Source organism: Actinoplanes sp. NPDC051405 (assembly GCF_055586185.1).
On the sequence record NZ_JBVJIR010000008.1, the window covers coordinates 268,818 to 325,410 of the forward strand.

The 56,593-nt window shown below is 71.4% G+C and carries 50 protein-coding genes, 1 pseudogene and 1 riboswitch (1 of these 52 running past the window's edge); of the genes and pseudogenes, 17 read left to right on the forward strand and 34 right to left on the reverse strand.

Annotated features, from left to right (window positions below):
* Positions 1-259: hypothetical protein (locus ACZ6S4_RS19610; protein ID WP_465476295.1), on the reverse strand; the 259-nt coding region annotated here is incomplete at its 3' end.
* Between the two features lie 206 nt (positions 260-465).
* A complete protein-coding gene (locus ACZ6S4_RS19615; protein WP_465476296.1) occupies positions 466-2,073 on the reverse strand; it encodes a beta-1,3-glucanase family protein in 1,608 nt (535 codons plus the stop codon).
* Between the two features lie 152 nt (positions 2,074-2,225).
* Here ACZ6S4_RS19615 and ACZ6S4_RS19620 point away from each other — a divergent pair, with 152 nt between their 5' ends.
* Entirely contained in the window at positions 2,226-3,188 is a 963-nt protein-coding gene (locus ACZ6S4_RS19620; protein ID WP_465476297.1) for an aldo/keto reductase, read from the forward strand.
* Between the two features lie 2 nt (positions 3,189-3,190).
* Positions 3,191-4,165 carry an alpha-hydroxy acid oxidase gene (locus ACZ6S4_RS19625; RefSeq protein ID WP_465476298.1) on the forward strand — a complete coding sequence of 325 codons (975 nt, stop codon included), beginning with the start codon at positions 3,191-3,193 and terminating at the stop codon, positions 4,163-4,165.
* A 90-nt stretch (positions 4,166-4,255) separates the two neighbouring features.
* On the opposite strand, the gene ACZ6S4_RS19630 is transcribed toward ACZ6S4_RS19625, so the two are convergent.
* From ACZ6S4_RS19630 to ACZ6S4_RS19645, 4 genes are read right to left on the reverse strand one after another with little or no spacing between them, the layout of a single operon-like run.
* On the reverse strand, positions 4,256-5,791 hold the full coding sequence (locus ACZ6S4_RS19630; protein WP_465476299.1) for a COG1361 family protein: 1,536 nt from the start codon (positions 5,789-5,791) through the stop codon (positions 4,256-4,258).
* A gap of 56 nt (positions 5,792-5,847) precedes the next feature.
* The gene (locus ACZ6S4_RS19635; RefSeq protein WP_360550863.1) at positions 5,848-6,699 is read right to left on the reverse strand and encodes a menaquinone biosynthetic enzyme MqnA/MqnD family protein; all 852 of its coding nucleotides are present in this window, start codon (positions 6,697-6,699) and stop codon (positions 5,848-5,850) included.
* On the reverse strand, positions 6,696-7,946 hold the full coding sequence (locus ACZ6S4_RS19640) for an MFS transporter (RefSeq protein WP_465476300.1): 1,251 nt from the start codon (positions 7,944-7,946) through the stop codon (positions 6,696-6,698). The genes ACZ6S4_RS19635 and ACZ6S4_RS19640 overlap by 4 nt, the downstream gene beginning before the upstream one ends.
* A 39-nt stretch (positions 7,947-7,985) precedes the next feature.
* Positions 7,986-8,558: an ArsR/SmtB family transcription factor gene (locus ACZ6S4_RS19645; RefSeq protein ID WP_465476301.1), complete on the reverse strand. Its 573-nt coding sequence runs from the start codon at positions 8,556-8,558 to the stop codon at positions 7,986-7,988.
* A 249-nt stretch (positions 8,559-8,807) separates the two neighbouring features.
* Between ACZ6S4_RS19645 and ACZ6S4_RS19650 the strand changes: the two genes are divergently transcribed.
* Positions 8,808-10,826, forward strand: a complete 2,019-nt coding sequence (locus tag ACZ6S4_RS19650) for a HelD family protein (RefSeq protein WP_465476302.1) — start codon at positions 8,808-8,810, stop codon at positions 10,824-10,826.
* Here ACZ6S4_RS19650 and ACZ6S4_RS19655 read toward each other — a convergent pair.
* Positions 10,813-11,235 (reverse strand): GNAT family N-acetyltransferase, encoded by a 423-nt coding sequence (locus tag ACZ6S4_RS19655; protein WP_465476303.1) that lies wholly within the window; start codon positions 11,233-11,235, stop codon positions 10,813-10,815. The two genes, ACZ6S4_RS19650 and ACZ6S4_RS19655, sit on opposite strands and share 14 nt — an antisense overlap.
* 72 nt (positions 11,236-11,307) lie before the next feature.
* Here ACZ6S4_RS19655 and ACZ6S4_RS19660 point away from each other — a divergent pair, with 72 nt between their 5' ends.
* From ACZ6S4_RS19660 to ACZ6S4_RS19680, 5 genes are all read left to right on the forward strand, one after another.
* On the forward strand, positions 11,308-11,943 hold the full coding sequence (locus ACZ6S4_RS19660; RefSeq protein ID WP_465476304.1) for a transporter: 636 nt from the start codon (positions 11,308-11,310) through the stop codon (positions 11,941-11,943).
* The gene (locus ACZ6S4_RS19665) at positions 11,940-12,266 is read left to right on the forward strand and encodes a winged helix-turn-helix domain-containing protein (RefSeq protein ID WP_465476305.1); all 327 of its coding nucleotides are present in this window, start codon (positions 11,940-11,942) and stop codon (positions 12,264-12,266) included. The genes ACZ6S4_RS19660 and ACZ6S4_RS19665 overlap by 4 nt, the downstream gene beginning before the upstream one ends.
* The gene (locus tag ACZ6S4_RS19670) at positions 12,263-13,129 is read left to right on the forward strand and encodes an ABC transporter ATP-binding protein (protein ID WP_465476306.1); all 867 of its coding nucleotides are present in this window, start codon (positions 12,263-12,265) and stop codon (positions 13,127-13,129) included. Before ACZ6S4_RS19665 ends, ACZ6S4_RS19670 begins: the two co-directional genes overlap by 4 nt.
* 13 nt (positions 13,130-13,142) lie before the next feature.
* Positions 13,143-13,883 (forward strand): ABC transporter permease, encoded by a 741-nt coding sequence (locus ACZ6S4_RS19675; RefSeq protein ID WP_465476307.1) that lies wholly within the window; start codon positions 13,143-13,145, stop codon positions 13,881-13,883.
* A gap of 80 nt (positions 13,884-13,963) precedes the next feature.
* Positions 13,964-14,728 (forward strand): VOC family protein, encoded by a 765-nt coding sequence (locus tag ACZ6S4_RS19680; RefSeq protein WP_465476308.1) that lies wholly within the window; start codon positions 13,964-13,966, stop codon positions 14,726-14,728.
* Here the strand turns inward: ACZ6S4_RS19680 and ACZ6S4_RS19685 are convergent.
* The 9 genes and pseudogenes from ACZ6S4_RS19685 to mqnE form a co-directional block, all read right to left on the reverse strand.
* Entirely contained in the window at positions 14,725-15,489 is a 765-nt protein-coding gene (locus ACZ6S4_RS19685; protein ID WP_465476309.1) for an ABC transporter ATP-binding protein, read from the reverse strand. The genes ACZ6S4_RS19680 and ACZ6S4_RS19685 overlap by 4 nt on opposite strands.
* Complete coding sequence (locus tag ACZ6S4_RS19690; protein ID WP_465476310.1) at positions 15,486-16,538, reverse strand: FecCD family ABC transporter permease; 1,053 nt, start codon at positions 16,536-16,538, stop codon at positions 15,486-15,488. The genes ACZ6S4_RS19685 and ACZ6S4_RS19690 overlap by 4 nt, the downstream gene beginning before the upstream one ends.
* Before the next feature lie 64 nt (positions 16,539-16,602).
* The gene (locus tag ACZ6S4_RS19695) at positions 16,603-17,520 is read right to left on the reverse strand and encodes an ABC transporter substrate-binding protein (protein ID WP_465476311.1); all 918 of its coding nucleotides are present in this window, start codon (positions 17,518-17,520) and stop codon (positions 16,603-16,605) included.
* A 112-nt stretch (positions 17,521-17,632) separates the two neighbouring features.
* A riboswitch (cobalamin riboswitch) is annotated at positions 17,633-17,699 on the reverse strand.
* Positions 17,700-17,761: 62 nt separating this feature from the next.
* Positions 17,762-18,448, reverse strand: a complete 687-nt coding sequence (gene lepB, locus ACZ6S4_RS19700; RefSeq protein ID WP_465476312.1) for a signal peptidase I — start codon at positions 18,446-18,448, stop codon at positions 17,762-17,764.
* Positions 18,448-18,768: a PadR family transcriptional regulator gene (locus tag ACZ6S4_RS19705; protein ID WP_465476313.1), complete on the reverse strand. Its 321-nt coding sequence runs from the start codon at positions 18,766-18,768 to the stop codon at positions 18,448-18,450. Before ACZ6S4_RS19705 ends, lepB begins: the two co-directional genes overlap by 1 nt.
* An 87-nt stretch (positions 18,769-18,855) precedes the next feature.
* Positions 18,856-20,154, reverse strand: a pseudogene (locus ACZ6S4_RS19710) (M14 family metallopeptidase); the annotation flags it as partial.
* 192 nt (positions 20,155-20,346) lie between these two features.
* Positions 20,347-20,688: a DUF4229 domain-containing protein gene (locus tag ACZ6S4_RS19715; protein WP_465476314.1), complete on the reverse strand. Its 342-nt coding sequence runs from the start codon at positions 20,686-20,688 to the stop codon at positions 20,347-20,349.
* 11 nt (positions 20,689-20,699) lie between these two features.
* Entirely contained in the window at positions 20,700-21,128 is a 429-nt protein-coding gene (locus tag ACZ6S4_RS19720) for a hypothetical protein (RefSeq protein ID WP_360814797.1), read from the reverse strand.
* A 35-nt stretch (positions 21,129-21,163) separates the two neighbouring features.
* Complete coding sequence (gene mqnE / locus ACZ6S4_RS19725; protein WP_465476373.1) at positions 21,164-22,333, reverse strand: aminofutalosine synthase MqnE; 1,170 nt, start codon at positions 22,331-22,333, stop codon at positions 21,164-21,166.
* A gap of 287 nt (positions 22,334-22,620) precedes the next feature.
* On the opposite strand from mqnE, the gene ACZ6S4_RS19730 reads away from it, so the two are divergent.
* Positions 22,621-24,177 (forward strand): C40 family peptidase, encoded by a 1,557-nt coding sequence (locus ACZ6S4_RS19730; RefSeq protein WP_465476315.1) that lies wholly within the window; start codon positions 22,621-22,623, stop codon positions 24,175-24,177.
* Between the two features lie 59 nt (positions 24,178-24,236).
* On the opposite strand, the gene ACZ6S4_RS19735 is transcribed toward ACZ6S4_RS19730, so the two are convergent.
* Positions 24,237-24,932, reverse strand: a complete 696-nt coding sequence (locus ACZ6S4_RS19735) for a hypothetical protein (protein WP_465476316.1) — start codon at positions 24,930-24,932, stop codon at positions 24,237-24,239.
* 7 nt (positions 24,933-24,939) lie between these two features.
* Between ACZ6S4_RS19735 and ACZ6S4_RS19740 the strand changes: the two genes are divergently transcribed.
* The 3 genes from ACZ6S4_RS19740 (at position 24,940) to ACZ6S4_RS19750 (ending at position 29,875) form a co-directional block, all read left to right on the forward strand.
* Positions 24,940-26,451, forward strand: a complete 1,512-nt coding sequence (locus ACZ6S4_RS19740) for a hypothetical protein (protein ID WP_465476317.1) — start codon at positions 24,940-24,942, stop codon at positions 26,449-26,451.
* A gap of 239 nt (positions 26,452-26,690) precedes the next feature.
* Positions 26,691-28,544, forward strand: coding sequence for a DEAD/DEAH box helicase (locus tag ACZ6S4_RS19745; protein ID WP_465476318.1), 1,854 nt, complete (start codon positions 26,691-26,693; stop codon positions 28,542-28,544).
* Positions 28,545-29,251: 707 nt separating this feature from the next.
* Entirely contained in the window at positions 29,252-29,875 is a 624-nt protein-coding gene (locus tag ACZ6S4_RS19750) for a putative glycolipid-binding domain-containing protein (protein ID WP_465476374.1), read from the forward strand.
* On the opposite strand, the gene ACZ6S4_RS19755 is transcribed toward ACZ6S4_RS19750, so the two are convergent.
* From ACZ6S4_RS19755 to ACZ6S4_RS19765, 3 genes are all read right to left on the reverse strand, one after another.
* Positions 29,872-31,374, reverse strand: a complete 1,503-nt coding sequence (locus ACZ6S4_RS19755; protein WP_465476319.1) for a hypothetical protein — start codon at positions 31,372-31,374, stop codon at positions 29,872-29,874. The genes ACZ6S4_RS19750 and ACZ6S4_RS19755 overlap by 4 nt on opposite strands.
* 74 nt (positions 31,375-31,448) lie before the next feature.
* Entirely contained in the window at positions 31,449-32,543 is a 1,095-nt protein-coding gene (cds1, locus tag ACZ6S4_RS19760; RefSeq protein WP_465476320.1) for an L-cysteine desulfhydrase Cds1, read from the reverse strand.
* Positions 32,544-32,546: 3 nt separating this feature from the next.
* Positions 32,547-33,008 carry an Lrp/AsnC family transcriptional regulator gene (locus tag ACZ6S4_RS19765; RefSeq protein WP_465476321.1) on the reverse strand — a complete coding sequence of 154 codons (462 nt, stop codon included), beginning with the start codon at positions 33,006-33,008 and terminating at the stop codon, positions 32,547-32,549.
* Positions 33,009-33,229: 221 nt separating this feature from the next.
* Between ACZ6S4_RS19765 and ACZ6S4_RS19770 the strand changes: the two genes are divergently transcribed.
* Complete coding sequence (locus ACZ6S4_RS19770) at positions 33,230-33,505, forward strand: BldC family transcriptional regulator (RefSeq protein ID WP_125808202.1); 276 nt, start codon at positions 33,230-33,232, stop codon at positions 33,503-33,505.
* Here the strand turns inward: ACZ6S4_RS19770 and ACZ6S4_RS19775 are convergent.
* From ACZ6S4_RS19775 to ACZ6S4_RS19795, 5 genes are read right to left on the reverse strand one after another with little or no spacing between them, the layout of a single operon-like run.
* Entirely contained in the window at positions 33,478-34,113 is a 636-nt protein-coding gene (locus ACZ6S4_RS19775; protein WP_465476322.1) for a UbiX family flavin prenyltransferase, read from the reverse strand. The two genes, ACZ6S4_RS19770 and ACZ6S4_RS19775, sit on opposite strands and share 28 nt — an antisense overlap.
* Before the next feature lie 25 nt (positions 34,114-34,138).
* Positions 34,139-35,281, reverse strand: coding sequence for a hypothetical protein (locus ACZ6S4_RS19780; protein WP_465476323.1), 1,143 nt, complete (start codon positions 35,279-35,281; stop codon positions 34,139-34,141).
* Positions 35,262-35,789 carry a SigE family RNA polymerase sigma factor gene (locus ACZ6S4_RS19785; protein ID WP_360550801.1) on the reverse strand — a complete coding sequence of 176 codons (528 nt, stop codon included), beginning with the start codon at positions 35,787-35,789 and terminating at the stop codon, positions 35,262-35,264. Before ACZ6S4_RS19785 ends, ACZ6S4_RS19780 begins: the two co-directional genes overlap by 20 nt.
* Positions 35,790-35,820: 31 nt before the next feature.
* Positions 35,821-36,717 carry a menaquinone biosynthesis prenyltransferase MqnP gene (gene mqnP / locus ACZ6S4_RS19790; RefSeq protein ID WP_465476324.1) on the reverse strand — a complete coding sequence of 299 codons (897 nt, stop codon included), beginning with the start codon at positions 36,715-36,717 and terminating at the stop codon, positions 35,821-35,823.
* Positions 36,714-38,174 (reverse strand): menaquinone biosynthesis decarboxylase, encoded by a 1,461-nt coding sequence (locus tag ACZ6S4_RS19795; RefSeq protein ID WP_465476325.1) that lies wholly within the window; start codon positions 38,172-38,174, stop codon positions 36,714-36,716. The genes mqnP and ACZ6S4_RS19795 overlap by 4 nt, the downstream gene beginning before the upstream one ends.
* A 122-nt stretch (positions 38,175-38,296) precedes the next feature.
* On the opposite strand from ACZ6S4_RS19795, the gene ACZ6S4_RS19800 reads away from it, so the two are divergent.
* From ACZ6S4_RS19800 to ACZ6S4_RS19810, 3 genes are all read left to right on the forward strand, one after another.
* On the forward strand, positions 38,297-39,232 hold the full coding sequence (locus ACZ6S4_RS19800; protein WP_465476326.1) for a hypothetical protein: 936 nt from the start codon (positions 38,297-38,299) through the stop codon (positions 39,230-39,232).
* A gap of 1,032 nt (positions 39,233-40,264) precedes the next feature.
* Positions 40,265-40,501: a hypothetical protein gene (locus ACZ6S4_RS19805; RefSeq protein WP_465476327.1), complete on the forward strand. Its 237-nt coding sequence runs from the start codon at positions 40,265-40,267 to the stop codon at positions 40,499-40,501.
* Positions 40,498-41,112, forward strand: coding sequence for a helix-turn-helix domain-containing protein (locus ACZ6S4_RS19810; RefSeq protein WP_465476328.1), 615 nt, complete (start codon positions 40,498-40,500; stop codon positions 41,110-41,112). Before ACZ6S4_RS19805 ends, ACZ6S4_RS19810 begins: the two co-directional genes overlap by 4 nt.
* Before the next feature lie 25 nt (positions 41,113-41,137).
* Here ACZ6S4_RS19810 and ACZ6S4_RS19815 read toward each other — a convergent pair whose 3' ends face one another.
* The 5 genes from ACZ6S4_RS19815 to ACZ6S4_RS19835 form a co-directional block, all read right to left on the reverse strand.
* Positions 41,138-42,151: a LacI family DNA-binding transcriptional regulator gene (locus tag ACZ6S4_RS19815; RefSeq protein ID WP_465476329.1), complete on the reverse strand. Its 1,014-nt coding sequence runs from the start codon at positions 42,149-42,151 to the stop codon at positions 41,138-41,140.
* Complete coding sequence (locus ACZ6S4_RS19820) at positions 42,148-43,743, reverse strand: glycoside hydrolase family 13 protein (RefSeq protein ID WP_465476330.1); 1,596 nt, start codon at positions 43,741-43,743, stop codon at positions 42,148-42,150. Before ACZ6S4_RS19820 ends, ACZ6S4_RS19815 begins: the two co-directional genes overlap by 4 nt.
* Positions 43,744-43,751: 8 nt before the next feature.
* A complete protein-coding gene (locus ACZ6S4_RS19825; RefSeq protein WP_465476331.1) occupies positions 43,752-46,634 on the reverse strand; it encodes a CBM35 domain-containing protein in 2,883 nt (960 codons plus the stop codon).
* Positions 46,631-47,983: an ABC transporter substrate-binding protein gene (locus ACZ6S4_RS19830; RefSeq protein WP_465476332.1), complete on the reverse strand. Its 1,353-nt coding sequence runs from the start codon at positions 47,981-47,983 to the stop codon at positions 46,631-46,633. Before ACZ6S4_RS19830 ends, ACZ6S4_RS19825 begins: the two co-directional genes overlap by 4 nt.
* A gap of 187 nt (positions 47,984-48,170) precedes the next feature.
* A complete protein-coding gene (locus tag ACZ6S4_RS19835; protein WP_465476333.1) occupies positions 48,171-49,145 on the reverse strand; it encodes a LacI family DNA-binding transcriptional regulator in 975 nt (324 codons plus the stop codon).
* Between the two features lie 1,070 nt (positions 49,146-50,215).
* Here ACZ6S4_RS19835 and ACZ6S4_RS19840 point away from each other — a divergent pair.
* On the forward strand, positions 50,216-50,857 hold the full coding sequence (locus ACZ6S4_RS19840) for a helix-turn-helix domain-containing protein (RefSeq protein WP_465476334.1): 642 nt from the start codon (positions 50,216-50,218) through the stop codon (positions 50,855-50,857).
* Positions 50,858-50,896: 39 nt separating this feature from the next.
* Here ACZ6S4_RS19840 and ACZ6S4_RS19845 read toward each other — a convergent pair whose 3' ends face one another.
* The 4 genes from ACZ6S4_RS19845 to resB form a co-directional block, all read right to left on the reverse strand.
* A complete protein-coding gene (locus tag ACZ6S4_RS19845) occupies positions 50,897-52,684 on the reverse strand; it encodes an ATP-binding cassette domain-containing protein (RefSeq protein ID WP_465476335.1) in 1,788 nt (595 codons plus the stop codon).
* Positions 52,681-54,477 (reverse strand): ABC transporter ATP-binding protein, encoded by a 1,797-nt coding sequence (locus ACZ6S4_RS19850; protein WP_465476336.1) that lies wholly within the window; start codon positions 54,475-54,477, stop codon positions 52,681-52,683. The genes ACZ6S4_RS19845 and ACZ6S4_RS19850 overlap by 4 nt, the downstream gene beginning before the upstream one ends.
* A 62-nt stretch (positions 54,478-54,539) precedes the next feature.
* Positions 54,540-55,520, reverse strand: coding sequence for a c-type cytochrome biogenesis protein CcsB (ccsB, locus tag ACZ6S4_RS19855; RefSeq protein ID WP_465476337.1), 981 nt, complete (start codon positions 55,518-55,520; stop codon positions 54,540-54,542).
* A protein-coding gene (gene resB, locus ACZ6S4_RS19860; RefSeq protein ID WP_465476338.1) for a cytochrome c biogenesis protein ResB crosses the window boundary here: on the reverse strand, positions 55,520-56,593 show its 3' portion. 555 nt of this gene lie beyond the right edge of the window; the window shows 1,074 of its 1,629 coding nt (coding positions 556-1,629); the start codon falls outside the window, past its right edge; the stop codon is at positions 55,520-55,522. The genes ccsB and resB overlap by 1 nt, the downstream gene beginning before the upstream one ends.

A 56,593-nucleotide genomic window follows, 5' to 3' on the forward strand; every position in this document is an offset into this window, starting at 1 on the left:
GGCCGGATGGCCGGATGGCCGCGATGGCCGGATGGCCGCGATGGCCGCGATGGCCGCGATGGCCGGATGGCCGCGATGGCCGGATGGCCGCGATGGCCGTGGCCGCCTGGTTTTGTGTAGGTCCGCGCGCCGCTCCAGCGTCCCGCTCGCCGCCGCGTTGCCGATCACGACGGGCGGCGCGGAGGGCCTTGGCGACGCCGATACCGAGACCCCGCCTCAACCCCGCGCTGGCCGGGATGGCCCGCGCGGTCGCGTTCACCGCGTGTCCACATAGGTCGGCCGACAGCCGGGCATCCGGTCATCCACCGCCACCAGGACCCACCTCTACCCCGCGTGGGGCGTTGCGGCCGCGGCGGCGGGGCGGATTCCGGTGGGCCTGCGCCCGCCATGCAGGCCCACCGGATACCGCACCCTGACGGCAGACGGGCCTGCGTATGCCGCGCAGGCCCGTCCGTCACCGCACCGTCAGCCCTTGTGCCACTTCTGGTTCGCCGAGCCCCCACAGTCCCAGAGCTGGAGCCGGCCACCGTCCGCGCCGTTCCAGTCCTTGATGTCCACGCAGCGGTTCGCCTGCGGGTTCACCAGGTCGCCCGCGCCCGACAGGACGAACTGCTGGGCCGCCGTACCGTTGCAGGTGTAGAGCTGCACCGGCGTGCCGTTCGCCGTTCCGCCGCCGGCCACGTCCATGCACTTGTTGTTCTGTGCCTGCAGGGCGCCGCCCGCCGACGTCCACTTCTGCGCGGTCGATCCGTTGCAGGTCCACGTCTGCAGCGGCGCGCTGTCGACGAAGTTGGCGCTCGGCACGTCGATGCACTTGCCGTTCCAGTCGCTGATCAGGGCCTGTCCCCCGCCCGCCGGCGGCGGCGTGGTCGGGCCGCCCGCACCGAACGGGGTCAGGATCAGCCCGGCCGCACGCGGGTCGCCGTCGTGCACCAGCGACTCGAAGGCGCCGACGTCGTCGAAGGCGAACGCGTACGCCTTACCATCGACCATGTTCTGGTGAATGATCTTGGCGTACTGGTTGGTCGGGTTGTTCTGGTAGAACTGCGCCGCGTTGGTGCTCGGCTGGGTGTCGATGGTGCCCAGCGTGCCACGGTTCAGCGCCGCGCAGAGGGTACGCGAGATCGGCCCCTTCACCAGGTCGTTCGGTGCCGGCAGGTCACCGTCGCAGCCCCAGACGCTGGCCGACGAGGGCTTGTTGAACGACGCCACCTGCTGGCCCGCGCTGTTCGTGAAGTTCATGACGTTGCCGGAGGTCCGGCCGAAGTACTTGGTGTTCGGCTGGTCGCCGAACGGCACCACCGTCAGCGTCTTGGTCGTGTACGCGTTCCACGCCGACGTGATGTACGAGTCAAGGTAGTTCGCGCTGAACAGCCCGGCGCCCGCCGCCTTGCCCGGCGCCAGCGCCCGCAGCACGGTCCCGTCGGAACGGGTGTACACCGTGTTGCCCCAACCCGGCTGGGCCTTGATGGCGTTGAGCACGTTGTTGCGGCCGTTGTTCACCGGCTCGCCGGTCTTCTTCGTCGCGCCCGAGGCACCGGTCACCGTCACCGCGTGCGGCACCGAGAACATGTCGACCTGCGAGCTGTTGAGCCACAGGCCGGCGTCGTTGTACGTGAACTCGCTCCAGTCGAACAGAATGTTGTAGTTGGCATCGCCGCTGGCCCACGGCGCCGGTTGCACCAGGCCGTCCGGGGTGAGGAAGAACTTGAGCTTCTCCCCCAGCGAGAAGTAGACCCGCCCGGAGAAGCCGCGCGGGAAGTTGATCGTCGTGGCACCGCCGTTGCCGGGGCCGCCGATCGCCACGTCGGGGGCGGGCGAGGGCGGGAGCGAGCCGGCCGGCCACGGGGTGAAGGTGCCGCCCTGGTTGACGTAGCCGAGGCGGCTGGTGTTCAGGTTGATGCCGATCACGTACAGGTAGACGGCCTCGCCACGGCCGGAGTTGTTGGTGACGGTGACCGGCAGCAGAGCCGGGCCGACCGCCTGGGCCGGCGCGGCTGCCGCCACGGCCGCGAGCGGCACGGTGACGGTCAGCGCGGCCAGCGCATGCAGAAGTTTGGATCTGATACGCACGATGACTCCTCGGGAGACGGACGGCGCAGGGGATGGGGGGACGCTCGTGAGAGCGCTCTCACAGCATCAAATGGTTAACACTGTGTGTCAATAGACACCAGCTGATGTATTGCCAGATTATTTCGGCAACCTCGTCGGCATAGGCTCGGATCATGAGTGACATGACCTACCGCCGCCTCGGCACCTCGGGCCTGGTCGTCTCGGCCGTCGGCATCGGCTGCAACAACTTCGGCCGCAAGCTGGACGTCGACGGCACCCGGGCGGTCGTCGACGCGGCGCTCGACGCGGGGATCACGCTGTTCGACACCGCCGACATCTACGGGACCCCGCACGGCAGTTCCGAGGAGTGCCTGGGCGCGGCGCTGAAGGGCCGGCGCGACGAGGTCGTGCTGGCGACCAAGTTCGGCATGGACATGGAAGGCCTCAACGGCGCGGACCACGGCGCCCGCGGCTCCCGGTCGTACATCATCCGGGCGGTCGAGGCCTCGCTGCGCCGGCTCGGCACCGACCACATCGACCTGTACCAGATCCACACCCCCGACGAGGCCACCCCGATCGAGGAGACCCTGTCGGCGCTGGACGATCTGGTACGCAGCGGCAAGGTCCGCTACCTGGGCAACTCCAACTTCGCGGGCTGGCAGATCGCCGACGCGGACTGGACGGCCCGGACCGCCGGCCTCACCCCGTTCATCAGTGCGCAAAACCAGTACAGCCTGCTGCACCGCGAGGTCGAGGACGAGGTCGTGCCCGCGTGTGAGCAGTTCGGGCTGGGCCTGCTGCCGTTCTTCCCGCTGGACAGCGGCCTGCTCAGCGGCAAATACCAGCGCGGCACGCCGCCGCCCGAGGGCACCCGGTTGGCCCAGGAGCGGTATCAGCGCTGGCTGGACGGGGCGGACTGGGACACCATCGAGGCGCTGACCGCGTACGGGAAGGAGCGCGGGCACAGCCTGCTCGACGTAGCGATCGCCGGCCTCGCCGCGCAGCCGGCGGTGACCAGCGTGATCGCCGGCGCCACGACCCCGGAGCAGGTACGGGCGAACGCCGCCGCCGGGCAGTGGCGCCTCACCGCGGACGACGTGGCCGCCCTGGACCGGATCCTGACCCGCGGAGCCTGACGATGCAGGAGGAAGCCGCCCGGGCGATCCTCCCCGCAGCCGTCTACGACTACTACCGGGACGGCATCGGCGCACAGGTCACCCGGGACGAGGCCGCGGCGGCCTGGCGCGAGTGGCGGTTCGTCCCGCGGCTCTTCCATGATGTCTCCCGGGTCAGCACCGAGGTCGAGCTGTTCGGCGCCCAGCTCTCCGCCCCGGTGCTGGCCGGACCGACCGCGCTGCACACGCTCGCGCATCCCGAGGGTGAGGCGGCGACCGCCCGGGGCGTCGCGGCGGCCGGCTCGTTGCTGGTGCTCAGCGCCCGGTCGGGCCGGCCGCCGGCCGAGATCCCGATGGCCGGGCCCTGGTGGTTCCAGGCCTACGTGCTGCGGGACCGGGCCATCACCGAGCAACAGGTACGCGCGGCCGTCGGCGCCGGGGCGGGCGCGATCGTGCTGACCGCCGATGCCCCGTTTGTGCACCCGCGACCGGTGCCGCAGGCCGGTGCACTGTCCCCGGCGGGCCGGCCGGCGGGCCGGGAGCAGGATCCGGCCCTCGACGCCGGCGCGATCGGCTGGCTGGCGGAGATCTCCGGCCGTCCGGTGCTGGTCAAGGGCGTGCTCGGGGCGCGGGACGCGATGGTTTGTGTCGACGCGGGCGCTGCCGGGGTGATCGTGTCCAATCACGGCGGTCGGCAGCTGGACCGGGTGGTCGCCACCGCGCTGGCGCTCGGCCCGGTCGTCGAGGCGGTCGCGGGCCGGGTGCCGGTGCTGGTGGACGGCGGCATCCGGGACGGCGGCGACGTGCTGACGGCGCTGGCGCTGGGCGCGCAGGCGGTGATGATCGGCCGCCCGGTGCTGTGGGCCCTGGCCACCGGCGGCGCGGACGGCGTCCGCGACTGCCTGGATTTCTACCGCACCGACCTGGCCCGGACGATGGCCCAAGCCGGCCTACCGACCATCAGCGACATCGACCCCGACGTGATCACCCGGCCCTGACCAAGCGGCCGAGCCGAGCGGCCCATCTCGCGGCACCGGCCAGTCAGACCGGCCAAGCCGGCCACGACGCACGCCCGCCCGGAGGCGGGATCAGACCGGCCGGCGACGGCGGGTCAGCACCAGCGCCAACGCACCCGTCAAAATCAGCAGCATCCCCGCACCGGCGATCCGCCCCGCCGGCGCACCCGTAATGGCTAGCCCGCCACCGGACCCGCCACCGGACCCGCCCGAACCACTGCCCGAGCCACCGCCCGTGGTCAACTTGACCTCGATCTTGGCCACGTTGTTCGTCGTCTTCTGGTCCTGCACGCCACCGTCGACCGTGATCGAGCCCTCGTCCTCGTTCTCCCCGTCCTCGATCTTGGCGGTGAACGAGAACAGCTGCTGCTCCCCCTTGGCCAGCGGCTTGCTCGCCACGCACAGATAGTCATGGCCGCTGACCTGGCCGGGCTTGTCCCAGCTGGGGTCGCCGTCGCCGTTCGGGACGCAGTGCTTGTCCACCTTGGTCAGGGCCAGGCCGGACGGGATGCGCACCTTGGCCGCGTGGATCCACGACGTCGTCCGGCCGAGCACGGTGGCCGGGCCGTCGTTGCGGAAGCCGACCTTCACCGTACGGGTGTCGCCGATCTTGCCCTCGAAGTTGTCGCCGATGGCCACGCTGTCCGCCGGGTTGAGCGGGACCTTCACCTGGAACGACGTCGCGTTGTCCCATTCGTTCAGCTCGCGCTGACCGGCCGCGAGGCTCTGCGCGGCCGGCACCAGCTGCAGCTTGGCGCCCGGCTTCCGGGCCGCCTTCGTCGCCGCGGCAAGGCCGGCTTCGTCGTCGTCGAGGCCCAGGGCGGCCACGCCGGCGGTGTAACTCGCCGGGCCGGGGGCAGCCGCGTCGGCCGCGACGGTGAGCGGGGTCGTCGGCGACATGCCGAAGGTCGAGCCCGGGGCGAGGGTCAGGTCGAAGACGCAGACGACGCCGGGCAGGTCCTCAGCCTTGACGCAGTTGCTGTAGTTGTTCGGGTACGAGATGTAGCGCGGCCCGGCCAGCGCGAGGGCGACACCCTCGGCGGCCTTGTCGCCGTTGTTGCGGACCGAGATCGGCAGCACGGCCGACTTGCCCGCGGCCAGCTCGATGTCCGGGATGCGGGCGGTCTCGAGGTCGACGCCGGCCGCTTCGCGCACCACCGTGACCGTGGTCGACTCCTTCCACGCACCCCCGGCGTCGTGGACCACCAGGCCGATCGTGGCCCCGGTCGCAGGCAGCGCGCCGGTGGGCGTCACGGTGAACGAGAAGGCCTTGCGGGCACCCGGCGCGAGATCGCCGATCGCGCACCCGGTCGCGGTGCAGCCCGGCGCGGGCTTGAAGCCGAGGCGCGGGTCGACCGCGGTGCCGGTGAAGGCGAAGTCGAGAGTCAGGCCGGTCGCCGCGGTCTCGCCCGCGTTGACGACCTCGAACGGAACGGTCTTGGTGGCGCCGCTGGTGGTGACCACCCGCTCGGGCACCGAGATCTCGATCGTCGGCCGTTCGGCCGCGACCTCGGCGCGCGCCGGGGTGGCCGCGCCGACGGCGGTCAGCCCGATCATGGCGAGGGGCAGCGCGAGGCGGATCGCGAGATTGTTCGGTCGTGTGGCCACCCGTCAATGCTCCACTGCGGACCGACGCGGCGCTACCCCCTGTGGAGCAAAGCGGTCTATACCTGGGCGAAGATCGGTCCATCGGCCGGCAGGGCCGGCGCCTCGCCGCGGGCGGCGGCCCGGCGGGCGAACTCGCGCACTCCGGCGACCTGCCGCTCGCCCAGCGAGAAGTCCAGGGCCCGGAAGTACGTGGCCAGGGTCGCGGCGTCGAACGGCTCCCAGCGCGCCGCCGCCTCGGCCACCTCGTCCAGCTCGCCGAGGCACAGGTCGCGTGAGCGCTGGAACGCCTCGTGCACCTCCTTGACCACACCCGGGTGGGCGGCGGCGAACTCCTTGCGGACCGCCCAGACGGCGAAGACCATCGGCAGGCCGGTCCACTCCTTCCACGCCTGAGCCAGGTCGATGACCTGCAGGCCGAGCTCCGGGGCCTCGTACATGGCGCGCAGGGCCGGGTCGCCGATCAGCACCGCGGCGTCGGCCTCCAGCAGCATCTGGTTGAGCTCCGGGGGGCAGCGGAAGTATTCGGGCTCGGCGCCGTACTGCTCGGCCAGCAGCATCTGGGCCAGCAGCACGCCGGTCCGCGAGGTCGAGCCGAGCGCGACCGGGCGGCCGTCGAGCTCGGCCGGCGGCCGGGTGGAGACCAGGTTGACCGACAGCACCGGCCCGTCGCTGCCGACCGCGAGGTTCGGCAGCAGCAGCAGGTCGTCGGCGTTGCGCAGATACTCGACCAGGGAGATCGGGCCGATGTCCAGGTCGCCGGCGACCAGGGCGGCGTTGAGCCGGTCCGGGGTGTCCTTGTGCAGGTCGACGTCGAGCAGCGCGCCCGAGCGCATGAGGCCCCAGTAGATCGGCAGACAGTTGAGGAACTGGATGTGGCCTACCCGGGGTCGCCGGACTACGTCGCTCATGGCCCGACGCTATCTCCGGCGGGTTGCGCATGCCGGGGCTCCACCTGCGGCGAGGGACCTATCTCACGTTCGGCCCGCCGTACCGCCGGCAGGCAGACAGCCACCGCGACCAGCCCGGCAAGGCCGGCCGCGGCGACCAGCGGGCGCGGCGCGAAGTGGTCGACGAGCGGCCCGCCGACCAGGTAACCCACCATGCCGGCGCCTTGAACGGCGGCGCCCATCGCGGCGAAGGCACGTCCCCGGGCGGCGGCCGGCACGCGTTCAGCCATGACCACGCTGGTGAAGACGTTGATGCCGCCGTTGCAGAGGCCGCCGGCGAACCACAGCGGCACCAGCAGCAGCGCGTGCCACACGCCGGCCCCGGCCAGCACGACGGCGCAGGTGGCCCCGGCCAGCAGCAGCGAGATCCGGACGAGCCGTCCGGGATGGGTCCAGCGCCGGCCGAGCCGGCCGAACAGCAGGGCGCCGGCCAGCATCCCGGCGGTCCAGGTGCCGCTGATCAGGCCGAACATCGTGGTGGAGGCGCCGAGCGTCGCCCGGATGAAGAACACCTCGATGACGTTGATGGCCCCCACGCCGGCCACGACGGCCGCGATCGCCCCGACCATCACGGCGACCAACCTGTCGTCGCGCAGCCGCCAGGAGACGGGCACGGCCGCGGCGGGCCGGGCCGCGGGCGATCTCCGGGTACGGATGAGCAGCCCGGCCACCACCAGCGACAGGTACGTGACGGCGTCCAGCAGCAGCGGCACCCGTACGCCGAACTGCCCCACCAGCACACCGGCCAGCGCGGGAGCGATCAGCATGCCGATCAGCCCCGCCGTCTGGTTGATCCCGCTCGCCTTGGCCAGGTCCTCGCGCCGGACCATCGCCGGCAACAGCGCGGCGAGGGTGGGCTGGGTGACCGCCAGCCCGCTCGCCAGCACCGCGACCAGCGCAATGATCACCAACGAGTGCTCGGCGAAGGCCAGCGCCGTGCACACCGCGGCCTGCCCGATCCCGGCCAGGATCAGCAGCTTGCGGCTGTCCACCCGATCGGCGATCCGGCCGGTGACCGGGGCCAGCACCGCCAGCGGCAGAGCGGCGGCGAGCAGCAGCCCCGAGACAGCCACGCCACCGGCCCCGGCCTGCTGCAACGCGAGCGCAAGGGCGGTCGCCGCGAGGAAGTCACCACAGGCGCTGACGCCGCGGGCGCCGGCGGCGAGGTAGACGTCACTCCAGCGCGAACCGTCAGATGTGAAGGACATACTTCGAAAATAATCCTTCACATCTGCTCAGCACAAGGGCTACTCCACCGGGAAGACGGCGTAGTGCACGACAACCGGCCGCGCATCATCAGGCGCGTCCCCGATCCGCTCCCGCCGCCGGTACGGCGCCAGCACCTCCTTGACCCGCCGGTTCACCTCGGCCAGCTCCTCGGCATTGAGCAGCAGCATCGGCCCCATCAAGGCACTCGCCTCCTGCCACGCCTTCGGTTCCTCGTGCGCCCGCGCGACCCACTCCCGCAACCGGGCGAAATCGCGGTTCAGATAGACATCGACCAGCGCCCGCTGACTCGCCCGGGTCTCCGGCTCATCCAGGTCACCGTCGACGTTGAGACCGGCGGTGGTGCTGCGCCACACCCGCTCCCGGGCGTCGCCCCGGCTCGGCGCCTGCTCGACGAGCCCGTACTTCGCCAGCTCACGCAGGTGATAACTGGTCGCGCTGGGCGACAGCCCGACCAGCCCGGCGCACTCGGTGGCGGTGACGACCGCGCCGGTGCTGCCGAGATGCTCGATGATCGCGATCCGGGCCGGGTGCGCGAGAGCCCGCATCACCTTGGGGTCGGTGATCCGTGCGGTGGGTTGCCCGTCAGCCATGCCACCCATGATCCCGCGTCACCCGCGGCACCGACGCACCCGGGCGACGAGAGGCTGCCGGGGCCGCGGCACGCCGCCGGTCGGCTCGAAGGCGAAATTCGGTGGCCCCGGGCGGCGGGGTTGCGTATCGTACGTGGCCGCTTGACGGCCGCGGTGAGTCGACACCGCAGCGGACGTCTCCGCGCCGGACGACGGCCACCCGTTGCCGGATACGCGAGCGAGCAGCGAGCTACCGCGATAGGAATCAGCGTGCCCGCATCCGAACTCGACAACGAACTCATTTCCGAACGCCGGCACCTCAGCCAGTCCCGCGCCGCGCTGGGGCGGATGCGGGGGCGGGCCGAGTCCCTGTTCGCTTCCGGCGCGGACATCGCCGGGGACGCCTACAGCGCCGAGACGCTCGGGCGGACCCTGTCTCGCCGGGTCGCTGAGCTGGCCGATGATCCCGACACTCCGCTCTTCTTCGGCAAGCTGGACATCGAGCAGACGGCGTACCACATCGGGCGCCGGCACGTCACCGATGATTCCGGTGAGCCGATGGTGCTGGACTGGCGGGCGCCGCTCTCCCAGTCGTTCTACCGGGCCAGCGTGCGTGATCCGCAGGGTGTCGCCACCCGGCGCCGGTTCGGTTTCGTCAAGGGGGAGCTCACCAGCTTCGAGGACGAGCACCTGGACCGGGGCGAGGAGCTCGGCACCAAGAGCCGGATCCTGACCGCCGAGATCGAGCGGCCGCGCGTCGGGCCGATGCGGGACATCGTCGCGACCATCCAGCCCGAGCAGGACGAGCTGGTCCGCGCCGAGCTCGAGGACTCCATCTGTGTGCAGGGCGCGCCCGGCACCGGAAAGACCGCGGTCGGGCTGCACCGGGCCGCGTACCTGCTCTATGTGCACCGGGAGCGGTTGCGTCGCTCCGGCGTGCTGATCGTCGGGCCCAACACCGCGTTCCTGTCCTACATCTCGGCGGTGCTCCCGGCGCTCGGTGAGGTCGAGGTGCAGCAGGCCACGGTCGACGACCTGATCGCGCGGGCACCGGTACGCGGCCACGACGCCGAAGCCACCGCCCTGCTCAAGCACGATCCGCGGATGGCCGCAGTCCTGCGCAGGGCACTGTGGAGCCGGCTGGCCAAACCGGTGGAGCCGATCATGGTGTCGGACGGCTCGTACCGCTGGCGGATCGATCCGGGACCGCTGCGGCAGATCGTGGACGAGGCCCGCCGGGAGGAGCTGCCGTACGCGGTCGGCCGTGAGCGGGTCCGGGCCCGGGTCGTGGCGCTGCTGCAACGTCAGTCGGAGTACCGCACCGGCAACTCGCCGAACGAGGCCTGGCTGCGCCGGATGGGCAAGATCCCACCGGTACGCGACTTCCTGGACAACGTCTGGCCCGCGCTGACCCCCGAGGGGCTGGTCGTGGCGCTGCTCAGTGACGCCGAGCTGCTGGCCACCGCGGCCGAGGGCATCCTCACCGACGCGGAGCAGGATCTGCTGCTCTGGCCGAAGGCGCCGCGCACGGTCAAGGCAGCCAAGTTCAGCGCCGCCGATCTGGTGCTGATCGACGAGGCCGCCGGGCTGCTGGAGCGTGAGCAGAGCTTCGGGCACGTGGTGGTGGACGAGGCTCAGGACCTGTCGCCGATGCAGGCGCGGGCGATCGCCCGGCGCAGTGAGCACGGCTCGATCACGCTGCTCGGCGACCTGGCTCAGGGCACCGCGCCGTGGGCGGCCGCCGATTGGCGGGACACGTTGCGGCATCTCGGTAAGCCGGACGCCGTGGTGGTGCCGCTGACGATCGGTTTCCGCGTACCCGCTGTGGTTGTGGCCCTGGCCAACCGCCTGCTGCCGGCGCTCGGGGTGGACGTGCCGGAGGCCGTCTCGCTGCGCCGCGACGGTGATCTTTCCGTCGTCGGCGTGCCGTCGGCGGACGAGGTGGATGCCGCGATGCTGGTCGAGGTGACCGCGGCGCTGGAGCACGAGGGTTCGGTCGCGGTCATCGCGGCCGACGCGGCGGTGGACCGGCTGCGGGCGCATCTCGCGGCGGCGGGCCTGCCGGCCGCGACGCCGGACGACGTCGACTCCGCGGCGCGCGTCACGGTCGTGCCGGCCACGATCGTCAAGGGCCTGGAGTACGACCATGTGGTCGTGGTGGAACCGGCCCAGATCGTGGCGGCCGAGCCCCGCGGCCTGCACCGGCTGTACGTGGTCCTGACCCGCGCGGTGTCCCGGCTCTCGGTGGTGCACGCCGAGCCGCTGCCCGAACCGCTCAGAGCGGCTTGATCCAGCGGGACCAGTCCGGCTGGCGGTGGTAGCCCCGGGCGGCCCAGATGGCGTGGGCACCCGGGTTGTCATCCAGCACCATCGCGTCGATCCGGGTGCCGCCCAGCGCCCGGATGCGGTTCTCCGCCGCCTCGATCAGGGCCCGCCCGATGCCGTTGCGGCGGTGTTGCGGGTCGACCGCGAGGCGGTACAGGTGGCACCGCCAGCCGTCCCAGCCGGCGATGATCGTGCCGACGATCCGGTCCCCCTCGACGGCCACGATGAGCGCGTCCGGGTCCCGCAGGTGCAGCGCCGCCAGGGCACCCGGAGTGTCCGGTGGACGACTGGCGTTCTCGGCCGCCGCCGACCAGAACGACAGCACGGCCCCCAGCTCGCGGGAATCGGCGGCCCGCAGTACGAGATCGCTCACCGCGCGATGCTAAACGAGCCGACGAGGTTTATGGCACAAAGTTCTTTGACTTTGTGCGGTAAAGTTCTTTGCATGGAAGCCAAGGATGACGAGCTCCCCCCGCTGGACCCGGCCGAGTCGCTCCGGCTGATCGCCCGGGAGCAGGCCACCACCACCCGCCGGCTCACCCCGGACCCGCGCCTGCTGCTCTGGCCCTGGGGCCTGGCCTGGCTGATCGGCTTCGGCGTCTTCTTCCTGCGGTTCGGCCCCGACGAGCGCGTCCTGGTGGACATGCCGGACTGGGTGCCGCTCACCGTCCTGCTCGGCTCGATGATCGTCGCGGGCATCATCACCGGCATCGTCGGCGCCCGGGCCGCCCGCCAGGTCAGCGGCCCGTCCTCCCGGCAGGGCGCCATGTACGGCTTCACCTGGTCCGTCGCCTTCATCGGCATGGCCACCCTGTTCAGCCGGATCAGTGACCTGCTGCCCGTGCCGGAGGCCAACCTGCTCTGGGCCGGCGCGATGGTCGCCCTCACCGGCGCTCTGCACATGGCCGGCGGCGCCATCTGGAACGACCGGTCCCTGTTCGTCCTCGGTCTGGCGATCAGCGTCGTCAACGTCGTCGGCATCATCATCGGCGCGGGCTGGCACGCCCTGATCGTCGCGGTGCTCGGTGGCGGCGGGATGCTCGTCGCCGGCCTGGTGTCCTGGCTGCGGATGGCCCGATGACCGGCGGCCTGCCCGAACTCGACCCGGTGATCCACGCCCAGGCCCGGCTGCGGGTCGTCGCGGCGCTCTCCCCGCTGGGCCCGGGTGACCGGATCGCGTTCCCCCGGCTGCAGGACATCCTGCAGATGACCGCGGGCAACCTCTCGGTGCACCTGCGCAAGCTCGAGGACGCGGGCTACGTCGAGGTCACCAAGACCCATCAGGGCCGCACCCCGGCGACGCTGGTCCGGCTCACCGGGCGCGGCCGGGTGGCCTTCGAGGACTACACCGCAGCACTGCACGCCCTGCTCAACGGCACCGCCAAGCCGCAGGAGGAATCATGATGCTGGCCCGCGCCCTCGACGCCACCCGCCGCTACGGCGACGTGCTAGCCCTCGACCGGCTCAACCTCGACGTCCGGACCGGTGAGCTGGTCGGCCTGCTCGGGCCCAACGGCGCCGGCAAGAGCACCCTGGTCAGCCTGCTCACCGGGGTGCGCCGGCCCACCTCGGGCACGGTGGAGCTGTGCGGCGGCGACCCGCGCGACCCGGCGAGCCGGCGGGCGCTGGGCGTGACCCCGCAGGAGACCGGGCTGCCCGGCGCACTGCGCGTCGGTGAGGTCGTCGACTTCGTCCGCGCGCACTTCCCCGACCCGCTGGGCCGGGCCGAGCTGCTCGACCGGTTCGGGCTGACCGACCTGGCCGAGCGGCAGACCGGCGGCCTGTCCGGCGGCCAGAAACGGCGGGTCGCGGTGGCGCTGGCGTTCGTGGGCCGGCCCCGGATCGTGTTCCTCGACGAGCCGACGACCGGGCTGGACGTGGAGGCCCGGCACAGCCTGTGGGACGGCATCCGGGCGTTCCACGCCGACGGCGGCACGGTCGTGCTGACCAGTCACTACCTGGAGGAGATCGAGGCCCTGGCCCGGCGGGTGGTGGTGATCGGGGGCGGCCGGGTGCTGGCCGACGACACCGTCGCGGCGGTACGCGGCCTCGTCGCCATCCGCCGGGTCAGCCTGACTGTGCCCGTACCGCTGCCGGAGCTGCCCGGGGTGGTCGGCACCGAACGCGACGGCGACCGCACCCACCTGCTCACCGGCGACGCCGACCGGCTGGTCCGCGACCTCGTCGCCCGCGACGTCCCCTTCACCGAGCTGGAGGTACGCCCCACGTCGCTGGAGGAAGCGTTCCTCACCCTCACCTCGGCCTGAACCGGAGGTTCGGATGACATCCCTCGCCCTGACCCATGCCCGTTTCCAGCTCATCGAGACGTTCCGGATCCCGATGGCGCTCATCGGCAGCGCGTTCTTCCCGGCCGCCTCGATGATCTTCTTCGTGGTGCCGTTCGTCGGCGACGACCCGGTGTACGCCACCTACGCGACCGCGTCGATGGTCACCTTCGTGGTCATGACCAGCAATCTCTTCCAGTACGGCATCGGCGTGGCGGAGGACCGGGCCCAGCCCTGGGACCCGTACTCGCGGACCCTGCCGGCCGGCGCCGCGCCGCGCTTCGCCGGGCGCATCCTGGCCGGCCTGGTGATGATGGGCGCCTCACTGGTGCCGGTCGTGGTCATCGCGGCGGTCGCGACCGAGGCGACGATCACCCTGACCGGTTTCCTCACGGCGGTGGCCGTGGTGGCCGTGATCGCGGTGCCGTTCACGCTGATGGGGCTGGCCATCGGCTACTCGCTGCCGGCCAAGGCCGCGATCGTGCTGGCCCAGGTGCTGTTCTTCCCGCTGGCGTTCGGCGGTGGCCTGATGACCGCGCCGGGCAGTGCGCCCGGTTTCGTCGAGACCATCGCTCCGTACCTGCCCACCGGGGCCGCGGTGCGGCTGATGTGGGCGGCCGTCGGCGACTTCCCGGTGCAGTGGCCATCGATAGCCGCCTTGATCACCTGGACAGCCGCCCTGGCTGGGGTGGCCGTATGGGCCTATCGACGCGACGAAGGTCGGCGGTTCAGTTGAACTTCCGACTGAGCGGCCCCGTACCTCGCATCGCGGTGTAACGATCCATCTGTCGTCCGCCGTAAACCCGAGGAGCAGGCATGAACCCACCGACCCCCGGTGTACCGAACTGGGTGGACCTGGGTACCGCCGACCTCGCGGACGCGATCCGCTTCTACACCTCGCTGTTCGGCTGGGAGGCCGAGGTGTCGGGCGAGGAGTACGGCGGCTACACCACCTTCCGGCTCGACGGCCGGGCCACCGCCGGCGCCGGCCCGCTCTACGGCGAGGGCCAGCCGACCGCCTGGAGCACGTACGTGGCCACCGACGACGCCGACGAGATCGCCGCCCGGGTCGAGGCGGCCGGCGGCAAGGTGCTGGTGGCGCCCTTCGACGTCATGTACCAGGGCCGGATGGCGGCGTTCCTGGACCAGGCCGGCGCGCCGTTCAGTGTCTGGCAGGCGGGCACGATGCGCGGTGCCGACATCTTCGACGTGCCCGGCGCGCTCACCTGGAACGAGCTGACCACCCGGGATCTGGAGGGCTCGGCCGCGTTCTACGGCTCGGTCTTCGGCTGGGTGGCCCGGGAGAGCTCGGTGAGCGGCATGGACTACATCGTGTGGGAGCACGAGGGCCGGCAGATCGCGGGCATGCAGGCGATGGACGGCGACCGCTGGCCCGACGACCTGCCACCACATTGGATGATCTACTTCGCGGTGGCCGACTGTGACGACTCGGCCGCGTACGCGCAGTCGCTCGGCGGCCGGATCGTGCACCCGCCGACCACCCTGCCGATCGGCCGGTACGCGGTGGTGGACGACCCGCAGGGCGGCACGTTCTCCATCCTGCAGGGCATCAACGGCTAACCCCGGACCGGCACGACCAGCGGTCCCTGCCCGCCGTCGATGACCTTGACGCGTACGCGGTAGTGCCGGGCCAGCAACTCCTCGGTGAGCACCTCCCACGCGGTGCCCGCCGCCACCACTCGGCCGCCGGCCAGCAGCACCATCCGGTCCGCGTACTCGCCTGCGATCGACAAGTCGTGCATCGTGGCCAGCACCGTGAGCTCGCGTTCGTCGCGCAGCCGGTCGATCAGCTCGAGCACCTCCTGCTGGTGACCGATGTCGAGCGCGCTGGTCGGCTCGTCCAGCAGCAGGATGCGGGCGCCCTGGGCAAGCGCGCGGGCCAGGAACACCCGCTGCCGTTCGCCGCCGGAGAGCGTGTCGAGCCTTCGGGTACGCAACCGGTCCAGGTCGAGCGCGGTCAGCACCTCCTCGACCGCGGCCAGGTCGGACGCGGACTCCCGGCCCAGCGCCGGGATGTAGGGCGTGCGGCCGAGCAGCACGTAGTCGAGGACCAGCATGCCCGGCGGCACCACGGGCGACTGCGCCACAGTGGCCACGGTCCGGGCCCGTTCGCGCCGGGGCAGCCGGTCCAGCGGGGTGCCACCCAGGCCGACCGAGCCACTGAACGGCAGCAGCCCGCCGATGGCGCGCAGCACCGTGGACTTGCCCGCGCCGTTCGGGCCGATGATCGTGACCCACTCCCCCGCGGCGACGTCCAGATCGACGCCGTCGACGATGACCGAGCCGCCCAGCCGGACCCGCAACCCCCGCACGCTGATCATGAGACCCCGCTGCGGCGCAGCACCAGGGCGAAGAACGGCGCGCCCAGAAACGCGGTCACCACGCCGATCGGGATCTCCGCCGGGCTGGCCACCGTCCGCGCGACCAGATCGGTCAGGGCCAGGAACGCGCCGCCGAACAGCACCGACAGCGGCAGGATCGACCGGTAGCTCGGGCCGGCCAGCAACCGCAGGGTGTGCGGCACGATGATCCCCACAAAACCGATCAGCCCCGACACCGACACCGCGGCCGCCGTGCCCAGCGAGGCGGCCGCGATCAGCAGGTAGCGGCTGCGCTGCGGGTGCAGGCCCAGGCTGGTCGCCTCCTCGTCGCCGACGGTCAGCACGTCCAGCTCGCGGCGCTGGGACAGCACGATCGCGGCGGTGATCGCCGCATACGGCAGCACCAGCAGCACGTCGTGCCAGCCCGCGGTGGCCAGCCGGCCGAGCAGCCAGGAATACACCTCGCGCAGCGCCTCGATGTGCCGCTGCAACAGGAACGTCTGGGCCGCCGCCAGGAACGCCGACACGGCCACACCGGCGAGGATGAGCGTGGCCGGGGTCCGCGACCGGCCGCCGGCGCCGCCGAGCACCCAGGTCAGGGCGACGGCGACGGTGGCACCCACGAAGGCGGCGAGCGGCACCCCGATCGGCAGCTCCGCGGTGGCATCACCGACTGCCGGGCGGAACGCGATGACCACCGTCACCCCCAGCCCGGCGCCGGCCGCGACCCCGAGCAGGTGCGGATCGGCCAGCGGGTTGCGGAAGACGCCCTGGTAGGCGGCCCCGGCCAGGGCGAGCAGGGCCCCGACGAGCAGGCCCAGGACGACCCGGGGCAGGCGGAGCTCGGTGACGATCGCCGTCTCGCGCAGGCTCAGACCGCTGTGGATCCGTACCCCCGGAACCAGGTCGAGCAACGCGGCCGCGACCCCGGCCGGCGGCAGCGCGACCGGCCCGAAGGCCACCCCCGCGACCAGCGCGACCAGCACCGCGAGCACCCCGCCGGCCAGCCAGCCGGGCCGCAGACCGGCCGGCCGCGGCACTTCGGTCACGCGGTGCCCACCTTTCGCATGCCCTCCTGGCCCTCCCTCCGTGGCCTCCGTCCGGTCCAGTCGGTCACGCGGGGACCTTGGCCACCGCATCGGCGACGGCCCGGACCAGGTCGACCACCCGCGGACCCCACCGGGAGGCGACGTCGTCGTCCAGGGCCACGATCCGGTCCTGCCGCACCGCGGTGATCTGCGACCAGCCCTTGCGCTGCTTCACCGTCGCCGCGGACTGCCCGCAGCACTTGGTGTCGGCCAGGAAGATCAGGTCCGGGTCCGCCGCGACGAGCGCTTCCGGGGAGAGCTGGGGATAGCCGTTCTTGCTGCCGTCGGGATCGGCGGCGTCGGCGACGTTGGTGAGCCCGAACGGCGCGAGCAGCGAGCCGATGAAGGTCTTGGAGGTCGCCGAGTAGAACGTCTGGTCGATCTCGTAGTAGTAGCTGAGCGGGTCCGTCCGGGGCGGCACCTCTTTGACGATCTTGTCGATCTCCGTCCGCATCCGCTGCACCAGCGCGGCCGACTCGTCCAGGTGGCCGGTCAGCGCGCCGAGCTGGTCGATCTGCCGGTAGGAGTCGTCGATCACCTTGGCCGCCGGGGCCAGCAGCACCGGGATCTCGAGCTTGCCCAGCTGGTCGACGATCTTCTCCAGGTCGTCGGAGACCACCACCAGGTCGGGGTTCCGCGCAGCGATCGCCTCGGCGTTCGGCTTGAAGCCGGACAGATCGGTGCGGGGCGCCTCGGCCGGATAGGTCGACTGGTCGTCGACCGCCACCACCTGCGGGCCGGCGCCGATGGCGAAGAGCATCTCGGTCGCGGTCGGGGCGAGCGAGACGATCCGGGCGGGCCGCTCGGCCAGGGTCACCGACCCGGCCGTGACCGGGAAGGCGGCGCCCGAGGCCGCCGGCTTCCCCTCGTCCTCGGCACCGCCGCCGCAGCCGGCGAGCAGCAGGGCGGTGACCGCGATCGCGGCCGTCACAAGTCGTCTCATTCTGGTCCTCCTGTCGGCCGAGGCTGCGGTGCTTCGCCGACCGGAGGAACAAGGCCCGGTCCGCGAGGCGCCCCTCCCCGGGAGCGCTGAATCGCGACCGGCGCCCAGGCGACCTGGCTTCACCCGCGCCGCGCGGGCGAGGGCTCACAGTTGCGGGACAGCGCCGGAATTCCACCGGCTTCGCTGCGACGCGGTCCTGTCGAAAGTAGCCCAGGCGCCGGCGGCGGCACGAACAGACCCGTCAGCTCAGCGGCCAGATCCGGGCCAGGAGGCGGCCGTCCACGGCGTCCTGCGGGATCGTGCCGAGCCGGCGGGAGTCCTGGGAGACCAGCCGGTGATCGCCCAGTACGAACAGCTCGCCCGGCGGGACGGTGACCGGTGGGCCGCAGTCGCCCGTGCTGGCGGCGCTCTCCAAGTAGGGCTCGTCGAGGGCAGTGCCGTCCCGGTACACCCGACCGGCCCGGCATTCGATGGTGTCGCCGGGCAGGCCGATCACGCGCTTGAGCATGAGTGCGCCCGGCTGCAGCGGGCTGTCGAACTCCACGATGTCGCCGTGCCGGATGCCGGTCAGCCGGAAACTCACTTTGTCGACCACGAAACGGTCCTGGACCCGTACGGTCGGCTCCATCGAGCCGCTCGGCATGTACCGGGGGGTGAGCACGAACTGGTTGACGACGACCGCCACGGGCACCATCAGCAGGACCGCGAGGACGGCCGCCCGCTGTACGCGTACCCGGGTGGGCATGGTCTTGATCCTCGCCCGGCGCTCGTGCCACACCGCGCGCAGGCCGCCCGCGGCCCAGCGCACCGCCTCCCAGCTGCCGGTCGTCTGGTCGAACTCGGCCAGGGCCGCCTCGCCCCACGGACCGCCCCGGGCGCGGCGCCCCCGCACCGCCGCGACCAGGACCGCCCGCGCCGCCCGGCGCATCACGCTTTCCTCGGCACGAAGGCCGCAGCCGGGCCGGGCTGCTTGCGCGCCGCGGCGGCCAGGCGTTCCCGGGCCAGGACGATGCCGTCGGTGGTCAGCCGGTAGGTGTGCCGCGGCGGCCGGCCGGGCTCGTCGGAGGCCTCCCAGCCGGTGTCCAGCAGCTGCTGGGCGGAGAGCCGCATGAGGATCGGGTAGAGGGTGCCGGACGCGAGCCCGGTCTCGCGGCTCAGGTCGTAGCCGTAGCGCCAGCGGGCCGGCTCGGCGAGCAGCGCCTCGAAGAGCCGCAGCGTCTGCGGCGAGGCGTGGGAAGGTCGGGGCATGGCGGAAACTCTACATAACTCGACTTACTCCGGCCACCCGTCCCGGCCCTACGGCTGTGACAGGTGGCCGGGCTGCACGACCGGTCAGCAGTACGTGGACTGCTTGCCGATCACCTTGTACGGGCAGTCAGCCGCCTCGGCCAGCAGCAACGCGGCCTCCTTGTTGCGGCTGGTCTCCCGGGTGATCACGCTGGCGGGCGGGTAGAAGCCGCCGGCCGACGAGCTCCGCGGGTACAGCTCGAAGGTGTACGCGAAGATCTTGTGCGTGCCCCAGAGCCAGTCCAGCGAGTCCCCGTCGGTGATGTAGAGATCACTCGACTGCTGCGGGGTGTACCCGTTGGTCGCCGCCATCTGCCGGCCCAGCGTCGCGAACGTGTTGTTCTGGTCCGCGCTCATCCCCGTACCGGTGTTGGCGGTGGTGTGCCCGAACGGCCACAGCACCAGCTCCGAGTACGTGTGGAAGTCCATCGCGGCCTTGATCTGCTGCACGCCGCCGACGACCCGGCTGTTGACGAAGTCGCGGATCACCCGCGTCTCGGGCGCCGAGAACGCCGCGGTGCCCCGGTACGTGTCCGAGGACGTGCTGCCGGACGAGCCACCGCAGCAACCCCAGCGGTAGCCGTAGTTGCGGTTCAGGTCCGTGCCGACGTACGAGGAACCGGAGTTCGGCTGGCGGTTCTTGCGCCACGAGCGGTAGCTGCCGGTGGCGACGTCGTATTCGGAGCCGTCCGGGTTGACCGACGGGATGATCCAGATCTCGCGGCTGTTCACCACGTTGCGGATCCGGGTGTCGCTCGCGTAGTTGTCCGCGTACAGGTGCAGCAGATAGATCGCCATCTCCACGGTGAGGTGCTCGCGGGCGTGGTGGTTGGCGTCGTACAGCACCTCGGGCTCGGCCTCGTCGGTGCCGACGTTGTCGGACAGCTTGACCGCCACGATGTCGCGGCCCTCATAGGTCTTGCCCAGCACCCGCTTGCCGGCGATGGCCGGGTACCGCGCCACGAGGGCGTTCACCTCGGCGACCATCTCGGCGTAGTTGTGGTACGCCGCGTCCCGGGACGGGAAGTCGAAGGTGGACACGTCACTGCTGGGCGTCTCGACAGCGGCGGGCTTGACCGTGAAGCCGAGCGCCCGCAGCGCCTTGACCTCGCGGCCGGTGGCGGTGATCTCGACGATCGAGTGCTCCATGCCGTCGATCGCCGCACCCGTGCCCGCGATGGCATTGCGCTGGGCGAGCGTGCGCACGTCGTAGACCTCGTAAGGGGCCGCGGTGTCCGCCGCGCGCGGGACCGCGGTAGCGGCCGGCGCGATGGCGGGGGAAGCGGCGATCAGGGCCAGGCCGGCGGTGACAGCGGCGACCAGGCCGGTGACGCGTCGTCGTCTCATGAACGACCTCCGGGGGGTGTCAGAGGGGGTTCGGGCCCCGTCACTGCACCACCTGGTATCGACCTTTGGCAATGGAAACGAGCGCCGCGAGACCATGCCAATGTGCCCCCTACGTCGACATGATGACCGCATCACTGTCGCGCACACCGACCATGCGGGGTGCCCGATCCGCGGAAATCGCCGACCTCGGGGTCAGGAAGCCTTGTTGTCGCCCTTGGCCGCAGCGGCGTCCTCGGTCTCCCCAGTGGAGGATGCCGCGGGCGTGGCTCGGTCGCCGGCGGCCGCCGCCGCCTCGTCGCCGGCCAGGGCTGCGCGCAACCGGGCCTTCTCCGCCTGGCGGCGCTCGGCCACCGTGCCGAGCTGCTCGGCCATCTCGTTGCGCCACTTCGCCAGCAGGAAGTAGGAGAACCCGGCCGACGCGAGCAACGCGATCATCGCCTTGACCAGGAAGGCCAGCGGGACCGGCAGGAGCAGCGCGAAGACGACCACGAACAGGCCCAGGCGGCCGAGCGTGTACTTGACGGCGGGACTCATGACGACTCCTGTCAGCCCGCGCGGTGGCTGAGCCACCGCAGGCCGTAGAACCAGACCAGGCAGTAGACGACCGTCAGGCCGAGCGCACCCGCTGCGCCGCTGACCAGCGGCGGGAAGGTCGCGGCGGCCAGGCCGGCGAGGGTCATGCCGACCGCGACGCCGAAGCCGGCCGCGAGGGCCGCCACCACGATCCGGTACGCGCCGTAGCCGGCCGCCCGGAACTCCTCGGTGAACAGCCACACCGGCAGGATCAGCGCCAGCCAGCCGCTGGACGAGCCGAAGTCGAAGGCCCGGGCCAGCGACATGACGCCCTCGAAGAGGAGCAGCACGACGATCCCGGTGACCCAGCCGGCGAGCGCGACACCCAGCAGATCACCGACGGTCACCAGGCGTCCGTCAGCGTCGCGACGCGGGCGGCGCTCACTCTTGGTTTCGGCCATGACAACAACGAGGGTACGCCGGGAGGATCCGGCCGCTACGCCCAGACCTGCTGCGGCTCGCTGCGGCGCTCGGCCAGCGACACCGGCCGGTCGTACTCGCGGACGATCTCGTAGCGGGTGTTGCGCTCGACCGGCTGGAAACCCGCGTCCCAGATGATGTTCAGCAGGTCGTCACGGTGCATCGTGGTCGGTGTGCCGTACGAGTCGGCGTCGTGGGTGATCTTGTATTCGACCACCGAGCCGTCCAGGTCGTCGGCGCCGAAGTTCAGCGACAGCTGAGCCACCGACAGGCCGTGCATGACCCAGAAGTTCTTCAGGTGCGGCACGTTGTCGAACATCAGCCGGGACACCGCGAACGTGCGCAGCGACTCGGCCGGCGCCGCCATCGTGGTGCGGGACTGGATCCGGTTGCGGATCTTGCCGTCCGCCGAGTCGACGAAGTCGTGCTGGTAGCGCAACGGGATGAAGACGGCGAAGCCCCCCGTCTCGTCCTGCAGCTCGCGCAGGCGCATGACGTGATCGACGCGGTGCCGCGGCTCCTCGATGTGGCCGTACAGCATGGTCGCCGGGGTCTTCATGCCCTTCTCGTGCGCCAGCCGGTGGATCCGCGACCAGTCCTCCCAGTGGCAGTTGTGGTCGACGATGTGCTGGCGGACCTCCCAGTCGAAGATCTCCGCACCGCCACCGGTGAGCGACTCCAGGCCGGCGTCCATCAGCTCGTCGAGGATCTCGCCGGCCGGTAGGCCGCTGATCTTCTCGAACCACTGGACCTCGGTGGCCGTGAAGCACTTGAGCTTGACGCCGGGCAGCGCCGCCTTCAGCTCGCGCAGCACCTTGGGGTAGTAACGCCAGGGCAGCGTGGGGTGCAGGCCGTTGACGATGTGCAGCTCGGTGAGCCCCTCGCCCTCCATCTCCTTGGCCTTGCGCACGGCCTCGTCGATGCGCATCGTGTACGCGTCCTTCTCGCCCGGCTTGCGCTGGAAAGAGCAGTACGCACAGCTGGCGGAGCAGACGTTGGTGAGATTGAGGTGCCGGTTGACGTTGAACATCACCCGGTCGCCGTTGAGCTCGGTGCGCTTGTGGTGGGCCAGCCGGCCGAGCCAGGCCAGATCGTCGGACTCGTAGAGCGCGACGCCGTCCTCGCGGGTCAGCCGCTCACCCGCGTAGACCTTGGCCTCCAGCTCGCGCTTCAGCCCCACGTCCATCTGCGGCATGTCCGCCCCCTTCACCGTCAACTCGTGGTCGAGCGTACGTCCTTGTTTCGGCGGATCGACGTCCGGCGGCTTCGGGGCGGCGCGGATCACGTCGTCGGACTTACGATTCACAGCGTCCTGTCATGTCCAATCAATCGACATCGGTGCCTCGGTTGGGGTATGACCTTTAGAGGGACGCGAAGCGGTGGTGGGCGACGACCGCGGACGGGGAGCGCATGTCGATGAGCGGGCAGCACAGAAGCGGACGAACGCTACGGATACGCCCATGGTGGCGCCCGTTGGCGTACTCCGCCGCGACTGCCGCCGCCATCGCAGCTCTGTTCAACCCGCTGCCCGCCTCCGCCGCCCCGCCGGCCGCACCTCCGGCGCCCGCCGTTCCCGACGCCGGTTCCCGGCCCCTGGCCCAGGGCTCGCTCGTGCTCCCCGGCCAGCAGGTCCCCACGACACCGACGACGACGGCACCGATCACCACCCCCGGCGTGGCCCTGACGCCGGTGATGCAGAAGATCGAGAAGGGCCGTACCGAGCTCGCGGCCCTCGGCGAGCGGCTCACCAAGGCCAAGGACGAGGTCGACCTCACGACCCAGCAGGCCGCCGCCGCGGACCAGAAGGTGACCCAGTCCTCCGCCGCGGTCTCCCAGGCCCGCACCGAGGTCGCCAGCGCCGCGGCCGCCGCGGTCCGGGACGCGGCCGCCCTGCCGCCCGGCTCGATCGGCTCCGGCCTGTCGGACCTCGACTCGCTCGCCCGGATCAACCGCGGCGACTCCGCGACCCAGCAGGCCGCCAGCCGCCAGCTCACCATCGCCGAGACCATCTACAACGCCGCGCTCACCGAGCAGCAGGCCGCGCAGGCGCGACTCACCACGTTCACGGCCGACCGCGACAAGCTGCAGAAGGAGGTCGACAAGAAGTCGGCCGCCCAGCAGAAGCTCGAGCAGGACAACGCCGCCGCCATCGCCGCGGCCGACAGCGCCCAGGCAGCCCAGGACGCCCAGGCCGGCGCCGGCTACCTGGCCGGGGAGAACGCCGGCCGCGGCGCCGACCCGCGCGCCATGGCGGCACTGCGCTTCGCCCTGGCCCAGCGCGGCGACCCGTACGTGTGGTCCGAGGAAGGCCCGGACGAGTACGACTGCTCCGGCCTGATGTGGGCCGCCTACCGCTCCCCGGGCGCCGGTGACTTCAAGCTGACCCGGGTGTCCCGCGACCAGTACTTCCAGACCCGCGAACGCGTCGTCGACCGCTACTCCCTGCTCCCCGGCGACCTGCTCTTCTTCAGCTCGTCGAGCAGCTGGCAGCAGATCCACCACGTAGCGATGTACGCGGGCAACGGCATGATGGTCGAGGCGCCACGCACGGGCCTCAACGTGCGCCTGGTCCCGGTCCGCTGGACGCGCCTCTTCAGCGCGACCCGCATCTACGGCTCCATCGAAGGCACCGTGCAGGGCCCCAACCTGGGCTCGCCGGACCCGGAGAAGCCGAGCGACCACAACCCCAAGCCGACCACCAAGCCCACGACAAAGCCGACGACGAAGCCGACCACCCCGTCGACCAAGCCCACGACCCCGTCGACCAAGCCGACCACCCCGTCGACCAAGCCGACGACGCCGTCGACCAAGCCGACCACTCCGGCGGCGACCCCGACGACCGACAAGCCGACGACCACGCCGCCGACCACGGCCGCACCGGTCACCACGGCTCCGTCGGAGGAAGAGAAGCCGTCATCACCGGCGGGCTCGGCGGACAACTCACCGACGAAGGCCGACAGCCCCTCGGCGACCAAGTCGACCTCCGCCTCCGCCACCACCGGCGAAGCGTCGAAGTCGGCCGGCTCCTAGCGCACCCGGGCTCCGCCAGTCATGATCTTCAAGCGGCGACCGGCCGACGCCGGGTGCGCTCATGAGCGCTGATGTGGCACGGTAGTTACCAAGCGCCCGGCAATCGGTCTGCCCGGCGTCCGGCACGTGGCGTCGGCACGCGGGTGACGGCGATCGGGAGGACCCATGGACGAGCAGCAGGCGAAACCGGACAGCGACGGCAGGACGCCGCCCGCTGCGCGGCCGCCCGCGAGCAGCGCCGGGCCGAAGAGCGACCAGGGGTACGAGCTGCCCCCGCCGCCGGCACCGGGCGCGCTGTGGGCCCCGGCGTCCGGCACCGACGCGTCCAAGTCGCCGCCCTCGGGAGCTGCGTCGACGGCTCGGGCCTCGGCGTCCGCGCCGGTCAGCGCGGCTCCGGTCAGTGGGTCTAGCAGCGGGCGGGCCTCGGTTTCCGGGTCGGCCTCTGTCTCCGGCGGCTCCGCCAGCTCCGGCGGCTCCGCCAGCTCCGGCGGCTCGGCCCGCTCGGCCGGCTCGGCCTCTGCCTCCGCTGGTCCGGTGAGTCCGGGCAGCGTCTCGGCGGCCGTGCGGCCGGCTGGTTCCGTCTTCGGTTCCAGCAGCTCTTCCGCTGCCCCGAGCGTTTCGCCGGCCACGCCTTCTTCCGGCACACCGGCCAGTTCGGGTGACTCTTCGACCCCGCCGGGTTCCGGTGGCTCTCCAGCCGGGTCGGGCTCCGCCGCCGTGCCCACCAGCTCCGCCAGCGGTCTCGGCGGCGCCACGCGGCCCGTGTCGGTCGCACCGAGCGCCAACGCCGCCCGCGCCACCGTGCCGGGCGCCATCGATCCCGCCGGCGCCCGGGCCACCACCTGGCCCAGCGGCCAGGCCAAGATCTACGGCCGCACGGCGGACAAGCCCAGCACCGATGGCACCCCCAAGGACGACTCCGGCACACCGGCCAAGCCGAACGGCACCGTCCAGTCGAATACGACTGACCAGCAGAGCACCGCCGCCAAGTCGGATACAGCTTCCAAGTCGGATATTTCCGGCAGGACGGCAGCTCCCGAGGCCGGCGCCGAAAAGGCCGGCGGAGACAAGACCGGCGGAGACGGGGCCAGCGGGGAAAAGGCAGGCGCGGTCAGCTGGATGAGCGTCGGCGACCGCCCCCGCCAGCCCACCTCGAGCAACACCGACCGCTCCACCACCGGCGACAAGCCCGGCACGAAGCCGCAGAGCACAGCCCCCGCCACGGCGGACCCCTCCAGCCCGGCCCCGTCCAGCCCGGCCTTCTCCAGCCCGGCCCCCTCGATCCCGGCCCCGTCCAGCCTGGCCCCGTCCAGCCCGGCCTTCTCCAGCCCGGCCCCGTCCAGCCCGGACCCCTCAGGCCCCGACCCCTCCAGCCCGGATCCCACTCTGCCGGAGCCGTCGACCCCGGAGCCGGTCAAGCCCGCACCGGCCAAGCCCGAGCCCACCCGGCCGGAGCCGGCCCCGCTGCCGACCCCGCACCCCACTCCCACCCCGAGCCCGGCCCCGCAGCCAGGCCCCGCACCGAGCCCCACACCCGGCCCGGCACCCAGCCCCACGCCGCCCGGCCCCGTACCCCCGGGCCCCGGTCCCAGCCCGATCCCGCCCGGCCCCGGCCCGAGCCCCATCCCGCCCGGCCCCGGCCCCAGCCCGATCCCGCCGGGTCCCGGCCCGAGCCCCGTACCGCCGGGTCCCGGCCCGTCGCCGGTCCCGGGCCCGCCGCCGGCTCCCTTCCCCGGGCCGCCGATGATCTCCAACGCCGGCGGCTCCCAGGCCCCCGGCGCCCTCCCGGCGTACACGATGCCGGCCGCCGCTCCTTCCGGTCAGTACGGCAGCCCGGCACCCGCCGGCAACGGCTCGACCTCGTACGGGGTAGGCGCATCGGGCGGTGCCCGGCAGCCGTTCGGCGGACCGGCGGCTCAGGTGAGCACCCCGGTGACGTACGGCTCAGGTTCCGCTGCGTCGGGATCCGGACAGTCCACCGCCGTGCCGCAGCAGCGGGGGCAGGGCACCGTCTACGGCGGCCTGGCGGACTACGCGCCGGCTGACATGACGATGCCGGTGAACGTCAATCCGGTGGAGAACTCCGGTTCGCTGACCGGCCACATCCTGGCCCAGGGCTGGCGGGACGGGCCCGACAACCAGCGGCGCAGCAACGTCAAGGTGGCTGTGGCGATGCTGATCGTGCTGCTCGTCCTGGTCGGGGTGAGCCTCCTTTTCCTCTTCACCGTCGGCGATGCGTTCAGCGACATGATCGGTGGCGTTTTCAAGCAATGAGTTGTCGCCGGCGACGGATGCCCCTAAGCTGGCGAGGTTGCGCCGAAGGGTGAGCCTGCCCACTACCGGCGCGGAATGCGGGCAGTGTCGAGGACGTTGACCCGTACACTGATGGAAGTAATTAACCTGGCGTGCCCTCAACGAGCACGCCACGGGCGTTCTTGCGGTCATTTCAGCGGCCGGCTGTTGGTAGCCGCGGCGGGCCATACGCGAGCATGCGCCCCCGTAGAGAGGTTCTCTTGACCACTTTCGCTGATCCCAGCACGTTCCCGTCCGTTGAAGAAGTTCTCGCCGAGTCCGGCGGCACCCCCAGCACCGACGCTCCCGATGCCGCCCAGGTCACCCCTGAGGCCGCCGCGGAGCAGACCGAGACCCACGAGGTCGAGGTCGTCGAGACCCCCGCCACCGCCGTGCCGACCTTCGCCGAGCTGGGCATCCCCGCCGAGCTCGTCCGGGTGCTGAGCCGCGAGGGCATCATCGCCCCGTTCGAGATCCAGGCCGCGACCATGCCCGACGCCCTCGCGGGCCGGGACGTGCTCGGCCGTGGCCAGACCGGCTCCGGCAAGACGCTGGCGTTCGGCCTGCCGCTGCTCGCCCGCATCGCCAAGAGTGGCCGGGCGCTGCCGCACCAGCCCAAGGCCCTGATCCTGGTGCCGACCCGCGAGCTGGCCATGCAGGTGGCCGACGCGCTGACGCCGCTGGGCCGCTCGGTCGGCGTGTTCCTCAAGACCGCTGTCGGCGGCGTGCCGTACGACCGCCAGATGGACGCGCTGCGGCGCGGCGTCGAGGTCATCGTCGCCACCCCGGGCCGCCTCGGCGACCTGATCGAGCGGGGCGCGTGCCGGCTCGACGCGGTCGAGGTCACCGTCCTGGACGAGGCCGACCAGATGGCCGACATGGGCTTCCTGCCCGAGGTCACCGAGCTGCTGTCCAAGACCCCGGCGAACGCGCAGCGCCTGCTGTTCTCGGCGACGCTCGACGGTGACGTCGATGCGCTGGTCAAGCGGTTCATGCACGACCCGGTGACGCACTCCACCAACCCGGCGGAGGCCAGCGTCTCCACGATGGAGCACCACATGCTCCTGATCCCGCCGCACGACAAGTTCCCGATCACGGCGTCGATCGCCAACCGGGCCGGCAAGACCATTGTCTTCGCCCGCACCCAGATGGGCGTCGACCGGCTGGTCGACCAGCTCGCGGCGGTCGGCGTGCGCGCCGGCGCGCTGCACGGCGGCAAGACCCAGCGGGTACGCACCCGCACGCTGGCCGAGTTCAAGGAAGGCCGGACGAACGTGCTGGTCGCCACGGACGTCGCGGCGCGCGGCATCCACGTCGACGGCATCTCGCTGGTCATGCACGTGGACCCGCCGAAGGACCCGAAGGACTACCTGCACCGCGCGGGTCGCACCGCCCGGGCCGGCGAGTCCGGCGCGGTCGTGACGCTGGTCCTGCCCAAGCAGCGCCGCACCACGGCGTCGATGATGCTGAAGGCGGGCGTCACGCCGGCCGAGCTGCGGGTCCGCCTCGGCGACGAGCAGCTGGCCAACGTCACCGGGGCTCGCGAGCCCAGCGGTGTCCCGGTCAAGATCGAGCCCGAGCCGCGCGAGCGTGGCGACCGGCCGCGTCGCTTCGGTGACCGGCCGCAGCGTGGTGGCAGCAGCTACGGCGACCGTTCCCGCGGTGGCAGCAGCTACGGCGACCGGCCGCGCACCGGTGGCGGAGACCGTTCGTTCGGCGACCGGCCGCGGGGCAGCTTCAGCGGCGGCAGCAGCAGCGGCGGCGACCGCACCTACGGCGACCGGCCGCGTGGTGGCGAGCAGCGCTCGTTCAGCGACCGTCCCCGTGGCGAGCAGCGCACGTACGGCGACCGCCCGGCAGGCGACCGTTCCTACGCCGACCGTCCGGCAACGGGCGGCGACCGGCCGACGGGTGACCGTCCGTCGTTCGCCGACCGCCAGCGCGGCTTCGGCGATCGGACGGCGCGCAACCTGAGCGAGCGTCCGGGTGGCTTCCGCCGCGAGCCCGCTCGCAACGACCGGCGGGAGACCGGCAACGGCCGCTTCTCGACCGGCCGTCCGGCGCACACGCACTGATCCATAGCACGCGACAGAAGGCCCCGGCGCTCCGCGCGCCGGGGCCTTCTTCTGCGTAGCGGGGGTTCGCGCCCGGCCCGGAACGGGATGGCGGGGGTTCACGCCTGGCCCGGCAACGGGGTGGCCGGGGTTCGCGCCCGGCCCGGAACGGGGTGGCCGGGCCCGCCCCGAGCCCGGAACGGCGGGCTCGCGCCCAATCCGGAACGGGATGGCCGGGATTCGCGCCCGACCCGGAACGGGATGGCCGGGCCCGCCCCAGGCCCGGAACGGAACGGCGAGCTCGCGCCCGACCCGGAACGGGGTGGCCGGGCCCGCCCCGAGCCCGGAACGGCGGGCTCGCGCCCGATCCGGAACGGGATGGCCGGGGTTCGCGCCCGACCCGGAACGGAATGACCGGGCCCGCCCCAGGCCCGGAACAGAACGGCGAGCTCGCGCCCGACACAGAACGAAATGACCGGGCCCGCCCCAGGCCCGGAACGGAACGGCGAGCTCGCGCACGACCCAGAACGAAATGACCGGGCCCGCCCCAGGCCCGGAACGGAACGGCGAGCTCGCGCCCAACCCGGAACGAAATGACCGAGCCCGCCCCAGGCCCGGAACGGAACGGCGAGCTCGCGCACGACCCAGAACGGAATGGCCGGGCCCGCCCCAGGCCGGGAACGGCATAGCGGGGTTCACGGCGGGGCAGGAACGGGTAGTCGATGACTATGGCCGTTCTGCCGGGTTCACTCTTCTGGGATCGCCGCGACACGTCCGGTGCTGAGCATGCACTGGTGGATACCCATGCCGGGCTGCACGCCCGGGGCACAGCCGTGGCCGTCGATCCGATCGCCTACAGCGCCCGCTACGAGCTTCGCACCGGCCCGGACTGGGTCACGACCGCGCTCGAGGTCAGCACCGAGGGCGCCGGCTGGAGCCGTAGCTTGCGCCTGGAGTCCGAGGGTGGGCGGTGGCGGACCTCGACCGCTGAGCGGGGTGACCTGGATGCGGCGCTGACCGCCGGCGGTCACCCCGGGGCCGGTCTGCCCGGCACCGAGGACCCGGACCTGCTGTTCGGGGCTTTCGACGTCGACCTCACCGGTTCGCCGCTGACCAACACGTTGCCGATCCGGCGGCTGGGGCTGCTCAAGGCCGAGGCGGGGGTGGCCCACCGGGTCAGCGTCGCCTGGGTGCTGCTGCCCAGCCTGGAGATCGTGCAGGCGGACCAGATCTACACCGCGCTGGGCGACGGGCGGGTGCGTTTCGCCACCGAGACCTTCAGTGCGGACCTGGTCGTCGACGACGAAGGCTTTGTCGTGGACTATCCGGGGCTGGCCCAGCGGGTGCGCTAGACCTTGTCGCGGATCCAGGTCAGGCAGGTCTTGTCGACTGTCGTGAACGGCTTGCCGAACGCCTCGCGGGACGCCGGGTCCAGGTCGCGGTTCTCGCGCAGATAGAGCCGGACGAAGTCGAAGAGCGCGCCCTGGCCGTACTTGCGGGCGAGGCAGTCGGCGGTGAAGTGGCCGAAGCCGTAGAAGGCGTCGCTGGTGTCGGGGCTGGCGTTGTCGCCGGGGGCCTTCGCGGCGATCGACTTCGGGCGTTTGCTGCCGGCGAGCAGGGAGCGCACCGCCGAGCGGCGCCAGCTGTCCGTGGCGGATCTCGGGTACCAGCCGATGTACTCGGCGATGCCCTCCTCCAGCCACATGTCCTCGCTGCCGCCGGTCCGGTACGCACCACCGAGCGTGACGACGTGAGCGAGTTCGTGCTGGAGCGTGGTGGCGAGCACGTCGCTGTTCGTACGGACGGCGGAGATGTTGAGCACCACGTCGCTGCCCGAGTCCTTGAGCGGGATCGCGTAGCCGATGACCCATTTGTCGGTGATGCCGCCGTACCAGGTCTTCCACTGCTTCGCGCCGGCGACGTAGACGCGGTATCGGCGCTGGGGGTTACCGACCAGGCCGGCGAAGCGGTCGTTGACGACGGCGGCCTTCTCGGCGGCGGCGAGCACCTGCTTGAAGTATTTGCGCTCGGTGCGGTTGCCGATCACGGTGACCCGCTCGCCGGAGAGGAAGCTGAGGTCGCCGGATTCCCACGGGGTCGGCTGCTGGCGGCTGCGGCTCTTCTTCTCGGTGACCTTGGCGATCACGTACCGGCCGGTGACCTTTTTCAAGGTCAGGACCTGGCTGATCGTCGGCGGGCCGTCCGACGCGTTGTATTTCTCCTCCGGGCACTTGTCGGTGCTGAAGCAGTACGCGACCTCGGCCGTCACCTGGACCGTGCCGCTCTTGGCGTCGACGGGGTCGACGGAGGTCTGGTAGTCGAAGTGGCTGACGCCCAGCCCGCGCAGCGAGCGGAACATCGAGCTGTACCGGGCTTGGAGCTTGGACTGGCCCGGGTCGACGGCGGCCAGCCAGCCCTTCTCGTTGTTGGCCAGCAGGGCGGTTGCCTGGGCCTTGAGCGCCGCGGCGGCGGCCTCGGCCGGCGTCAGCGGGGTCCGCGCGGCAGTGCGCTCCGGCCCGGCCGCAGCGGCGCGCTCGTTGAGCGAGAGCGGCGCGCGGTTTACGTAGACGACACCGGCACCGACGGCGAGCGCGGCGACCAGCGCCAGCGCGGCCCCGACCAGCAGGCCACGGCCCCGGCGAGACGGCGGCGCAGGAGAAGGCACCGGGACGATGCCGGGCGGCAGGTCACCGACCTCGATCGGCGACTGCACAAAAGGGTGGGTCGAGGGAAAGAACTCACTGGCCTGCGGCGCCCGCTGACCAGGGATCTGGGCAAAACCGGCCGGCGGCGACGACCAGGGGCCGGACGGCATCGGCGGAGCGGCGGGTACTTCCTCGGCGTCGTGCACTGCGCTCCTCGAACCCGAAACCCGTCACAGGTCTCAGATCCTCCCAGGTCCACCGCCGCAGCGCTGCCCCCAATTCAGGCAGGCTCCCAGACGCCCGTGGCCAGGAACGTGTCAATCGCCGCCAGGTGTGGTTCGAGGGTGATGCCCTGCTCGGCGACCCAGGCGTCCGAGTAGTACGTGTCCGCGTACCGCTCGCCGCCGTCGCAGATCAGGGTGACCACCGACCCCTTGTGGCCCGCCGCCCGCATCTCGGCGATCAGGCCGAAGGCCCCGCACAGGTTCGTGCCCGTGGAGCCGCCGACCCGGCGCCCGAGCACCGCCGAGCCGGCCCGCATCGCCGCCAGCGACGCCGCATCCGGCACCTGCACCATCCGGTCGACCACCGCGGGCTGGAAGGAGGCCTCCACGCGGGGGCGGCCGATGCCCTCGATCCGCGAGCCGCGGCCGGTGGACACCGTCCAGTCGCCGGAGACGTAGGCCGGCCAGAACGCCGACCCTTCCGGGTCGACCACGCAGAGCTTGGTGTTCAGCTGCCGGTAGCGGGCGTACCGGCCGATGGTCGCGCTGGTGCCGCCGGTGCCGGCCCCGACCACGATCCACGCCGGTACGGGGTGCCGCTCCAGCCCCAGCTGCAGGTAGATGGACTCGGCGATGTTGTTGTTGCCGCGCCAGTCGGTGGCCCGTTCGGCGTGGGTGAACTGGTCCATGAAGTGTCCGCCGAGCTCGGCCGCGAGCGTACGGGCCGCCGCGACAACCGCCGTCGGGTCGGTGACGAGGTGGCACTTGCCACCCTGGAACTCGATCAGCGAGATCTTCTCGGGCGAGGTGCTCGCCGGCATCACCGCGATGAACTCGAGTCCGAGCATCCGGGCGAAGTACGCCTCGCTGACCGCGGTCGAGCCGGAGGACGCCTCGACGACCGGGGTGTGCGGGCCGATCCAGCCGTTGCAGAGGGCGTACAGGAAAAGCGAGCGGGCCAGCCGGTGCTTGAGCGAACCGGTGGGGTGTGACGACTCGTCCTTGAGATAGAGGTCGATGCCCCAGGAGCGGGGCAGCGGGAACGGCAGCAGGTGGGTGTCGGCCGAGCGGTTCGCGTCCGCCTCCACGAGCGCGATCGCCTCGCGGGCCCACTCGCGGGCGGTGTCGTCACAGCGGTCGTGCTGGTCCATGGCTCAGCCTGCCGTCGGGTCGAGGCCGGGCTGGGGGCGGTTCTCCCACTTCGTGGAGAGCGCGATGGCCGTCCTGGTCGACGCTACGCCGCGGGTCCGGTTGATGCGGACGATCAGCTGCTCCAGCTCGGCGATCGTGCCCACCCGGACGGTGAGCTGGTACGACTCCACGCCCGCCATGAAGTAGCAGGACTCGATCTCGGGCATCACCCGCAGCGCGGAGAGCACGTCGTCGGTGTCGGCGCCGGAGTCCTCGACGATGCCGATCAGGGCCGTGACGCCCAGCCCGATGGCCTCGTGATCGACCTCGGCCCGGTACGCCCGGATCGTGCCGGCGGCTTCCAGCTTGCCCACCCGCTCGTGCACGGCCGGCGCGGAGAGCCCCACCTGCCGGGCCAGCTCCGCGTACGAGGAGCGGGCGTTGTCCCGCAAGAGGTCGATCAGGCGCAGGTCGATGGCGTCCATGGTTTCAGAGGTTAGTGCGACACGTCCTGGTACCTCACGCCCGGTAGCGGGCTCCGACCGCCGGACGCAGCAAGGATAATGGTCAACGTCGCAATCGGGGCTTTTTCCGCATTTCAGCGACTTGCTGTTTTTGGCGATGCTCTAATGGCACTACGTCCCGATCGAGCACGCCGACACTCACTGTGACCAACGGCGCTCCAACACGACGCGAGGAGAGGGCCGTGGACACAGGAGATCGACTGCTGACGCCCGGGGAGGTGGCCGCGCTGTTCCGGGTGGACCCGAAGACGGTCACGCGCTGGGCAGCCGCCGGACGTATCGGCAGCATCCGTACTCCGGGTGGCCACCGCCGGTTCCGCGAGTCCGAGGTGCGCGCGCTGCTCGAGGGCGACGGTGTCGTCGAGGAGATGCGCGAGGACGACGCCGCCAACCGCCCGCGCAACGGCGGGCCCACCAATCCGGGGCAGAGCTACGGCCCGCCCAACGGACTGCGCTGATTCAGTTCTCCCGCCCATCGCGTGAAGAGCTGATGGGGTACGCCCAGAGCGTCGAGCACCTTGCCGGCCACGAAGTCGACCAGTTGGCCGGCGGTCGCCTGCGCGCCCGAGCCGTAGAAGCCGGGGCTGGCCGGCAGGACCACCGCCCCGGCGTCGTGCAGGGCGATCAGGTGCTCCAGGTGGCTGCGGGTCACCGGGGTCTCGCGGGGCACGACCACCGTACGGCGGCGCTCCTTGAGGTTCACCTCGGCGGCCCGCTGGAGCAGGTCCTTGGACAGCCCGATCGCGATGCCGGCACAGGCGGCCGTGCTGGCCGGCACGACCGCCATCCCCTTGGCCGGGTACGAGCCGCTGCTCGGACCGGCGGCCAGGTCACCGGCGGGCCAGTAGCTCAGGTCGCCGAGATCGCGCCCGAGCCACTGCTGGACATCGTCCTTCCAGTGCGCGTCCCGTACGGTCGCCCCGGTCTCGTCGAGCAGCGTCAACCTGGCCGCCTTGGAGACGACCAGGTCGACTGCTTCGCCGGCATCCAGGAGCCCGTTCAGGACAGCCTTCGCGTAGGGCGTGCCGGAAGCTCCGGAGACACCGACGATCCACGGGGTGCGCATGCTTCCAGCATGCCCCAGGCGATGATCAGCTGACGGCCTCGGTGGCCGCGAACCAGGTCGAGGAGTCGGTCGGGTCGGCGAACTCCACGCTCTTGAGCATCTTGATCATCTCGCTGTTGCCGATGAACCCGCCGCCGTTGAGCTCGACGAAGAACTTCTTGTCGGCGGTGTAGCGGTAGCAGAGACCTTCCTGCGGGCAGTAGGGGGCGTTCCCGGGCGAGGTGTACTTCTGCTCCTTCGCCGGGTAGACCTGCAGCGACAGGATCGGCAGCTGGGTGTCCTGCACGATGAACGGGTCGCCGACGGGGCCGGTGAGCTTCTCGTACGGGAAGTCGCCCTTGATCAGGCGCAGGAAGGACGTCCCGGCGAACGATGCCTCGAGGTAGTCCGAGGTCGTCCCGGCGGAGCCGAGCTCGAAGCCCGCGGGCACGTAACCCAGCTTGATGCCGACCTTGACCGGCTTCTCGGCTGCCCCGGTGAGGCCCTCGGCGATCGACGCCAGCTTCGTCGCGGGGTACTTGAGCCGGCCCTGCACGATGACCTGGGCCCAGGCGTCGTCGGCGTACTTCCAGGTGTAGGTGGACTCGGCGTACGGCGCCGGGAGGCCGGGCTTGATCGGGTCCTTCTTCTCACCCGCGTGGAACCAGCCGGCGCCCGCCTTGGGGTCCTTCTGTGCCTTGGCCGGGTTGAAGACACCCTTGGCGTACGTCACCACGTGCCCGATGACGTTCGGCGCGTAGTACCGCCCACCGTTCTTGTCCTCGTACGCCTGGCCCTTGCCCGGCGCCGTGATCGAGGCGACCTGGTAGCCCGGCGTCACCAGCACGGTGCCGTCGACGGTGAGGTCTCCCACGGTGTACTTCGCGAACGTGCCGGAGAACTCGGTGGACGGGTAGGCGAACGGCGTCTTGGCCGGCTTCTCGGCCTTCGAAGTGGGGGCTCCGGCGTTCACCGTCGTCGACTTGTCGTTGCCCGCGGGCAACAGCTGGGGCACGGCGACCGCCCCGGCCACGGCGAGCACGACGGCGGCCGATCCGGTGCCGGCCCACAGCGCCCGGCGCCGCTGCTGCCGCCTGCGTCCGGCCGTCAGGGCGTCCTGCACGCTGTAGCGCGGGGGCGGGGCATCCGACTTGGCGTCCTGCAACATCTCAGACAGCTCGTGCGGCACGGTAATTCTCCCTGTTGACGAACACCTCGGCGCCCATGGCGGTGCGCAGGGCTTCGAGGCCCCGCGAGGTGTAGCTCTTGACGGTTCCTTCTGGGCACCCCAGGGCCTCGGCGGTCTCCTGGATGCTCAGACCCTCCAGGTAGCGCAGAGTCAGCACGGCACGCAGCCGTGCGGGGATCTTCTGCAGTGCGTCACGGATTCGCAGCCGTTCGTCGACGGCGTTCGTGTCGTCACGCAGGTTGGGCCGGTCGGGCATGGCATTGCTCTGCGCGCGCTCCCGCCGCCACCACGGGCGGCGGGTCTCGTCGATCGCCGCCCGGACCACGGCGGTGCGCGCGTACGCGCCCGGGTTGTCGATGCGCCGCCACTTCACGTACAACTTTGCCAGCGCGATGAGGACCGCGTCCTCAGCCGCCTGCCAGTCGCCGCAGGTGAGATAGGCGAGCCCGCGCAGCGGCTCCATCTGCGCGGCTACGAAGGCGCTGAACTCCCTGTCTCTGTCACTCACAGCTGATAGACGGAAGTCGGCGGCCGGAAAGTTACAGCAGAATCAGATCAAGGACGGCGAAGACGAACAGGGCTATGCCCACGAAGCCGTTGGCCGTGAAGAACGCCCTGTTGACCTTGGAGAGGTCGGTGGGCGTGACGACGACGTGCTGGTAGGCGAACGCGACCGCGGTCAGGCCCAGGCCGATCCACCACAGCCAGCCGAGCCCGACGAGCTGGCCGAACCAGACGAACAGCGCGAAAGTCAGCACGTGGGTGGCGGTGGAGATGTGCAGCGCCGTGCGGATCCCGAAGCGGGCCGGGGTGGAGTGCACGCCGATCCGCCGGTCGACCTCGACGTCCTGGCAGGCGTAGATGATGTCGAAGCCGCCGATCCACAGCCCGACCGCGACGCCGAGCACCCAGGCCGGGCCCGAGCCGTCGAACGTGCCGGTGATCGCCAGCCACGCCCCGACCGGCGCGACGGCCTGCGCCAGTGCGAGCACGTAGTGCGGGAAGTTCGTGAACCTCTTCGCGTACGGGTAGATCACCAGCGGGATCACCGCGAGCGGCGACAGGACCAGGCAGAGCGGATTGAGCAGCGCCGCGGCGGCGAACAGCACGACCAGGGAAACGGCGGCGCCGGTCCAGGCCGTGCGCACGCTGACGGCCCCGGTGACCAGCTCGCGATTTCTGGTACGCGGATTCTGCGCGTCGATCTTGCGGTCCAGGATCCGGTTGGCCGCCATGGCGAAGGTGCGCCCGGACACCATGGCGATCGTGACCAGCAGCAGGTCGACCCAGCGCACCCCGGTGCCCGTGCGGTCCATCGCGACCAGGGCGGACAGGTAGGCGAACGGGAGCGCGAAGACCGAGTGCTCGATCGCCACCAGCTTCAGGAATGACTTGATCTTCCCTGGCTGCTCCGGCGCCGCGGCGACCGCTGTCATATGCCGTATTCCTTCCACCGCTTGTCGACCAGCGAGACGACCTCGTCCGCCATGGTCATCTCCTCCGGCCAGCCCCGGGTGTAGCCCTCGCCGGGCAGCTTACGGGTCGCGTCCAGCCCCGCCTTGCCACCCCAGAACTGCTGGTAGGAGGCATGATCGAGGTGGTCCACCGGGCCCTGGGTGATGAGCAGGTCGTGGTCGTAGTCGACGTTGCCGAAGGCCCGGAACGCCACCTCGTTGTAGTCGTGCACGTCGCAGTCCTCGTCGACGATCACGATGAGCTTCGACAGCGACATCAGGTGCGCGCCCCAGACCGCACTCATGATCTTTTGCGCGTGCTTCGGGTAGCGCTTGCGGATCGAGACGATCACGCAGTTGTGGAACACCCCGGCGGCCGGCATGTCGTAGTCGACGATGTCCGGGATCAGCATCTTCAGCAGCGGCAGGAAGATCCGCTCGGTGGCCTTGCCCAGACCGTGGTCCTCCTGCGGCGGCTTGCTGGTGACGATCGAGTGGTAGACCGGCTGCTTGCGCATCGTCATGCACTCGATGTGCAGCACCGGGAACGGCTCGACCGGGGTGTAGAAGCCGGTGTGGTCGCCGAACGGGCCCTCGGGCGCGCGCTCCCCCGGCTCCAGATAGCCCTCGAGGACGATCTGCGCCTGCGCGGGCACCTGCAACGGCACGGTCAGGCAGTCGACCATCTCCACCCGCTCGCCGCGCAGGAAGCCGGCGAACAGGTATTCGTCGATGTCGCCGGGCAGCGGGGCGCTGGCCGCATAGCTGACCACCGGGTCGCAGCCGATCGCGACGGCCACCGGCAGCCGCTCGCCCCGGCGCTCGGCGACGGCGTGGTGGGCGGTGCTGTCCTTGTGGATCTGCCAGTGCATCCCGAGCGTGTTCTTCGAGTGCTGCTGCAGCCGGTAGAGGCCGAGGTTGCGCTTGCCGGTCGCCGGGTGCTTGGTGTGGGTCAGCCCGTAGTTGTGGAAGATGCCGCCGTCACCGGGCCAGACCTGCAGGCCGGGCAGCTTACCCAGGTCCACCTCGTCGCCCTTGAGCACGACCTCCTGACAGGGGGCGCTCTTGACTTTCTTGGGCGGGACCGACTTGAGCTGAAGCACCTTGCCGATGCCCTCGCGGATGCCGGACCAGCCGACCGGCAGCTCCGGCTGGATCAGCGAGCCGATCCGGTTGCCGACGTCGTCGAGGCTGTCCACGCCCAGCGCCATGGCCATCCGCTTCTCCGTACCGAAGAGGTTGACGACGATCGGCATGTCACCGCGGGTCGGGCGCTCGAAGAGCAGGGCCGGCCCGCCGGCCCTGACGGTGCGGGTGACGATCTCACTGATCTCCAGCGTCGGATCGACCGGTACGCGGACCCGGCGCAGCTCACCGGCCGCTTCCAGGGCCGAGATGAAGCTCTGCAGATCGTGGTACGGGAAGCCCTTCGCAGCCATGTTCCCAGTCTCGCACCACGGGACGGCAAGTGATCGGCGGGCGGGAACCGTCACCGGGGGATCTCATCCGGCGTTGAGCCAGAGATGTGGTTTCCGCGCTGGTCAGGGGCGAGGTGGGCAGCTTGAAATTCCGGTCCGTGGCGCGCTGGTGCGCCCTGGGTGGCCTGGTCACGGCGCTGGCGACGGCCGCTCCGGCCGCCTCGCACCGCAGCCACCGGCTGCCCGCGTGCCCGGGCGGTGAGGCGTCTGTCACAGCGCCGACCGAGCCGGCCGGCCGCAACGCCCGCAAGGCCTGCCGGGCCACGGGACCGATCCTGGAGTCCGGCGTCCGGCTCGACCGGATGCGCGAGCGGGCCACCCCGAGCGGCTACCACCACCTCGGCGCGGGCACCGGCGGCGAGTGGGGCGGGGTCTCGGGCCGCATCGAGATCGTGGACGGCGCGGTCCGGCGCAACACGTACGACTTCGTGGCCGGCCGCTTCATGGTCAAGCGCGACATGGGCGCCGGTTCCATCGCCTGGCTGGAGGCGGGCTGGGCCGAGACGGGCTGGGCCGGTGGCGGCCGTCAGCACATCTACACGTTCAACACCAACTCCAAGACCTGGCAGTTCTACGACCAGTACCAGCTCAAGCCGGGCGACAAGGTCTGGCTGGACCTGCACACGGACGCGAACAACGTCTGGCAGGCGTGGCTGTGGTGGAACAACCGGTGGAACCTGCTGACCGCGCAGCAGCTGCCGGTCGGCTCCCGGGCGTACGTCGAGCAGTACGTCGAGGTCCACGTCGACCCGAGCCGCCCGGCCCGGGTGGTGGTCCCCCCGGTGACCGTGGACAACGTCCAGCTCCGCCCGCCGGACGGCGGCTCGGCCCGCTACTGGCGCGACGACGTCGACACCCAGATCGGCGACCAGGCCCAGCAGCGGGCCGGCGGCTTCTGCCTGAACTGGGTGACCCGCTTCGACACCTGGACGGCCGGCGACTGTGCCGGTGGCGCGGGTGCCGGCTCGCCCGACCGGCCACCGGCCGCCGTCACGCCCTCCGCGGAAGAGCGCCCGTAACGCGACGGGGTGCACCTGGCACCACCCGATCGTGGTCGTCCATAATCGGCCAAAAGTGTTCATACCGCCGACGTGCAAAATTGGTCATCACGAAATCGCCCGCAACATGGTCACGCGTATTGGATCGAGAGCACACGCTGGGTGCGTGACTCTGCGTGCCCGACCGGGCAAGCCGGACAAGTACGACACGAGGCATTCACGGTGCCGGGCCCCAGAGAAATGGCGTCGCTTTCTTGGCCGGCAACGTCGGCATCCGTTTCCGGCGCAATCGCATGATCGGTTTCGGAAGGTGTGCACTGGCGAGCGCCGGATTCCGGCTAATACGTCCGGGCGGCATCGGTGGCTCGATCTCATGATTGCGAAAGATCAAACTCGCGGCGCCTCCCCCGAACAGCCGACCGGAGGTAATTCGAGCGGTTGGACTTTCGGCGAGCCCTCCGTCCCGGATGCTCGAACCACGTTTCGCGGCGTTGCGGAGGTTGCGCCAGCATAACGGGCGTCCGGTTGTCTCCGTCCAGCTCACCGACCTGCGACGCGATCATCGCGGTGCACAGCGTTGCGCGTTGTTTCCCCTCCGTTGTCCGGCGCCGGCCGGGACGGCACCCTGAACCGCGTCGTACCCCTGGTCCGTCGCCGCCTTCTGGCCTGGACGGGAGACGCCGAGTACGGTGGGCCCCGCGGGAGTCTCCGCACCGACACTGCGTCCGGTTGGTCCTGGGCTGGTATCGGTACCGCAACACCGCGGAAAGCAGCTGTGGTGGCCGTCTTTCCGCACGATAGAGGGACCGCCGGAGCAGGTTGACCGGCCGGTCCCTCTATTTCTTTCCGCGCCTTTCCGAGCGCCGAAAATGGGTGCCGGAACATGAGCACGATTCTCGTATCCCGGCTGTCTCGTTTCACGCCACCCGCTCCGCAGCGTTATCGCAGCTGTGGCCGCGCCGGCGCGCTCTGGGGCAGAATGGCGGCCGACACCAAGCCGATCCCGTCCACCACCGGGATTGCCCAGGACCACCACCGGAAAGGCAGTCCACAATGCTCAATTGCCCCATTCCCATCCGGCCGGCGGATGACCCGCCGGCCATCGCCCGCGTCACCATTTTTGTCGTCGTGGTGAGCTACGGCATGACGATGCTGCACGAAGGTGCCGCTCCGGACACAGTCGTCGCCACCCTCACCGGCCTCGGCCTGCTCGGCGCCGTCATTGCCGGCTGGGTGCTGGACGGCCCACGGCCTACCACGCTCGTCCCGGGCTGGGCGGGCGCCCGATGAGCCGCCGGAGCGACAGCGCACCCCGCCACGCGATGGGCGCCGGCGAACCCGTCATGACGCACCCGGCCGGCCCGCCCAGCCTCACGCCCACCCGGGCCGACGTCAGTCATCTGCTCGCCCAGCACGGTCAGGAACGAGCCTCGCTGAAGGCGCAGCTCCTCGACGGCGCCGAGGCCGGCACGCTGCTGGCCGAGGAGCTGACCTGGGCCCACGTGAGCGCGGGCCGGCGTCCGCTCGCCGAGATCGGTGACGCGGTGGGTTACAGCAAGGCCACCATCTCGAAGGTGCTGTCCGGCAAGATGCCACCCGCCTGGCATCTGGTCCGCAAGCTCGGAGTGACGTTCGGGGTTCCGGCCGCGAAGGTCAAACAGGAGTGGCATCCCCTGTGGATCGCCGCGGACATGCACCGCCGCAGCGCGCACTCCCGCAAGGTCGAGGCCGGCGTGCCCGCGGCGCCGGCCGGGCAGCCCTGCCGGGAGTGCGGTGCCGGCGTCCTGGACGCCGGGCGGCACGCCGCCTGGCATGCGCGGGTGGAGAAAGCACCTGGCTGGACGGCCGAGGTCGCCCAGTGGGACATCCTCCGCAACGCCGTGCCCAGGCACGACCGGTAGGTGACGTCGCTGCCGCGCGGCTTGCTCAGGCGAGCGACCGCGCGGCGGCGCCGGTCGTGTTGCGCACCACCAGTTCCGGCTCGAAGAAGAGCTCCTCGCCGCGGCCCGGATGGCCGTCGATCTGGTGCAGCAGCAGGGAGACGGCCGCATGGCCCATCGCGTCGACCGGCTGGCGGACGGTGGTCAGCGGCGGGTCGGTGCAGGCCATCACCGGCGAGTCGTCGTAGCCGATGATCGACACGTCGCCCGGCACCGCGCGGCCCAGCCGGTGGGCGGCGCGGATCGCGCCGATCGCGGTCACGTCGCTCGCGCAGATCAGGGCTCCGGCGCCCGCGCTGATCAGGCGGGCCGCCGCGACCTGGGCCTCGGCCATCGCGAACGGGGACCGGCCGATCAGCGCCGGGCCGTCGTGCCCGTGCCGCTCGCGGGCGGCGAGATACGCCGCCAGCTTGCGGGCGCTGGGCACGTGGTCGGCCGGGCCGAGCAGCAGCGCGATCCGGTCGTGGCCCAGCGCCGCCAGATGCCCGTACGCCTGGTCGACGCCGTGCCCGTCGTCGGTGCAGACCTGCGGGAAGCCCAGCCCTTCGACGGCCGCGTTGACCAGCACCGTGGGCAGCGACCGCTCACGCAGCGCCGCGTAGTGGCTGTGGTCGGCGTCCGCCTGCTGGTAGAGCCCGCCGCCGAAGAGCACGCCGGAGACCTGCTGCTCCAGCAGGATCGAGACGTAGTCCGCCTCCGCGACGCCGTCGACCGTACGGGTGCACAGCACCGGGCTGAAGCCGCGCTTGGCCAGCGCTCCGGCCATGGCCTCGGCCAGCGCCGGGAACACCGGGTTGGTCATCTCGGGCAGGACGATGCCGACCAGCCGGGCCCGTTCGCCGCGCAGTTTGTTCGGCCGCTCGTAGCCGAGCACGTCCAGGGCCGTGAGCACCGCGTCGCGGGTGGCCTGGGAGATGCCCGGCTTGTCGTTGAGCACCCGGGAGACGGTCGCCTGGCTGACCCCGACGTGCTGGGCCACATCGGCGAGTCTGCGGGTCATGCCTGCGAGTCTAGGGTCCGCAGCCAGACGGCGGCGTCGGGTGCGAGCCGCCCGTCCACCAGCTCGGCGCTGGCCAGCAGCACCTCCTCGTGGGCCGGCAGCGGCACGGCGGCGGCGGACAGGTTGACCACGCAGGCGAAGCCTCCCGGGCGGCTGAACGCCAGCACGTCGGCGGGCGCGTCGAGCCAGGTCATCGGCCCGGCCAGGGACCGGCGCCGGTGCAGGGCGGCCCGGTACAGGTTGAGCATCGAGCCCGGGTCGTCCTGCTGGGCCTCGACGCTGAGCTGCGCCCACTCGGCCGGCTGCGGCAGCCAGCTCGCGCCGGTGGTGTTGAACCCGAGCGCCGGTCCGGACGACGACCAGGGCAGCGGGATGCGGCAACCGTCCCGGCCCGGGTCGGCGCCGCCGCTGCGGGTGTACATCGGGTCGTCGCGGACCTCGTCGCTGAGGTCCTCGACCTCGGGTAGGCCCAGTTCCTCACCCTGGTAGACGTACACCGAGCCGGGCAGCGACGTGGTCAGCAGTGCGGCCGCGCGGGCCCGGCGGGTGCCCAGGGCCGGATCAGTGGGCCGGCCGTGCCGGGCGCCGCGCAGCGCGAACTCGAACGCTGTGTCTTCGCGGCCGTAGCGGGTGACGTGCCGGGTGACGTCGTGATTGGACAGCACCCAGGTGCTCGGGGCGCCGACCGCGGCGTGCGAGGCGAGGGTGTCGACAATCACCTTGTGTAGCGCCTTGGCGTCCCACGGGCAGCCGAGGAAGTCGAAGTTGAAGGCGGTGTGCATCTCGTCGGGGCGCAGATACCGGGCGAACCGCTCGGCGTCGGCCAGCCACACCTCGCCGATCAGCGCGCGCGGCTCGGTGTAGGAGTCGGCGACGGCCCGCCACGCGCGGTAGATCTCGTGGGTGCCGTCCTGGTCCACGTACGGGTGCGGCTCGCCCTCGACCGGCTCGCTCAGGCCGGGGTCCTTGACGCACATGGCCGCCGAGTCGATCCGGATGCCGTCGACGCCGAGGTCGAACCAGAACCGCAGGATGTCCTCGAACTCCGCGCGTACGCCGGGATGGTTCCAGTTGAAGTCGGGCTGCTCGCGGGCGAACAGGTGCAGGTACCACTCACCGTCGGGGAGCCGGGTCCAGGCGGGGCCGCCGAAGGTGGACTGCCAGTCGTTCGGAGGCAGCTCGCCGTGCGGGCCCCGCCCCGCCCGGAACCAGAACCGGTCCCGGGCGGGGTCCCCCGGGCGCGCACCCAAGGCCTCGATGAACCACTCGTGCTGATCCGAGCAGTGGTTCGGCACGACATCCACGATGGTGCGGATGCCGAGCTGGTGCGCCTCGCCGATCAGGACGCGGGCCTCGTCGAGAGTGCCGAACATCGGGTCGATGTCGCGGTAGTCGGCCACGTCGTACCCGGCGTCGGCCATCGGCGACGGGTACCACGGGCTGAACCAGATGGCGTCGATGCCCAGGTCGTGCAGGTGCGGCAGGCGGGCCCGGACACCGGCCAGGTCGCCGATCCCGTCGCCGTCGGCGTCCGCGAACGAGCGCGGATAGACCTGGTAGATCGCGGCATGACGCCACCACTCACGAGACACGATTCCCCCTAGAAGCCGCTGTTGCCGGCGCCGCGATTGATGGTGAAGCCCGCGTTGTTGGCCAATCCGGGACCGCCCGCCGTGACGGTTACGTAACTGAACGTACCCGTTCCGGGTGAGTTGAACTCCAGGCCGATGGTTCCGGTGCCGTTGAAGGCGACGTGGTCGAGGGTCAGGTTGTCGACCCGCTTCTGCCAGCTCAGCAGCAGACCCTGGTAGCTGCTGTCGTTGACCTCCAGGTCCTTGAACAGCACCGCGCCGGTGATGTCGTTCGCCTCGGCGTAGACCCAGAGGGCACCGATGTCGCTGCCCCAGTCGAGGCTGTGCGAACCGGTTCGGGTCAGCGTGTTGCGCTGCACCGCGGTGGTGCCGCCGAACGGATTCGCGCTGTGCCAACTCGACACGGTCACGCCCGAGCCCTGGAACACCACGTCGGTGAAGAGACTGTCCTCCACCCGGTTGTTCGTGCCGCCGTAGATGCCCACCGTGTTGGCCAGGATGGGCAGGGCCGCCGAGTTGAAGGCGAACACCGTGTTGCTGACCGTGCCGGTGCTGCTCCACGACCACATGGCCAGGGCGTCGTCGCCGGTGTTGCGCAGGGTGGACTGCTCCAGCCGGCTGTTGCGGGTGTTGCCGGTGAAGTTCACGCCGTCCGCCATGGTGTTGCGGATGCGCAGGCCGGCCGCGTACAGGCCGTCGGTGTTGCCATTGACCCAGAGGCCGACCTTGGCGTGGTTGGTCGCCACGTGGTGGATCAGCGAGCCGGTGCCGAAGTCGCCCTCGATCGCCGCGTCGGAGTTCGGCGCGCTGTCCGGATCGCGGGTGGTGACGTCGCCGTCGAAGGTGAAGTCGCCCAGCGTGGTGTTGCCGCCGGTGACGAAGAAGCCGCCGCGCCGGTTCAGGCCGTTGATCGTCGTCCGCCAGATGCCGGCGCCCCGGACGTCGACGCCGGCCACGTTCACCTTGTCGCTGAGGACGAAGGAACCCGCCGGGACGTACACGCCCTTGCCCTGCGCGACCGCGGTCCGGAAGGCGGCCGTGTCGTCGCTGCTGTCGTTCGGGGTCGCGCCGTACGACGTGACGTTCACGTAGCCGGCGGGTGCGGGGTAGGCGGCGTCGGCCACCTCCGCCTCGATCAGGTCGACAGTCACGTAGGCGGTGGCCGTCGTGTCTTTCTGGACCTTGAGGACGGTGCCCGCCGGATAGGTCTGCGGCAGCAGCACCCGGGAGTCGTCGAAGAACCGGTGCGGGTTGACGCCGCCCGGACCCTCGGCGAACGGGTAGGCGCCGTACATCCAGGCGTACTTGGCGGTCAGGGCCAGGTCGGCGACCTTGCCGCCACCCGCGTAGACGGCCAGCGGTGTGCTGCCGCCGTCCGGCACGCTCGCCCGTACGGTGAGCGCGTTCGCCGGTTTTGTCAGAGTGACCTGCACGTACTGGCCGGTCCCGGTGAGCTTGACCGCCCGCCGGCCCGACGCTTCGGCCTGCTCGGTCGTGTAGGTGCGGCCCGCCGCCAGCACGGCGCCGTTGGTCTGGGCGGCCTCGGCCTCGTAGGTCGTATACGGCAGGGTCGCGCCCCGGGCGGCCAGGGCGACGCTGCCGGCGACGGCCACGTTGTCGAGCTGGACGCCGCCCGAGTCCCCGGCGTCGACCTGGTAGCCGATCAGGTTGAGGCCCGGGCGCAGTGGCAGGTCCCGCTGCGCGGTCTGCCAGCCGCTGCCGGCGGGCAGGCTCAGCTGCGCCTGCTTGAGGCCGTTCGCATAGACCGACAGAGTGCGGGCGCCGCCGGTCGCGTTCCGGAAACGCAACGTGGTTGCGGCGGTCCCGGCCGCGGCCTGATTGACGGTACGGACGACCCGCGCGCCGCCGGTGAGACCGGTGACGAATCCAGGGCCGGTGTATCCCGCCACATCCGTCGCCGTGCTCGCCCCGCCGGCCAGGAACGCGGACTCCAGCTCGAGGCCCCCGCCCGGTGCCGGCGTGGTGGGCGGCGTGGTCGGTGGCGTCGTGGTGACCGCGCCGACCGTGAGGTTGTCCAGGTTGATGTTGCCGTTGTCGGCGCTGCCGAACCGCACCGCGACTGTGTTCGCGCCGGCGTTCAACGTCACGGACTGAGCGGCGGTGCCCCAGGTGTCCCAGTCGGCGGTCGCCGGCAGGCTGATCTGCTGAGTCGTGCCGTTGACCACCAGCGACATCGTGCGGGCGGTGCCGGTGCCGTTCGCGTACCGGAGGGTCACGGACGCGCTGCCCGCCGAGGCCGCGCTGACCGCGAAGCTCGCGGTGGCGTTGCCCTTGTTGGCGTCGACGAAGCCGCCGGCGAAACCCGAGCCGGTGTAGCCGGGATGGTCGGTCGCCAGGACCGCGCCCCCGCTGAGCTGTGCGGACTCGGCCTCCAGGACGCCGGGGGCCGGTGGTGGGGCCGGGGCGACTGCGATGTTGTCCACATTGACGTTGCCGTTGTCCGAGCTGCCGAACTTCACCGCGATCGTGTTGCTGCCCGCGTTCAGGGTGACCGGCTGGGCGGTGCTGCCCCAGGTGTCCCAGTTCGCGGTGGCGGGCAGCGGGACCTGCCGGGTGGTGCCGTTGACCACCAGGGACATCGTGCGGGTGCCGCCGGTGCCGTTCGCGTACCGGATGGTGACGGTGCTGCTCCCGGCGGTGGCGCCGCTGATCGCGAAGCTCGCGGTCGCAGTGCCCTTGTTGCCGTCGGTGAAGCCGCCGGCGAAACCCGACCCGGTGTAGCCGGGGTGGTCGGTCTGCCGGACGGCGCCGCCGCTGAGCTGCGCCGATTCGGCTTCGTACGTCGTGGTCGCGGCGTTCGCCCAGGGCACGACGGTCAGCACGCCGGCGAGCAGGACAGCAGCCGCGGCGCCGAGCCCGAGGCGTCTCATTTCGCTGCCCCGAGCACGTCGTTGACCTGCGACTCGGCGTCTGCGAGCAGCTTGTCGATGTCGGCGCCGCGGTCGGTGAGCACCTTCTGCATGGGCACGTCGAGCACGGCGTAGACCTGCTGGGCCAGTGGCGGCTCCAGCTTGAGCGGGATGGTGTTCTCGGTGGCGGCGAACGGCGCGAAGTTCTGCACCGGCACGTTCTTGAGCTTGGTGCGCTCGGCGACCAGCGTCCGGTCGGCGGCCGAGCCGGTGACCCAGATGTTGGGCTGGGGCAGGCCGACGGGCTCGCCGTTCCGGTTGGCCCGGCCCAGGTTCGCGGCGATCCGGTCCGGCGCGACGGTCTTGTACGAGAGCCAGGTGAGCCCGGCCTTGATCTTCGCCGGGCTCAGGCCCGCCTTGAACATGTAGCCGTCGCCGCCGCCGAGCGTGCCCTTGCCGTCCGGCATCGGTCCGAGGCCGTACGTGTCGAACTTGCCCTTGTACTGGTTGACGATGTTCACGATGTCGCTGCCGGTACCCAGGTACATGCCGAGCTTGTTGCTGCCCATCAGCTGTAGCAGGTCGGAGTACTCCAGCAGCTGTTTCTGACCCATCGTGTCGTCGGTCCAGCGCATGTCCTTGAGCTGTTGCAGCACCTGCCGGCCGGTGGCGTTGTTGAACGCGGCCTTCCAGGTGTCGCCCTGTTGCGTGGCGACGTCCCCGCCCAGCGAGTACGTCTCCGCGGTGAAGTGCCAGCCGCCGGTGTTGTTCTTGCTGTAGTCGCCGTAGCCGGTGATGCCACCGCCGAGGGCGGCGATCTTCTTGGCCGCCGCGCGGACCTCGGCCCAGGTCTTGGGCGGGTTCGCCGGGTCCAGGCCGGCCCGGGTGAACAGCTGCCGGTTGTAGACCAGGCCCATCGAGTAGTTCTGCGACGGCAGGCCGTACGCCCGGCCGGCCTCGTCGGAGAAGATGCGCATCAGCTCCGGCTTGACGTCCCGGGTGTTGGGGAAGTCGCCGAGGTACTTGCTGATGTCGGAGACCTGGCGCTTGCGGATGAGCGCCTGCGGGTCGGTGAAGTAGACGTAGAAGACGTCCTCGAGCTGACCGCCGGCCAGCTTCGCGGAGAAGGTCTGCGGGTCCATCATGCCCTCGCGGGCCTCGATCTTGATGTCCGGGTACCTGGCCATGAAGGCCGCGACGTCTTCGGTGAAGTTCTTGCGGTTGACCGGGTCCGTGTCCGGCGGCAGGCCGTTGACGGTGATGGTCACGGGGCCGCCGGCCTCGTCGGTGCTGTCTTCGGAACTGGAGCAGGCACTGCCCAGCAGCAGCGCGCCCAGGGCGACCGTGGTCGCGAAGAGCTTTCTCTTCATCGCGGGGATGTCCCTCCATAGGAGCGGTGGCCGCGATGAGCTGTGACATCGGCGTTTCGGTGGGATTACGAGCCGATAACCGTCCCGCGGCGTAGGCCGAGGATAGGACCGCCCCTGTGAGGAAGTCCATAGAATCGCGCAAATTTGCAGTGTTGCTGATGCCCAATGCTTGCACTGCTGTGCAAAGTCACGACTTTCGTGGCGCGGTGCTGCCGCGGACGACCAGCTCCGGGTCGAAGGTGATCTCGTCGCCCACCAGCGGGCGCCCTTCCAGCTGCGTGAGCAGGGAAGACACCGCCGCGGCGGCCATCTCCCGAACCGGCTGGCGCATCGTGGTCAGCGGCGGGTCGGTCACGCCCATGAAGGTCGAGTCGTCGAAACCCACCACCGAGACGTCACCCGGCACGGCGAGCCCGGCCTTACGGACTCCGCGGACCGCACCCAGCGCCAGCGCGTCACTCGCGCAGACCAGCCCGGTCGCACCCCGCTCCAGCAGCCTGCCCGCAGCGGCCCGGCCACCCTCCATCGAGAAGACGGTGTGCTCCACCAGCTCGCGGTCACCGCGGAAACCGGCCAGCTTGCGCATCGACGGGACGTGCCCGGCCGGCCCGAGGATGAGCCCGATCCGCTCGTGCCCGAGCCCGGTCAGGTGGGCTGTGGCCTGGTCAACCGCGGCCGCGTCGTCGATGCTGACCTGCGGGACCCCGAGCTTCTCGTCGGCCGCGTTGATCAGCACCATGGGCAGCCGGCGCTCGGTGAGCTGCCGGCCCTGCTCGGCCCCGGCGTCGGCGAAGCTGCTGCCCACGAAGATGATGCCGCCCACCTGGCTGGCCAGCAGCATCTGGATGTAGTGCGCCTCGGAGACCCCGTCGGAGGTACGCGTGCAGAGCACCGGCACGAGACCACGCTGCACCAGCGACACCCCGAGCACGTCGGCGAAGGCCGGGAAGATCGGGTTGGCCAGGTCGGGCAGCACCAGGCCGATGAGCCGGGCCCGCTCGGCGCGCACCGGCCGGGGACGGGGATAGCCGAAGACGTCGAGGGCGGTGAGCACCGCGTCCCGGGTCGCCTGGGCCACGCCGGGCCGGTCGTGCAGCACCCGGCTGACCGTCGCCTCGGAAACACCCGCGTACTGCGCCACCGCCAGGAGCCTGCTCGTCACGCGTACAGGTTACGCGTCGTGCAAACGCTTGCAAAAGTCGTGCAAACGGCGTCGGAGACCCGACACGCGGTACTTGACCTCAGGAAAATATCCGCAACGGTCTCACCTCGAACCCGGCTCGTGACGCACCGTAGCACTGAGCCGCGTACCGCAACGGACGTCCAGCGGGCCGGAAAGGTGGCGGCACGCGACCGGCGAATATCGATCGCGACAGATCAAAAGGGCCGGCTGAATGAATGGGCGCAATACCCTGTGCCGCGGTCCGGGTCATTTCATCAACCCCCGCCGCAGCCGGTTCGCACATCTCGTATCGATAACGAGCGGCTCGGAGAGCGCTCCCTGTCTTTATGACGGCCGCGGGATCCATTCCGGTGACACCGGTCCACGAAGGAACATTCGTTTGCACCCGGCCGGGCGGGACCACCGAAATGATCATTCCTGAAATGGATCTTCACGGGCTCGGCGGCGGAGATCATCGTGCGGATGAATGCCCTGGTGAACGCGGTAAATGGACCGGTCCCACAGCGCGGCGGCGTCGGCGGCACCGGTGGCCACCGGGGACCGCCACCCGGCCCGGGCCACGATCAGGGGCTTCGCCTGCGCTTTCGGCCGCCGCTGTGGAGATCGACGGTGCCGGCCGGTATGGTGGCCACCGCGGAAGTCAGCGCATTTCCGCTCGATGGTGCGTCTGATTGGTCTCGGGCCGGCATCGAATCAGCAGGACCCGGAAAGCGGTTGTCGTGGCAGCTTCCGGAAGTGATCAAGGGGCCGGCGCGGCTTCGCTCCGGCCCCTTTTTCATTCCACCGCCGACGCTACCGGCGGGTAGGCCATTTCCTCCCCCACGTCGCGGCCGGCCGACGACCTATCAGGCTCCCGCACAACAGCGACGCTGCGTGCTGGAATACGTCGGCACCCTGGTGCACAATCAAGCCCGGCGATGGGTTCCGCCCACGAACGGGACCCCCGTCTTCCTTGAGCTATGGCCCGAGACCAATTCCATTGACGCCTCATCACCCCAAGGAGCAAGTGCAGTGACAGTCAGTTACATCACGTCCGGAGGACGGGCGTGATGACCGGCGCGGTGCAGGAACCCGGGGAACAGAACGAGGGCCGGCACCGCGCCGACTTCGCCACCTTCCGCCGGCCGTCCAGCGAAGCCCTGGCGCTGGAGCACGAAGCGGCCCGCATGCGGGCCAAACTGATGGACCCGGAGACCGCGCTCCGGGAGCTGGCCGAACGCCTGACCTTCGCCCACGTGAACGCGGGCAAGCCGTCGTTGGCCGTGCTGAGCGAAGCCGTCCACTACAGCAAGGGCACCCTGTCAAAGGTGTTCGCCGGCAAGATGGTGCCCTCCTGGCCACTGGTCGAGGGGCTCGCCGCCGAGCTCGGGGTGCCGACGCAGACGGTCGTCCGGGAGTGGTTCCACCTCTGGACCGCGGCGAACACGTTGCGGCGCAGGCCGGGCGGGGTGCGCGAGCGTGCCGCGGCCGAGCCGGCAACCACCGCGATGCCGGCCGTGCCACCGGCCGTCACCGGCTCGGGCCACACCTGCCCGGCCTGCGGCAGCTGGGTGGTCGACCCGGCGCTGCACACCCAGTGGCACCGGCAGGCCGGGGAGGTCGGCCGGGGAGGGCCTGCCTCCGGTGCGCTCGGCGGGTGGGGCACACAGGCCCGGGCGATCGGGCTGAACCGCGAGACGCTCGGGCGGTGAGGGCGTCCCCCGCCCCGGGTGGCGGGGCGGGGGACGAGCTCAGCGGTAGGCGCGTTCCTGCAGGGCGTACAGCTCGGCGTAACCGCCGCCGGCCGCCATCAGTTCGGCGTGGGTGCCCTGCTCGGTGACCCGGCCGTCGGCCAGGACCACGATCAGGTCGGCCATCCGTACGGTGGTGAACCGGTGCGAGACCAGCACCGTCACCGCGCCCTGCCCGGTGGCCGTGCGCACCTGGGACACGAAGTGCTGGAACAGCTCGTGCTCGGCCAGCGGGTCGAGGGCCGCGGTCGGCTCGTCCAGCACCACGCACAGCGGCGGCCGCGTCCCGGTCACCTCCCGCATCAGCGACCGGGCCAGGGCCAGCCGCTGCCACTGACCCAGGGACGGCTCCACCCCGCCGAAGGCCGCTCCCAGCTGAGTCTCCAGCCCTCGGGGAAGGCGGGTCAGCACGTCAGCCGCGCCGGCCCGGTCCACGGCCGCGGTGACCGCCGGGCGGTCGCGCACATGCCGGACGCTGCCCACCCCCACCGTCTCCCGGGTGAGCAGGCGCAGCCGGGCGAAATCCTGGTAGACCCCGGAGAGCCGGTCCCGCCAGCCGGTCCGCTCGATGCCCGACAGCGGCTCGCCGTCCACGCTGAGGTGCCCGGACGTCGGCTCGTAGACACCGGTGAGCAGCTTGATCAGAGTCGACTTGCCCGCCCCGTTGGCGCCCACGATCGCTACGGTGCTGCCGGCCGGAAGGTACAGGTTGACTCCCCGCAGCACGTCGAGCTCCGCCTGCGGATAGCGGAAGTGCACATCGTGCAGCGTGATGCCGTCGATCAGTCGGGCCGGCGCGGCGGCACCCGGGCGGACCGCCTCGTCGGCGTAGCGCCGAAGCCACCAGTAGTGGCCCACCACCTGACCGGCCTCCGCCACCTCACTGAGGCTGGTCAGCACCGTACGGAGCTGGGTCTGCAACTGGGTGGCGAGCGAGACGACGAGCACGGCCGCGCCGACGGAGGCCCGGCCGGCGCCGATGAGGTCCGCGACGACCAGCAGGGCGAGGGCGACGGCGGCCGCGTACAGCAGCCAGGCACCGGCCTGGAGAGCGGCGGCATGCAGCCGGGCCCTCGCCTCGTGGGTCGCGGCGGCAGCCCACAGGTCCGTCGCGCGCTCGTTCAAGGTCGCGCCGATGCCGGCCAGCATGACCTCCTTGGCCGGCTCCGGCTCGATGCAGAGTTCGTGCAGGCGCCGCTCCTGCCGCAGGGCCTGGGTGTTCTCGTCGCGGGCGCGGCGCAGCAGGCGATCGGAGTGCCGGTTGGCGAGGAACAGTGGTACGGCGAGCAGCGCCAGCAAGGACAAGACCGGGCTGACCGCCATCAGCAGGCCGACCGTGACGGCGAGGCTCACCACGGCGGCGACCGCGCCCAGGGTGGACCACGGCATCGCGGACAGGGCCTGCGAGCTTTGGAAGAGGCGGTTCCAGCGGTCGATGTGCGGGCCGTACTCCAGGTGGGTGATGGTCGGGATCGACGAGACCGCGCGCTGGGTCTCCTCGTTCAGCCGCGGCCGGACCCGGCCCACCAGGTACGTCCACAGATTCCCCTGCACCCGGCCGGCGGCGCTGGAGATGCTGTACGCGACAGCGCCCAGCGCGACCGCCCCGGCGACCGCACCCGTACGCCCCGCCGCGCTGCTGTCGACCAGCCAGGCCTGGCTCAGCCCGAGGGCGGCGATGACCCCGGCCTGCCCGACCATGAGCACCACGAGCAGCACCGCCGTACGCCGGTCCGTCCGCAGGGTCAGCCCGGTGACGTGCCGCAGCAGCCGCAACCAGTCGGTCATGCCGGGCCCGTCCGGAATGTCTGCGCCTGCACGGTGAAGAAACGCGCGTAGTCGCCGCCGAGGGCCAGCAGGTCGTCGTGCGTCCCGTCCTCGGCGACCCGCCCGTCGCGCAGCAGGATGATCCGGTCGGCGGGCCGCACGGTGGACAGCCGGTGCGAGATGAGCACCGTGGTCGTGTCGTGCACCCGCGACACCACCCGCTCGTGGAACTCCGCCTCGGCCCGGATGTCCAGGTGGGCGGTGGGCTCGTCCAGCACGAGCACCTGCCGGCCGGCCGCGGTCGCGAAGAGGACCCGGGCCAGCGCCACCCGCTGCCACTGGCCGCCGGAGAGATCCGTACCGTCGTCGCCCTCGCGCCACAGCGAGGTGTCCAGCTCGTGCGCCGTGAGCAGTGCCGTGCCGCCCGCCCGGTCGAGCGCGTCGCGGACCGCGGCGTCGCCCGTCTGCTCCGGGGCCGCGAAGGTGACGTTGTCGCGCAGGCTGGCCGGATAACGGACGAAGTCCTGGAAGAGCACGGCCAGCCGGCGCCGCCACGCGGTCAGGTCCACAGTGGTGAGGTCGGCGCCGTCCACGGTGATGCGGCCGGAGTCCGGGCGGTACAAGCCGGCCAGCAGCTTGACGAAGGTTGTCTTGCCCGCGCCGTTCTCGCCGACGACGGCCACGGTCTCCCCGGGGCGCAGGACCACGCTCAGCCCGTCGAGCACCGGCCGGTCACCACCCGGATAGCGGAACACCACGTCCTCGAAGCGGATCGTCGGCGGACCCGCTTCGGCTGGCAGGGTCAGCGCGGGTTGTGGCGGCCCGGCTTCGCCGTATCGGGCGGTCAGTTCGTCGGCGGCGGTCACGCCACGCAGGCCGTACTCGATGTCGTAGGCCTCGTGGCCCATGCTGCTGATCGCCAGCACCCCCCAGGCCGCCAGGACGTAGGTGATGAGCTCGGCCGGATCCAGCCGGCCGGACAGCACGGCGGTGGCCGGCAGGGCCAGCGCCGCCACGGCGCAACCGACCGCCAGCAGGCCGATCCACCACTGCCGGCGGAGCACCGCCAGCATCTCGCGGTAGACCGGCGCGTACGTGCGCATGGCGGCCGCCCGGAACCGGTTGCCGAACCAGTCGCTCAGCCCGAACAGCCGGACGTCCTTGGCCGCGCCCATGACGGCCTGCTCGGAGATGTAGTACTCGCGGCGCTGCCCGGCCGTGTCGGCGTCCAGCGTGTCGATGATGCTCATCCACTGCCGGCGCACGATCGCGCGCATCAGCAACGACACCGCGAGCAGGCCCACGGCGAGCAGTGGCGAGAAAGTCGCCAGCAGCGCCCCGGCGACACCGGCGCTGACCAGCCGGAACACCAGCTCGACCTGGCCGGTGGCGGCGGTGCCGGGAGACCGCTCGCGGGAGATGCCCATTCCGGTGTCGACCACCCGCGCGGCCCGGTCCTGGAACTCCTGGCTCTCCAGCCGGTCGAGCCCCGGCAGGCTGTGCGCCAAGGTCCGCAGCCGCGCCCGCACCCGCCCGTCGATGCGCTTGCCGGCCAGCACCGCCACCGGCGTCAGCACCAGCCACACCAGCTGATCCGCCAGGAACAGACCGGCCACCAGCACGGCGGCGAGCACGGCCGGCCGATCCAGGCCTCCGGTGCCCAGCACGGCGATCAGCCGGCCCACCGACAGCGCCCGCGCGGTCGGCACGAGCGCCCGGATCAGTTGCAGAGAGATCAGCGTAACCGCGAGCCCAACCCCGGCCTGCGGCAGCAACCGCACCAGCCGGACCCGCGCGGCGAACCACGCCCGCATCGCCCCACCCCCGTGATCGGCAGGTGTCGATACTGGTGGTTCAGCGCGGCGGGCGCAACGGCTTACATCCCGCCGGCGTTGGCGTACGAGTGCAGGCCCTCGAAGAACAGGTTGACGCCGAACAGGTTCATCAGCATCGTCACGAAGCCCAGCAGGGCGATCCAGGTCGCGGTGGTGCGCTTGACGCTCGGGGTCGCGCGGGCGTGCAGGTACGCCGCGTAGACGACCCAGGAGATGAACGCCCAGACCTCCTTGGGGTCCCAGGCCCAGTAACGCCCCCACGACGCCTCGGCCCACAGCGGCCCGGCGATCAGCGCACCGAAGGTGAACAGCGGGAACGCGAACGCGTGCAGCCGGAAGGTCAGCCGCTCCAGCACCTCCGCCGCCGGCACCTTCGCGCCCAGCGAGTACGGGAAGCTCCGCTTGCCGCGGTCGTAGCCGGCCCGGACCAGGAACATCGCGGCCGGCACCGCCCCGATCAGCAGGATGCCGGAGGCCACGATGATCGTCGAGACGTGCACGATGTACCAGTACGAGTTCAGCGCCGGCACCAGCGGGCTGACCGGCGTGTACGCGATCAGCCCGGCCGCGCCGAGCAGCACGACCAGCGCGAGCGCGGTGAACAGGCCGAGGTGGCGCACGGCCGGCTTGCGGGTGATCACACCGAGCCAGACCGCCGAGCCGACCAGGGTCACCGCGAGGATGAACTCGTACATGTTGCCCCAGGGCATGCGGTGCGCCGCGACGCCGCGGGTGACCACCGTGCCCAGGTGCAGCGCGAAGGCGAGCCAGGTGAGCCCGACGCCGATCAGGCCGAGCAGGGCACCGCGGTCCCGGGGCGGCGCCGGCGTCACGACGTCGTCCGCGGGCGGCACTTCGACCTCGCCCGGTCCCCCGGCGCCGACGAGCTGGCGAGCCGGACGGGTCGCCGCGCGGCCGATGTGGCTGCGGTTGCCGAACGCGTACTCCGCCGCGTAACAGACCATCGCGGCCAGGTACGCCAGCACGGTGAAGGCCATCAACTGGTCAGACAACTCCGCCATCACGGCGTCCTCTCCTCCGGCGTCCGGCGCGCCGCCGCCACGACCTGCTCGAACTCCTCGTGGAAGCCCGGATAGTCGGTGCGCGGCAGACCACCGGCCTCCATCAAACTACCGCCGGTGCCCGCTTCGGACCCGGCCGGGGGCGAAACCCGGAACCACACCCGGCGGCGGTGCCCGGACAGCGACAGCATCAGCCCGAGCAGGCCCAGCACCGCGCCGCCCAGCACCAGCGGCTGGGTCGGGTCGTAGCGCACCGCGAGGGTGGCGAACTGGCGGGTGCCGACGAACTCCAGCTTGGTCCCGTCGTCCAGGGTCCAGGTCTGGCCAGGCGTCAGCCGCTGCGGCCGTTCGCCGCTGACCTGCTTGAGCTGGCCGTTGGCCAGCTGGCCGCGGTCCAGCGCGTAGACCGAGCCGGGCAGGCCGGCGTCGACCCCGAGATTGCCCCGGTACGCCGTCAGGAACAGCGCCGGCTCGCGTTCGGCCGGGAAGACCGAGGTCGGGCCGCCCTTCGGATCCACCGTGGGCAGATAGACGCCCTCGAAGGCAACCTGCAGGTCCTCGTCGCGCTGGTTGGTCCTGGGGTCGATGTTGACGTCGGGGAACTGCGCGACGCCCTCGCTGGTGAGCATCTGGTCGCGCGGCAGGAACGGCACGATCCTCATCTGCTGCTGGCCGAAGCGGTCGGTGAACCGCAGGATCGGCGCGTAGCCGTGGCCGAGCAGGTGCACGTTGGCCTGCGACAGGCGCAGCGGGTGGTTGACCGTGAACTCGGTCGGGCGCCACGGCCCGTCCTGCTCGGTCTGCACGGAGGCCTGCGCGCCGAACGTCTTCGGCTGGCCGTTGCTCTGGTACGTCGCTTCGAAGTCGGTCAGCCGCAGGCAGAAGAACGGCAGGTCGGCCGCGTCGAGGCGGGGGCCCAGCGAGGACTCGTCGTACTGCGTCACCGAGTTGCAGAAGCCCAGGTCGTCGCCCTGCACCAGGAGGCGGTTGCCGTGCCAGCCGTACCAGTGCCCGAAGCCCACCCCGATCAGCACCGCCAGCAGCGCGAAGTGGAACAGCAGGTTGCCGGTCTC

Excerpts from the sequence above, each read along its gene's own strand:
- cds1 (WP_465476320.1), bottom strand. The coding sequence starts at position 32,543 with ATGGACCAGCACGACCGCTGTGACGACACCGCCCGCGAGTGGGCCCGC.
- ACZ6S4_RS19660 (WP_465476304.1), top strand. The coding sequence starts at position 11,308 with ATGGAAGCCAAGGATGACGAGCTCCCCCCGCTGGACCCGGCCGAGTCG.
- ACZ6S4_RS19720 (WP_360814797.1), bottom strand. The coding sequence starts at position 21,128 with ATGGCCGAAACCAAGAGTGAGCGCCGCCCGCGTCGCGACGCTGACGGA.
- lepB (WP_465476312.1), bottom strand. The coding sequence starts at position 18,448 with ATGCGCCGGGCGGCGCGGGCGGTCCTGGTCGCGGCGGTGCGGGGGCGC.
- ACZ6S4_RS19695 (WP_465476311.1), bottom strand. The coding sequence starts at position 17,520 with ATGAGACGACTTGTGACGGCCGCGATCGCGGTCACCGCCCTGCTGCTC.
- ACZ6S4_RS19680 (WP_465476308.1), top strand. The coding sequence starts at position 13,964 with ATGAACCCACCGACCCCCGGTGTACCGAACTGGGTGGACCTGGGTACC.
- ACZ6S4_RS19640 (WP_465476300.1), bottom strand. The coding sequence starts at position 7,946 with ATGTCCTTCACATCTGACGGTTCGCGCTGGAGTGACGTCTACCTCGCC.
- ACZ6S4_RS19805 (WP_465476327.1), top strand. The coding sequence starts at position 40,265 with ATGCTCAATTGCCCCATTCCCATCCGGCCGGCGGATGACCCGCCGGCC.
- ACZ6S4_RS19830 (WP_465476332.1), bottom strand. The coding sequence starts at position 47,983 with ATGAAGAGAAAGCTCTTCGCGACCACGGTCGCCCTGGGCGCGCTGCTG.
- ACZ6S4_RS19670 (WP_465476306.1), top strand. The coding sequence starts at position 12,263 with ATGATGCTGGCCCGCGCCCTCGACGCCACCCGCCGCTACGGCGACGTG.
- mqnP (WP_465476324.1), bottom strand. The coding sequence starts at position 36,717 with ATGACAGCGGTCGCCGCGGCGCCGGAGCAGCCAGGGAAGATCAAGTCA.
- ACZ6S4_RS19675 (WP_465476307.1), top strand. The coding sequence starts at position 13,143 with ATGACATCCCTCGCCCTGACCCATGCCCGTTTCCAGCTCATCGAGACG.
- ACZ6S4_RS19685 (WP_465476309.1), bottom strand. The coding sequence starts at position 15,489 with ATGATCAGCGTGCGGGGGTTGCGGGTCCGGCTGGGCGGCTCGGTCATC.
- ACZ6S4_RS19765 (WP_465476321.1), bottom strand. The coding sequence starts at position 33,008 with ATGGACGCCATCGACCTGCGCCTGATCGACCTCTTGCGGGACAACGCC.
- ACZ6S4_RS19665 (WP_465476305.1), top strand. The coding sequence starts at position 11,940 with ATGACCGGCGGCCTGCCCGAACTCGACCCGGTGATCCACGCCCAGGCC.
- ACZ6S4_RS19715 (WP_465476314.1), bottom strand. The coding sequence starts at position 20,688 with ATGAGTCCCGCCGTCAAGTACACGCTCGGCCGCCTGGGCCTGTTCGTG.
- ACZ6S4_RS19775 (WP_465476322.1), bottom strand. The coding sequence starts at position 34,113 with ATGCGCACCCCGTGGATCGTCGGTGTCTCCGGAGCTTCCGGCACGCCC.
- mqnE (WP_465476373.1), bottom strand. The coding sequence starts at position 22,333 with ATGGACGTGGGGCTGAAGCGCGAGCTGGAGGCCAAGGTCTACGCGGGT.
- ACZ6S4_RS19825 (WP_465476331.1), bottom strand. The coding sequence starts at position 46,634 with ATGAGACGCCTCGGGCTCGGCGCCGCGGCTGCTGTCCTGCTCGCCGGC.
- ACZ6S4_RS19645 (WP_465476301.1), bottom strand. The coding sequence starts at position 8,558 with ATGGCTGACGGGCAACCCACCGCACGGATCACCGACCCCAAGGTGATG.
- ACZ6S4_RS19635 (WP_360550863.1), bottom strand. The coding sequence starts at position 6,699 with ATGAGCGACGTAGTCCGGCGACCCCGGGTAGGCCACATCCAGTTCCTC.
- ACZ6S4_RS19620 (WP_465476297.1), top strand. The coding sequence starts at position 2,226 with ATGAGTGACATGACCTACCGCCGCCTCGGCACCTCGGGCCTGGTCGTC.
- ACZ6S4_RS19625 (WP_465476298.1), top strand. The coding sequence starts at position 3,191 with ATGCAGGAGGAAGCCGCCCGGGCGATCCTCCCCGCAGCCGTCTACGAC.
- ACZ6S4_RS19840 (WP_465476334.1), top strand. The coding sequence starts at position 50,216 with ATGACCGGCGCGGTGCAGGAACCCGGGGAACAGAACGAGGGCCGGCAC.
- ACZ6S4_RS19850 (WP_465476336.1), bottom strand. The coding sequence starts at position 54,477 with ATGCGGGCGTGGTTCGCCGCGCGGGTCCGGCTGGTGCGGTTGCTGCCG.
- ACZ6S4_RS19750 (WP_465476374.1), top strand. The coding sequence starts at position 29,252 with ATGGCCGTTCTGCCGGGTTCACTCTTCTGGGATCGCCGCGACACGTCC.
- ACZ6S4_RS19845 (WP_465476335.1), bottom strand. The coding sequence starts at position 52,684 with ATGACCGACTGGTTGCGGCTGCTGCGGCACGTCACCGGGCTGACCCTG.
- ACZ6S4_RS19795 (WP_465476325.1), bottom strand. The coding sequence starts at position 38,174 with ATGGCTGCGAAGGGCTTCCCGTACCACGATCTGCAGAGCTTCATCTCG.
- ACZ6S4_RS19810 (WP_465476328.1), top strand. The coding sequence starts at position 40,498 with ATGAGCCGCCGGAGCGACAGCGCACCCCGCCACGCGATGGGCGCCGGC.
- ACZ6S4_RS19815 (WP_465476329.1), bottom strand. The coding sequence starts at position 42,151 with ATGACCCGCAGACTCGCCGATGTGGCCCAGCACGTCGGGGTCAGCCAG.
- ccsB (WP_465476337.1), bottom strand. The coding sequence starts at position 55,520 with ATGGCGGAGTTGTCTGACCAGTTGATGGCCTTCACCGTGCTGGCGTAC.
- ACZ6S4_RS19705 (WP_465476313.1), bottom strand. The coding sequence starts at position 18,768 with ATGCCCCGACCTTCCCACGCCTCGCCGCAGACGCTGCGGCTCTTCGAG.